Genomic DNA, 56488 nt, shown 5'->3' with positions numbered 1-56488 from the left:
CCGTTCTTTTTCCATTCAAACAAAATGCGGTCTATGTAGCGGAAATTCAGTTTGCCGGAGATAACGGCTTCACGCAGGGCGGCTTTAATCAAATCAGAGGATTGCCCGTCCTGGTCAATCCACATCGCCAATGTTTCGCATTCGAGCGGCGACAGCGGCCTGCCAAACTCCTGTTCAAACGTGGTGTATAAATCGGTTTCTTCATTTACGCTTTTTTCAAGCTCGTCCTGTTTTTTCTCATAGATAAATTCATCGGCGAGTTTCGCCCACAGCGGCATGATCGAATATTTTTCATACAGGATGCCGCCTTCCCCTTCCCCTTCTTCAATGGACAAAAACTGATGCTGGATTAGACGCCGCAAAATCGAAACGCACATACTTTCCGGAATGGTAAGCCTGTCTGCCAGATCTTCAGGCGTCGGAAACGCATTTCCCTCTTTTAAAAAAGAATAAACTTGCAGCAAAAGCACAAGTTCCGTTTCATTCAGGCCAAGCTGTTTGTATTTTTTCAATAAGAGCTGGGGGACGGTCAATACCCCTTCTTCCCACCAGGCAAGCAAAAGATCTTTATCCATGTCGGACACCTCAATGTAAGTATAGCAGTTTAAAAACGGCAAGGGAATTGAAAAAAACATCTGAAAAGAAAAACGGCTGCACACCGTCAATGCAGCCGTTTTTTCAATTACGGATAGATCCGGTTTAAAAGCCTCGGGAATGGAATCGTTTCGCGCACATGCTCAACGCCCGAAATCCAGGCAACCGTCCGCTCAAGGCCCAGCCCGAAGCCGGAATGCGGAACAGAACCGTATTTACGTAAATCAAGATACCATTTGTAAGCTTCTTCCGACAGATTGAAATCCTTGATCCGTTTCAGCAACAAATCATAGTCATTGATCCGCTCGCTGCCGCCGATGATTTCTCCGTACCCTTCTGGCGCAATCAAATCGGCGCACAGCACGACTTCCGGGCGCTTAGCATCCGGCTGCATGTAAAACGGTTTAATTGCAGCCGGATAATGCGTAATGAACACCGGCTTGTCGAAACTTTCGGCAATTGCGGTTTCATGCGGCGCGCCAAAATCTTCACCCCACTTGATATCCTCAAATCCTTTTTCATGGAGCAATTCAATGGCGTCATCATACGTAATCCGCGGAAACGGTGCCGACACTTGTTCAAGCCTTGAAGTATCGCGGCCAAGCCGGTGTAGGTCGAGTTTGCAGTTTTCCAAAACGGACCGGACGATATAGGAAACATACTGTTCCTGCACTTTCAGGCTGTCTTCATGTTCATAAAAAGCCATTTCCGGCTCGATCATCCAAAACTCGATCAAATGGCGGCGCGTTTTCGATTTTTCAGCGCGGAACGTTGGGCCGAAAGAGAATACTTTTCCGAATGCCATCGCTGCCGCTTCCATGTAAAGCTGCCCGCTTTGCGAAAGATAAGCTTCTTCATCAAAGTACTTCGTATGGAACAGCTCGGTCGTCCCTTCCGGCGCACTGCCGGTTAAAATCGGCGGGTCGATTTTCGTAAATCCGTTCATATTGAAAAATTCATACGTCGCCCGGATGATTTCGTTCCGGATTTTCATGACAGCGTGCTGGCGGCGGGAACGGAGCCATAAATGCCTGTGGTCCATTAAAAATTCGGTCCCGTGTGCTTTCGGTGTGATCGGGTAATCTACGGCTTCATGGATGATCTGAATGCCGGCCACCTGGAGCTCGTAGCCGAACGGGGAGCGGGCATCTTCCCGGACGGTGCCGGTAACGTAGAAAGAAGTTTCCTGGCTCATCGATTTTGCCGTTTGAAAGACCTCTTCCCCGGCTTCGTTCTTTACGACCACGCCTTGTATAAAGCCTGTCCCGTCACGCAGCTCGAGAAAGGCAATCTTGCCGCTTGAACGTTTATTGTTCAGCCAGACCCCGATCGTCACTTCCTCCCCGATATGCTGGTGTACTTCTGAAATGGTGATTTTCACGGTATTTCCCTCCAAAACAATTTCCGGCTTGTCTCCCATATGTACCGGAATCCATTATACTAAACAAAGGCGGAAAAAGGAAACAAGCCAAAGGTTCATGCTTTTTTCCGTGTTTCCACGAACTGTTTGATCCGCTTAAGCGCTTCTTCAAGATTTTCCAAAGAAGTGGCATAAGAAAGCCGGATATTGTTTTCCGCGCCGAAACCGGAACCCGGGACAACGGCAACGCGCGCTTCCTCGAGCAAAGCCTCCGCAAATGCGTCAACCGTTTGAAAACCGGTCAGCTTTGCGGCTTTCTTCACATTCGGGAATAAATAAAAAGCGCCTTGCGGTTTGATGCAGGTAATCCCGTCAATTTCAACCAGCTGGTTAAAAACTGCATTGAGCCGTGCCTCGAAAGCCTGGCGCATCTCTTCCACGGTGCGCTGGTCCCCGCTGTATGCGGCGAGTGCCGCGAACTGGGAAGGCGTTGCCGGATTGGAAGTCGAATGGCTGGCAAGATTTGTCATCGCTTTAATGATTTCCCCGTTTCCGGCCGCATAGCCGATCCGCCAGCCGGTCATGGAATGGGATTTTGAGACGCCGTTAATGATCACCGTCTGTGCTTTCAGTTCCGGTGAAATGGTGGCGATCGAGACATGCCGGTTGCCGCCGTACACCAATTTTTCGTAAATTTCGTCCGACACGATCAAAATATCGTGTTTCAGGCAGACTTCGCCGAGTTTTTCAAGTTCTTCCCTTGTATACATCATGCCGGTCGGATTGCCGGGAGAGTTGAGTACAAACGCTTTTGTCCGTGGTGATACGGCTTTTTCCAGCTGCTCCGGCGTTATTTTATACTGGTTTTCTTCTTTGCCTTCTACAAAGACCGGGACGCCTTCCGCAAGCTTTACCTGCTCGGGATAGCTTACCCAGTAAGGAGACGGGATGATCACTTCATCGCCCTGGTCGAGCAGCACCTGAAACAATGTATACAAGGCGTGTTTTGCCCCGTTGGTGATGATGATTTCATTTGCTTTAAAGCCAAGCCCCTGGTCTTTTTGGAATTTTTCAATGACGGCCTCTTTCAGCGATGCCATTCCGCCAGCCGGGGTATACTTCGTCTGGCCGTCCAGCATCGACTGATACGCGGCTTCGATAATCTCCCTCGGTGTATTAAAATCGGGTTCACCTGCGCCAAGGCCGATCACATCGATGCCTTGCGCCTTCATTGCTTTTGCCTTTGCCGTAATCGCCAACGTGGATGACGGCGTTAATGCACTTACCCTTGATGCCAGTTTCATACGATTCACCTCTCCAAACGGATCAATTGGATTTTTTTAAAAAAGGAACCTCATCATAGCCGAGGCTGTTTCCTTTTATATAAGCAACTTCCCAAATGGGAACCTGGCTTTCCATGCCGAGCCGCACAGATAAAATTTTATCCGGCTGCCTTTTTTGCACCACTTGTTTCACTGCATCCTGTTTTGAGATGCCGGTATTCAAGTCTAGGACGGTCACACGTTTCGGTTTCTTTTCAGGGATCCAAATCACTTTTTTCTTCCCGCCTTTTCCTTTCCCCACGACAACATAATAGGTGCTTGTGCCATTGTAAAGATAAAATGCATCGGCAGCCCGGATGCCGGCTTTGCTTTTGGCAACAGCGGCCGCTTTGTTGTATGCTTCATGATACGGTTTCCGTGCTTTCCAATAAGTCTCTGCCGCAAATCCGGCTATCACGATGACCAAAATGCAAATTGAGATCAGTGCTTTTTTCATTCCGAACCCTCATTTTCCATGGCGTAAATCCTTTTAAGCAGATATTGTCATTCATATCAGTTCCCATGCAGGCCATCCTAAGCTTAGAATCATTTCCTTCATCATTATACAGCAAAAATGAATGAAAAAATGATGCATTTGATCATTTTTCCGGTCCACCCTGTTTTGTGCTGCATTGTCGCAGCACTTTTTTTACAGCCAGCTTTCAATGGCCTCAAGCGTCCCGTTCAGATCCAGGTGCCTGATGCGGACCGGCGGCAGCGATTTTATGAACGCCGGCCCGTATGTGGCCGTTTCAATCCTCCGGTCCAGGACAAGAAAAATGCCGCGGTCATGGCGCGTCCGGATAAGCCTGCCAAACCCTTGTTTGAACCTGAGCACGGCTTCGGGCAACGCATAAGCGGAAAACGGATTTTTCCCTTTTGCCCTGAAATAATCGGACTTTGCTTCTATAACCGGCTCATCCGGGGGCAAAAACGGGAGGCGGGCCATCACGAGGCAGGAAAGGTCATCGCCAGGGATGTCAACCCCTTCCCAAAAACTGCTTAAACCGAGAAGGATCGCTTTGTCAAATTTTTGAAAGCTTTTCGTTAACCTCGACCGGCTGCCGCTTGATATGCCCTGGGCGATGAGCATATAATCTTCAAGCATTCCGCTTTCTTTCATCAGGTGGTACACCTTTTTCAACAAATCAAAGGATGTAAATAAAATCATCATCCTGCCCTTTGTGGCCTCCGCAACGGCAAGCAGATAACCTGCCATTTTTTCCGCAAAGTCTTCCATACTGGCGGATCCGATATCAGGAAGGTCGTTCGGGATAATAAACTGCACCTGCCTGTCAAAGCGGAAAGGCGACGGAATGCGGACTGTTTTTGTGGTGTGCGAAAGCCCCGTCTCGCCCAGAAAATAGCGGAAGCTTCCGCCAACGGTCAATGACGCGGAAGTAAGCACGACACTCTTTTTTTGCGAAAAAAAAGCTTTTTGCAACGTTTCTCCGGCATGCACCGGCTGGCAATAGATGACAAGGCTGTTCGGGAGGGCGCGCAAATCTCCTTCCACCCAGACGACATTTTCATCCCCGCCGTTTTGGCCGGCGAAAACGGCCAGGTTCTCGCGCAAAAGGCGCCAATCTTCCAAAAAGCTGTACATTTCTTCGATAAAAGCGAGTGTCTGTTCTTTCATCTGTTTTTCGGAAAGCAACTGCAAAAGCCTTTCTTCCAATGCCTGCGAAATCTCTTTCATGGACGCCCTGACCCGTTCCGTACAGAGCAGGACCGCCTGCCATGCTTTTTGTTTCCAGTTTTCTTTTTTAATTCTTAATTTGATTTTCTGGTAACCGTTTGTTTCCCGCTTCGCGCGCATCACTTTTTGGGCGAGCAAACCGAATAAATCATCGAGCTCGGCATCAAGCCCCTGAAGGATTGCATCGCATTCAAACGCATGCAGCCCGGATTTTAGCCCGTATTTTTCCATCATTTTTTCCAATTTGTAAAACAGCTGTTTTTGCTCATACAGGCCGAGCCTTGCCATCATATATTTCATTTGGTTGTAACTTGCGCGTTTCCCGATCGTTTCCCGGGCCGCTTGTTCAAGGCGGTGGGCTTCATCAATGATGACGTATTGAAATCCGTCAAACACCGACTGGTCCCTTTCAAGTTCCGCGCACAGCATCGCATGGTTCGTGATGGCGATGTCAGCAGAAGCTGCGCAGGCTTTGGCATGGAGATAAAAATCCCGCGATTTCCACGGATCTTTTTTATCCGTATGCCAGCCGTCCTGTTTAATCCGCTGCCAAAAATGTTTTCCGCCGCCGGATAAATGAAGCTCGTCAAGATCGCCGCTTTCTGTTCCGGTAAGCCAGACCAGGATTTGCATTTTGGCAAATACGGCGTCGTACTGCCGGTCCGGTTCTTTTAACGACTGTTCAAACTTAAACAAATGCAGGTAATGGCTTCTCCCCTTTAGCAACACGGTCCTGACCGGGGTTTTCAGCATCTGTTCAAGCCTTTTGATTTCCTTATTTAAAAGCTGGTGCTCAAGCGCAACCGTATACGTGCTGATTAACACCGGTTTTTGTTCCGAAATCGCTTGGAAAGCGGCCGGCACAAGATAGGCAAGGGATTTGCCGATTCCCGTGCCTGCTTCCAATGCGACATGCTCGCCGGCAGAAAAAGCTTCGCGGACATGGTCCATCATTTCAAATTGGGCAGGGCGCGCTTCCATCCTGGCGCCTGAAGCCGCAAACCAGGATTCTTTTTCAGCCGCATCCTGCGGATAACGGCCAATCTCGCGCGGGCCGTCATCCGCAGGCAGGCTTTTCCGCTTTAATGCGATGCCCCGGTATACTTCCATATCTGGCGGCAAATGCTCGATATGCCGCCGTTTCTCTTCCAGTATATCCTCAAAAATGCCGGCAAGGTCGCTTTTCAAGGAATAAGAAAGCGGCACGAGTTGTTCAAGTGTGACGACAGGAAGGGACGCACACTTTTCCATGCAGGCAAGAAGCAGCTTTGCCGTAACAAAAGCATCACTGTCCGCCCGGTGCGGCCGTTCATGATAAAGGGACAAAGAATCGGCCAGATCCCCCAGTTTATAACTGTTTAAAGTTGGAAATGCAATTCTCGAAAATTCAACGGTGTCAAGGCTCGGCCCGCGAAACGGCGGAAACCCCGCAGCCTTTAATTCCTGCTGCAAAAACGGCAGGTCAAACAGCACATTGTGGGCGACAAATATGCTGCCTTCCAAAATTTCCATGATGCGCGGGGCGATCTCCGAAAATACCGGTGCTTCTTCAAGCATGCCGTTATCGATCCCGGTCAATTCCGAAATAAACGGCGGTACCGGCTTTTCGGGATTGACGAAGCTTGTAAATTGCGTTTTGATCTCCCGGCCTTCAACCACAACAGCGGAAAACTGGATGATGCGATCGCCTTTTTTTGCTGAATTTCCTGTTGTTTCAAGATCTACGACTACATAGCGCTGCATAACATCACCTGACTAAAAATAATTGCCCCGTTTCTTCCATATTGTACTATTTTAACATAAAATCGATGATTCGCCACAACCAGGCTGCAGAAATTGAAAAACCGCCCTGCCCGAAAAAGCAGGTGCGGTTTTCCCCCTACAGAATCGTGGAAGCCGGTTCTTCCGATAACATTTTTTCAATCCGGTTTTTTGCATCAAGCAGGACAATTTTCGGATGGTGGTTTTTCATTTCTTCTTCCGTCAAAAGGGCGTACGAAATGATAATCACAATGTCACCGGGTTGTGCAAGCCGGGCGGCCGCGCCGTTCAGGCAGATGACACCGGATCCCCTTTCACCCGGGATAATGTACGTTTCAAATCGCGCCCCGTTGTAATTGTTCACAATTTGCACTTTCTCATTGGGCGCCATTCCCGCAGCATCCAGCAAATCCGCATCAATCGTGATGCTTCCGACATAGTTTAAATTCGCTTCCGTTACGGTTGCCCGGTGGATTTTTCCGTTCATCACAGTCCGTAGCAAAGCAATCCCTCCCTATTCTTGTTGTTTATCCTGCAAAAATGATATTGTCGATGAGCCGCGCTTTTTCAAATTGGACGGCGACTGCGAGGATACAGCGCCCGTTTATGGCATGGACCGGTTCGAGTTCAGGATAAGAATACAATTCCACGTAATCGATTTTCCCGGACAGATGCGCGGAAAGATGCGCTTTCACAAGGGAAATCACTTTTTCCGGGTTTCTCTCTCCCTGTTCAACCGCTTTGTTTGCCAATTGCAAACTTTTGTATATTTCGGGCGCTTCTTTCCGCTCCGCCTCCGATAAATAGACGTTTCTCGAACTTTTTGCAAGGCCGTCCGGTTCGCGCACAATCGGGCATGGGACAATGTCAACCGGAAAATCCAGATCGCGGACAAGATTTTCAACAACGGCCACCTGCTGGGCATCTTTCAGCCCGAAATAAGCGCGGTCCGGCTGGACGAGGTGAAACAGTTTTGAAAGGACTACCGCCACGCCGTCAAAATGGCCCGGCCGCTTTCTTCCGCAAAGGACATCCGTCCCCTTTGTCACTTTTATTTGAACCGATAAAGCGCGCGGATACATTTCTTTAACAGACGGGATAAACAATACATCAACGCCGGCTGCTTCCGCTTTATGCCGGTCCCCTTCCGCATCGCGCGGATACCGGTCGAAATCTTCATTTGGCCCGAACTGGAGCGGGTTTACAAAAATGCTCATGATGACAATATCGTTTTCTTTTCTTGCCTGCTTTGCCAAGGCGAGATGGCCTTCATGCAAATAGCCCATCGTCGGGACAAACCCGATCGACTTGCCTTCTTTTTTATACCGGGATACAAGCGTCCGGATTTCCCGCTTCGTTTCTGCAACGCTCATCGCCTGTGCGGTTTTCATTTTGCACGCCCCCCGTACAGTGTTGCCAGCTCTTCTTCTTTCATCGTGTACGTATGCTTTTCTTCAGGGAACGCCCGGTTTTTTACTTCCTGTACATATTGGCGGAGCCCGCTGTGCATCACGGCATCCGCATCGGCAAATTGCTTCACAAATTTTGCCACTTTTTCGCTTCCGTATTTCACCAGGTCATGGAATACAAGCACCTGCCCGTCTACGCCAAGCCCGGCCCCGATTCCGATGGTTGGAATGGAAAGGGCGGATGTCACTTCTTCCGAAAGCTGCCGCGGGACGCATTCCAGGACGACGGCGAAAGCGCCGGCCTCCTCGCACGCTTTCGCATCTTCCAGCAGCTTTTTGGCGGCTTCCGCTGTTTTTCCCTGGACTTTATAGCCGCCGAAAATCCCGACCTTTTGCGGCGTCAGCCCGATATGAGCCATCACCGGGATGCCCGATTCCGTAAGCGCTTCAATGTGAGCCGCAACTTCTTTCCCGCCTTCCAGTTTTACGGCATGGGCCCCGCCGTCCTGAATAATGCGGGCGCCGTTTTTTAATGTTTCTTCACGGCTCAAATGGTAAGACATAAACGGCAAGTCGGTGACGACAAAGGTGTTTTTCGCCCCGCGCTTGACCGCTTTCGTATGGTGGACCATATCCGCCACGGTCACCGGAATGGTCGAATCATAGCCGAGCACGACCATGCCGAGCGAATCGCCGACAAGAATCATGTCGACGCCCGCTTCTTCTGCAAGCTTTGCAGAAGGGTAATCGTAGGCGGTCACCATTGCAATTTTTTCTTCTTGCGCCTTCATCTTCACAAAATCCGTCGTTTGTTTCATTTTCCAACACTCCTCACCTGTCATGGATTGACCGGTGCAGAGGAAACAAACAATTGGAAAAAGGAGCCCATCACTGGACAGACGGGCTCCCTGTTTTTTCAATTGTTCATTTTGGCCCTCTGTCCCCGTCCGTTTAAGGATCAAGGCAGAATCTATTTTGTATAAAAAGCTGAAATGGTATAGTTCCGAAATAGATACTACCCAAGTTGATTATAACAGGAATGGCCGGATTGCGCTATATCCGGCCAAAAATTTTGTCAATTTTTTAACGTTCGATTTCAATATCTGCGGAATAAATGGCATGCATCTGCCCGTCTTCCCCTTCAAGCTGGAGCACGCCGTCATCCGTGATGCCGACCGCACGCCCTGAAATATCCCCTTTTAACGTATGCGCCGTGATTTTTTTCCCTGCCACATTGGCATAACTTTCCCATAAAATTTTAAGCGGCGCAAAGCCGTCCCTGAGATAAATTTCCTCGTATTTTTCCAATTTTTCAAGGATGCGCTGGACGAGCAGCGCGCGTTTTACCTTTTTGCCCGAGGCAAGGGAAAGGGATGTTGCGATCGGTTTTAAGGCTTCCGGGAAATCGGTTTCGTTTACATTGATCCCGATCCCTGTAATCACAGCCTGGATCCGGTCTGTGTCCGCTTCAAGCTCTGTCAGGATCCCTGCGCATTTTTTTTCGCCGATTAACAGGTCATTCGGCCACTTGATCTCCGGCACAATCCCTGCCGTTTCTTCGATTGCCTGCGCAACAGCAACGGCGGCAATGAGCGTAAACGGGGGCGCCATTTGCGGCGGAAGATCCGGCCGCAGGACAATGCTCATCCAGATACCGGTATATTTAGGGGAGTACCAGGACCGCCTGAGCCTGCCCCTTCCCCCCGTTTGCTGCTCAGCGATAACAAGCGTGCCGTCGGGACAGCCTTCCTGTACGAGCTGGTGCGCGAGCCGCTGGGTCGAATCGATCGTTTCCCGGTAATGGATGTTTCTTGCAAGCCGTTTTGTCCCGAGCCCGTACCGGATTTCATTTTCCGTCACTTTATCGCCCGTTGCTTTAACACGGTACCCTTTTTTCCGGACCGCTTCCAATTCAAAACCTTCTTTGCGCAGCTCTTCCATATGCTTCCAAACTGCCGCCCGCGAGCAGTTCAGTTTTTTCGCCAGCGTTTCTCCCGATACAAAGCCGTCCCCTGCTTCCGTCAGCAGTTCTATTATTTTTTCTCTTGTGGATATTTGCACAAAACCCACCTCCGGATTGCCTCATATTGGTTTTCGATTTCGCCGTTTATCAGCGCTTTTTCAATCTCACGAAGCATTTCTTTCAGCCACGGGCCGCCTTTTTTCGAAAAAAGCGCCATCAGCTTTTTCCCGTCGATTGCCAGCTCGTTGCGGTTTTTCACCGGCAATTTCCGGAAAGCCTGCCGGAGGGCGGCAATGCGGGGCGAAGGGTTTTCACGGCGAAAAGCGCAGAAAACCGCTTCAGCATCCAATGCCATTTGTTCGCCGGCATCGTAGAGCATAAGTGGATCCCACTTTCGCCCGGCGCGCATCCTGAAAAAACCGAGCGTACGCACGATGGCTTTCCGTTTTTCATTCGGCAGTTTCCATTTTCGCAAAAAAGTGTTGGCATCTTCCGGGTCTGCGGTTGCAACTAGGTACACCCAAAGCTGTTGTTCTGACAATTCGTTTAACACCGGGTGCAGGGCAGAAAAAAGCTGCGCTTCCCTGCCGCAAAGACCGGGCAGAAACCCGAGCAGCCCGGTTTCTTGAAGCAGTTGCAGCGCTTCATACGGATGCTCTCCTTCCAGCAATTTGATAAATTCCTGGGTAATCCGCTCAACGGCAATATGCCGGATAAGCGGTGCATGGCGCTTGATGGCCTGTTTCGTCCCGTCTTCAATCCAAAAACCGAGCTGGCTCGTAAACCGGGCGGCCCGCATCATCCGAAGCGCGTCTTCCCGGAATCTTTCTTCAGGGGATCCGACCGTTTCAATCCGCTTCATCCGGATGGCTTCACTGCCTGCAAACGGATCAATCAGTTTCCCGTTTTTATCCATCGCCATCGCATTCATCGTGAAGTCGCGCCGTTTTAAATCTTCAAGCAATGAGTCCACATATTCAACCGATTCCGGGCGCCGGTAATCTTTATATACCGACTCGGTCCGGAACGTCGTGATCTCATACTGGTTTCCTTTATACAATACAAGCACTGTTCCATGTTCAATGCCGATGTCGACAGTATGTGTAAAAAGTGCCTTTACCTCTTCCGGTTTCGCCGAGGTGGCAATATCGACATCGTGCACCGGCCGCCCAAGCAGGCTGTCGCGGATCGATCCCCCGACAAAAAAAGCTTTGAACCCTGCATCTTCAAGCGTCCGGATAATGGGAAGCGCCGTCTGAAATGGCGGGAGCATGTCCATCAACCTCATTTACCGTTTGTTCATATATTTGTTCATATTGTTTCAAAATGTTGCGGGAATAAAATTTATCTTTTACCGTCTTTTCGCACGCTTTCGAAAACGCAGCATAAAGGCCCGGATCCTCAAGCAGCCGGATGGCTTTTCCGGCAACGGCTTCAACATCGCCCAGCCCGCACAAATAGCCGTTCATCCCGTCTGTTATCACTTCCGGAATCCCGCCAACCCGGGTGCCAATGCACGGGACGCCGCACGCCATCGCTTCAAGCGCAACAAGGCCGAAACTTTCCTTTTCCGATAAAAGCAGCATCAAATCGCTGATTGCGTACAGCTCCTCGATCCGGTCCTGCTTTCCTAAAAACAAGACATCTTTTTCTATACCGCATTGGGCAACGAGCCGGGAGACGACGGTCATTTCCGGCCCGTCGCCGACAAGGAGCAGTTTTGCCGGCATTTGTGCCCGCACTTTCGCAAAAGCCTTGACGACATCGGGCACGCGCTTTACCGCCCGGAAATTGGAAACGTGAATCAGCACTTTTTCCTTTTCCGAAATGCCGTAATCCTGTTTTAAATGGCCTGCCTCCATTTTCCGGTATACGCGTTCATCGACAAAATTATAAACCGTCGAAATGTTTTTCTGCGGCCGGATCAAATCATACGTTTGCCGGACAAGTGCATCGGAAACCGCCGTCACTGCATCCGACCGTTCAATCCCGAACCGGATGGCGGAGACAAGCGACGGGTCATACCCGAGCACGGTGATGTCCGTGCCGTGCAGGGTGGTCACGATTTTCATCCGGGTACCGGTCATCATTTTGCCGAGAATGGCGCAGATGGCGTGTGGAATCGCATAATGGACATGGAGCACATCCAGCTGTTCCCTTTCCGCCACTTCCGCGATTTTAGAGGCAAGCGCAATATCATAAGGCGGATATTGAAAGACGGCGTACTGGTTCACTTCCACCTGATGGGTATAAATATTCGGGTACATTTTATTGAGCCGGAACGGGACACTCGAGGTAATAAAATGGATCTCATGGCCGTTTTCGGCAAGCAGCTGGCCAAGTTCCGTTGCAATGACGCCGGATCCGCCTACGGTCGGATAGCACGTAATCCCGATTTTTAACTTTTTCATAAATCGAGCACATCCAAATTCACAAGAACCGGTGTTTTGCTTAAAAACCCTTCTGCATATTTCACCCCGAGCTCTTTCCCGAACATCCTCTCGCGCGCAGTGACCGCTTCAATATAGCCATCCGTAAGCGGGGTATGGACACTTCTTTCCCGAATCGAAAACTGGCTTTCATAGGCATGGAGACTCTCAAGTTTTTTGTCCATAAAGTTGGTGACATCGACGACAAAATCGGGCGGATGAAAACCGTTTACCATATAAAAATAAAGATGTTTCGGTTTATGGGAAGGAAGATCCGGTTCAGAACGGTATTTCCTGATGCCGGCTGAAAAAAAGGCTTCCTCTGTAAGCCTGCCGCAGTTACCGTGATCGGGATGGCGGTCTTCATGAAAAGGCGCAAACACGACATCCGGCTGAAACTTCCGAATGACGCCGGTAATCGCGCGGATAGCGTCCGCTTGCATAAAAAGGCCGCGGTCCGGCAATTTCAGCGTTACTCTTTCTCTAACCCCGAGGCAAGCTGCCGAGTTTTGTGCCTCTTTTTTGCGGTTTTCAACCGTCCCGTTCGAAGACAGCTCCGCTTCTGTCAAATCGCATATCGCAATTTTTTTCCCCATCGATGCCCATTTGGCAATGGATGCCGCCATGCCGATTTCGACATCGTCGGCATGGGCCCCGAAAGCGAGAATATCCACCTTGCCAGCCATTTCCTTTCCTCCTTCCGGTTAATCCAAAATATTTTCGAGCCCGTAAACAAATGTATTGAGGTTCATCACCGTTTCAACGGCTACTTTCACCCCTGACATGAAAGATGCGCGATCCATCGAGTCATGACGGATCGTAAGCAGCTGGCCGTCCCCGCCGAACAGCACTTCCTGGTGGGCGACAAGGCCGGGCAGGCGGACGCTGTGGATATGCATGCCTTCAAAATCCGCGCCTCTTGCACCTTGTAATGTTTCTTTTTCATCCGGATGCCCCTGTGTTTTTTTTCTTCTTGCTTCCGAGATCATTTGCGCCGTTTTTACGCTCGTGCCGGACGGGGCATCTTTTTTCCGGTCATGGTGCAGCTCGATGATTTCCACATCCGGGAAATATTTCGCCGCCATTTGCGCAAATTTCATCATCAGCACTGCCCCGACAGCAAAATTCGGTGCAATGATACAGCCGATTCCTTTTTGTGCGGAAACAGCCTTTAGTTCTTCCAGTTCCGCATCGGTAAACCCGGTCGTCCCGACAACCGGACGGACACAATGTGCGAGAGCCGTTTTCGCATGGAGGAACCCTGCTTTCGGCACCGTCAAATCAATCCATACATCCGCCGGGCAGTTTTCAAGGCATGCTTCCGGGTCGGTATACACCCGGACCGGTTCGCCGTTATAATCGGATACATCATTGAACAGTTTGCCGTCAAAAGTCCTGTCCACTACGCCAACGAGTTTAAAATGTTCCGTCCGCTCGATCAGCCGCACCGCCTCGCTCCCCATTTTCCCGCGGGCCCCGGCAACAATAATCCGAATATCATCCATGTTTCATTACTCCTCCTGCTCTTTACGCGTCCATCTGTCTTTATCACGCGTATTAAATTTCTGCAAAACCATTGTATGGGCTTCCTGTAAATCAATATGTAAAGCATTTGCCATGCAAATGACGACAAACAGCAAATCGCCGAGCTCTTCTGCTACGGTTTTCGGCTTCTCATCCGGTTTTTTCGGTTTTTCCCCGTAATAATGATTGATTTCGCGCGCCAGCTCTCCAAGTTCTTCCGTCAGCCTTGCTGTAAGCGCAAGCGGACTGAAGTACCCTTCTTTAAACTGGCTGATATAATCATCGACTTCTTTTTGCATTTGCCGGATCGTTTTGTTTTCTGCCATTTTCATCCCCCAATCCTGTAATCCTCTTCCATGTTAGCCAAAAACGGCAGATTTTACAAATCATATATTTGCTTTTCTCTCTGCCTGATTGCCCTTTTGTACCGCTTTCGCTATAATGGGAACGCCGGATATATACCGGGGAAGGAGGATACGGATTATGCTGAAAATGAAAAACATCTTTTTTATCCTGCTCGGCTCTTGCATCTTTGCCTTTGGCATTGTCCATTTTAATATCCAGAATCATCTGGCGGAAGGCGGTTTTACCGGAATTACGCTGCTGCTTTACTATTTATTTCACATCAACCCCTCTTACTCCAATCTGATTTTGAATATCCCCGTATTTTTTGTCGGATGGAAGCTGCTTGGAAAAAAATCGTTTTACTATACACTGGTCGGGACGGTCGGCTCCTCTCTTTTTTTATGGATATTTGAAAAGAAACATTTCCATATTCCGCTTCGCGATGATATGTTTCTTGCGGCGCTGTTTGCCGGGGTATTTATCGGCATCGGGCTCGGGATTATTTTCCGCTACGGGGGGACATCGGGAGGTGTCGATATCATTGCCAGGCTCGTATTTAAATATAAAGGCGTGGCAATGGGCAGGACCATGTTCATGTTCGACGCATGCGTGATTACGCTGTCGCTTATCACCTACCTGCATTACCGGGAAGCGATGTACACGCTCGTTGCCGTTTTTGTCGGCTCGCGAGTTGTCGATTTTCTGCAGGAAGGGGCCTATACGGCTAGAGGCGCTTTTATCATTTCGGACAAGCATGATGAAATTGCCGAGAAAGTCATGAAGCAGATGGACCGCGGCGTTACCGTTTTTCGCGGGCACGGCATGTTCACGAAACAGGACCGGGATGTGCTGTACTGTGTCGTCGGAAAACATGAGGTGTCCCGTTTAAAAGGCATTATCCATTCCGTTGACCCCCATGCTTTCGTGTCGATGATGGTGGTCCATGATGTGCTCGGGGAAGGCTTTACGCTTGATGAGAATAAACAGCCGATTGAAGATTAAAAAAGAGCTGCCGCGGCAGCTCTTTTTTAAACCTGTTTTTCAAAATGCAGGCGTTTGTTGATCAGGTAGATAACCGGCATTCCAATCAGCATCACGGCTAGCTCGCCGGCACCTGCCGTCAGCCAGCCGAAAAAGAAAGGCACGCCGTTAAACCATTGCATTTCCCATGCGATAATAAACATGGAGGCCGTAAAAGCAATGGAATTAAGGATCATCTGTCCCCAGACGCCCTTTATAAACCGTGCGGATAAAATGGTAATCGCAAGCGCAAGGACGGACTGGGCTGTACCGATGAACATATCATACTTGATCGGCGAGAAAAACAAGTTTGAGAGAAAAACGCCTGCCACTATACCGATCATATACTTCTTGTTAAACACAACGAGATGGTTAAAAATTTCAGAAACACGGAACTGGACGTTCATAAACGCAAGCGGCTGGATAAAAAATGTCACCGCAATATACAGTGCCGCGACAACCCCGTTGACGACGAGTGTTTTCAGTTTCATATGCATCTCTCCTTAGTTTTTTTACGTGGGATGGTTTCGAACCACGGGTTGGAAACAACCAAACTTCTTCATTATAATGCAAACCGGCACATGCAGCAAGACGAAAAAAAGCTTTCCGGGTTGCCGATACACCCCGGAAAGCTTTTCGTACTGTCAATTATTGTTGTTATTGCCGTTTAAGTTGGTAAAGATGAGGATTAAACGCAGCAATTCAATGACCGCAACCGCCGCGGCAGCTACATATGTCAGCGCGGCAGCCGATAACACTTTGCGCGCTTCCCTTTCTTCCCCGCCGCGGACGATGCCGAGCGACGTCATTTGGGCAAGCGCACGTGACGACGCATTGAATTCAACCGGCAATGTCACAAGCTGGAACAACACGGCAAGCCCCATCAGAATAATACCAAGCAGGAACATGCCTGTCGCATGCGTGAACATCCCGATCAAAATAAAAATCCAAGAGGCGTTGCTGCCGATATTCGCCACAGGCACAAGGCGGTGGCGGAAACGGAGCGGCCCGTAGTTGACTTTATCCTGAATAGCGTGTCCGCATTCGTGCGCCGCAACAGCCGCACCCGCAATCGAACGCCCGTGGTAGTTGGCAGTCGACAAATTGACGGTTTTGTTAATCGGATTGTAATGGTCGCTCAGAAAGCCGCTGTGTTCTAGCACTTTCACATGGTATAAGCCATTTTCGTCCAAGATCATCCTTGCCACCTCGGCGCCTGTCATGCCGGATGCATTTGCGACCTTTTCATACTTACTGTATGTGTTTCTTACCTTCAGCTGGGCCCAGATCGGAATGATCGTCAAAATGAGATAGTAAATCAAAAACGACATTTGCCACCCTCCATAACCTCCATGGTTATCTTACTTTTATTGTATCCGAATAAGGTCAAAAGGTCAATCCATATGATCGGTCTCGTGACGCTCTTCTTTTTGCCCTTTGTATTTTCTCCATCCGACATACGATAAAGTAAGAATGATGATGCTGCCGGTGGAAATCATAATCCACCAGAGGGAGGGGTCGGCTTCATCTTCCTTCATGGCTTCAAACAGCTGCTTTAAATCTGTCCGGAGCGCCTCCAGCTCCTTTTTTCCGGACCCGCTGCCTGCCACCTTGTCCCGATAACGGTCAATATAAGCGATTTTCGAATCGAGCCGCTGTATTTTTTCAACCGGCAGATCCACTCTTAAACTCGGCTCGATCACTGCATATTGTTTGAGGAACAGGTTTAATTTTTCGTTGTACGTTTCACGCTTCCCTGTTGCGGCTGCTTTTTGCACCTCTGTAAATGAAGACATCACCGGCCCTTCCATCTGCGTCCAGAGCGGCTGATACTTCGATTGGATCGCATCCACCACGAGCCGGAATGACGTGCAGGCATCCACTTTCTCCTCAGGCTCTGCGCTTACTTTCGTCAACGCCTTTACCGCTTCATCATGAGTGACGGTCAAAACTCTCAATTCATCCATCGTTAAACGTTTATTTTTAAACGATTGCCTGGAAAATGTTTTCGAAAATTCATTCAGCACATTTTTTGCTTCTGCATATTGCCCGTTTTTCGCCAGCTGCAATGCCTCGTCGCTTAGGTCATTTAAATGTGCCAAAGCATCATCCGAACCTTTTGCAAAACTTTTTCCGGCAAAACTTAACATGAACACACAAAGAAGGATCACTACTTTTCTCCTCATCCTTGTCCCCCCTCATATTGTTACTAACTTATGAAGGGAAGGACAAGAGTAGACCATAAAAACAGCCTGGCGTCCATTTCGGGAATTCCTGTTTTCTGCCGGCGGAAAAAGCGATTTAAAGTTCGAGGCGGAGCCGCCTTTTGTGCATGGCAAACCGGTATGCAAGCAAAACAGACAGGATGCTCAGCCAAAAGGTAAAATAGCCGATTTCACGGATGTACCGGTATACATCTTCGTACCGGGGAAACTGCATAAAAACGTAGTCAATGATATCATTGTGCAAAGCCCATACCGCCGCAACCAAAAGATGCTTCCATTTGAATTGGTAAAACGGCGCATACAATATTCCCTCTATCGCCATTGCCAAATGGGAAGCCATCAGCATATATCCCTGCCATGGCAATGAGCCGTTTACGATCAGCACGAGAAAGTTCATCGCAACCGCCCAAATCCCGTATTTAAAAAGTGTCACCATTGCAAGCGCCTCCACATACGGCCAGTGTTTCCGCCATAAAAAGGCAAGCAGCACAAACAGAAAGAACAGGCTTGCGGTCGGGCTGTCCGGGACAAACAGCCAAAACGCGGGCGGCGTATCGCGAAGCTGCCACCCGTACCAAATGTAACCATAAATGGTCCCTGCAGCATTGGCTAAAAAAAGCAGCCAAAGGACACGCCTGTCTGCCAGCGCCGCATACAATGCCGGTACATTCATCGTTTTCCCCCATTTCAAAAATGATAGGCTCATTTTAACAAAACAGAAAGCATGAAAAAAGCCGGCAGAAACCGGCTTTTTTTGCTTTTATTTCGATTTTAGCCCGGCGATATAATCCGCCAGTTTTTTCAAATCCTGATCCGAGCCTTTAAATTGGTTAGGCGGCATTTTCCCTTTGCCTTTTTTGGCAATCTTTGCAATTTCATCCGCACTTAAGCCTGTGCCGACCAAAGAAGGAGCTGCCGCACTGCCCTGGAGATTTTCCCCGTGGCACGTTACACACGTCTGCTTGGCAAATACTTTATAGCCTTCAGCATTTTTGTCAATGGAAACCTGTTTCACGATTTTCCCCTGCTCTTTCGCTTTTTTCCAATCGTGGTGGGCTGCCGCTTCCCATGTCAGGTAGAATATCGCACAAACCGCGAGCAGCATAAACACGGTTGCAAGGGGCCTGTCAAGCGGCCGCCGCTTAGGGCCGCGGTCAATAAACGGCGCCAACAGCAGTGCAAGAAAAGCAACGCCCGGGATCGCGAGCCCAATTACCTGGTACGGGCCGGAAGAATAAGTATACTTTAATAATTCATACAGGAATAGAAAATACCAGTCCGGCATCGGAATATAACTTGTGTCCGTCGGGTCTGCAATCCGCTCAAGCGGCGACGGGTGCGCGGCTGTGAGGCATAAAAAGCCGACAAGAAAAACAGCGCCGACGAGCCACTCTTTCAACAAAAAGTTCGGCCAAAAAGCTTCCGTTTTACCGGGATACTCCGAGTAATCCTTTGGAATATTCGGTTTGCGGTCCGCATTAATTCTGGAATCGCCAACAAATCTCATTCCTTTTCCGCGATGCATCCTTCCCCCTCCTTTTGCCCGTTATGGATACTTATACATTACAGCGGTCCGGAAATTCCCTGCTTGCGGATCATCAAAAAATGGGCTGCCAAAAGCAGCATCAGCACCGCCGGCAGGAAAAAGACATGGATGGCAAAAAAACGCGTCAGCGTCTGGGCGCCGACAATATCCGGATGGCCGGCCAAAAGCGTTTTAATATACGGCCCGATAAACGGCACCGAATCCGCAATCTGCAGGCTGACTTTTGTCGCAAAAAGCGCTTTCATATCCCACGGAAGCAAATAACCTGTGAGGCCGAGCCCGAGCATGACGAAAAAGATGAGCACGCCGACAATCCAGTTCAGCTCGCGCGGCTTCTTGTATGCGCCCTGGAAAAACACCCGCAGCGTATGTAAAAACATCATGACGATGACGAGGCTTGCCCCCCAGTGGTGCATTCCTCTCACAATCTGGCCGTATGCCACATCATGCTGCAAATAATAGACAGAGTGCCAGGCATTTTTAATATCCGGGACATAGTACATCGTTAAAAACATACCCGACAGAATCTGGATGGCTGTTATAAAGAAAGTGAGCCCCCCAAAACAATAGACAAAAGCGGAAAAATGGTGCGCCGGGTTGACATGCTCCGGCACTTCATGGTCGGCAATATCCCGCCAAAGCGGCGTAATATCAAGGCGCTCGTCGACCCAGTCATACAATTTGCTAAGCATCTCTTCCCCCTCACTTCACATATGGATTTTTCTGCGGTTTGCCCAGATACAGATAGCCGCCCTTTGTTTTGACAGGGTATGCATCCAAAGGCGCGGAAGGTGGTGTTCCCGGTACGTTTTTCCCGTTTTTCTCATACCGTCCGCCGTGGCAAGGGCAAAAAAACTGATTCGGATGCGCTTTGTTCGTATTCCAGTTCACGGTACAGCCGAGATGTTTGCAAACCGGTGAAAGTGCCACAATATCGCCTTTGCTGTCTTTATACACCCAGGCCGTCTGGGTGACATCCGATTTATACCAGCCGTCTGTCTGTTCGTATTTAAAATCGACACGCACCGGTTCGCTCTTAATATCGGAAACTTTCAATTTGGTTGGATGAAAGTCGCCGGCTGCTTCCGCCTCGAGCACCGGGTCGACGGCAAAACGGAGCATTGGCATCAGCGCACCCGCAGCCATAAATCCGCCTACGCCCATCAGCGTGTAATTTAAAAACTGCCTCCTTGACACCGGATCTTTTTTGCTCAACCTGTTCCCCCCCTTACAGAACTCTCGGTTTCATACTATTTTCAAGATGCAGCAAATACACTCTTATGATAAAGCAAAGATATTTGCCGGTCAATGAATATTGTCTATTTTATGCCAAATATCTTTCTATTCGAAATAAACTGATATTTTAATATAACTTTTTCAGTTTTCCCCCCATGACCGGACAATGGTGGAGATAAGCTGTTTCACCTGTTCATCCACAATGGCATCTCGCTGTTTCTGTTCCATATGTTCAAGCGGGACAGCCGGCATCCAGAGCACATTTCCGTTCAGTTCGGCCTGGAGCCTTTGCCACCCGGGATCGCTGGTCAAATAAAAAATATGCCGGAACCCGCTTTCAGCCAATTCGGCTTCCCATGACTTGATGGCAGGCCCCGCGCTATCCGGGATCGCCTGCTGCAAATATGGGAAAGCGGGCAGCAAAACAATCCGGCCTTTAAATTGCGACTCAAGGCAGCCTGCGATCATCTGGATCCATTCATATCCGGAAGCGAGCTGCCGGATACGGTCCCCGAATGAAACCGGGACAAGCGGCAGGACTGCCGTGTCAATAAAGTAACGTTCCTGTTGGTACAATTCCATGTCATTTGCACGCCAGAGCACGAATGATACCCCTTTCATTTTCCCCACGGGCAGAAACCGGAATGATTAATCGTCCAGTTCTTTCATCTCCCCGCTTAATTCGACAAAACGGCTGTAATCTTTCTCATCGAGCGCTTTGTCGATTTCTTCTCGCAGTTTATTCCGTTTAAAATCTTTCATGCTTTTCTCCAATAATTTTTCCGCCATTTGCCGGTCTGTCTCGTTTATATGGAGATCTTTCGGCATATACGGGTTTTCTTCAAGCACAGCCGCATACTGGTACGATAATTGGGATTTTTTGAAATTGAGCTGGATATAAATGTCTTCTTCACGGTTCAGCCGGATATCATGGAAAGACTTTTCCGCATCCGTTGTCATAATATTATCTTTATAAAAGCGGAACGGCACATTGTCCACGCAATGCGTCGACATGATAATGCCGCGCGGGCAAAGATGCGCTTCCTCGACGAAATGGACTTTTTCCATCAGCTGGTCGTGGCCCATTAAATAATTCAAGATCCAGACTGACTCCCGTCTTTTTAATTGGTAATGATTTAAAAACCAACGGATAAACTCCTTTTTCTCGTTGATTGAAACAGGGGTGAGAGCCATCGTAATCCCTCCTCTGCAAATTGAATGGCCGTGTTTACAGCGGGCAGCTTTTTTGATAAAACATTGGTTTACACCTTCATTATACCTTTTCCCGTCTAAACCGCCTACGAAAAAGTCCGGCAACGATGGCCGCAATTAATTTCCGTCTTCAAGCCTTTCAAGAAGTGCAATCCATTCATCATTTGCCGGATCTTCGCGCAAAAGCTTTTGGAAAATGCCGTAAGCCTCTTTCCTTCTCCCTTCTTCAATCAGAAAATAACCGTAATCCTCCAGAAACACCGTGTCGTTTTGTAAATCATTATATGCATATCCATAATACTTTAATGCCTGAGAATATTCTTCCAAATGCTTAAGCGATATGGCCAGATCCCAGTAAAGCCGAGGGTCGGTATCCCCTTCTTTTTCCATGCTGAGGGCCCGGTCACGGACTTCTTCGTACCGCTCCTTTTGAAGCAGCAGCTCGTTGTAGGAAAGGGCCGCATCCAAATAGCCGGGATCCAGTTCCAGCGCTTTTTTAAAATAATTTTCCGCTTTTTCCTCATCGCCTGCTTTTGTAGCCATTTTTCCAGCAAAATGATAAAGTTCTTTATCATACTCGTCTTCTTTTATGCCCTTTTCAGCAGCAGCAAGCGCTTCTTCCGGCATTTGTTCGTGCTCATATGCACGGCCAAGATACAGGTAAAGCGGATGGTAGCCGGGATCCGTTTCCCGCAATTCTTCAAACAGCTCTATCGCTTTTTCATAAAATCCTGCCTGGTACGCGGTTAAGGCATATCCAAATAATGTGTTCGCCTCAAAGCGGCCCTCCATGGCATGCTCATATTGGTGCAAGGCCTCTTCAAACGCGCCCGCTGCGCTCAGCACTTCTGCAAGGCGCCCGTGGATGTTTGTATCCGCAAATGTATCGATCCCTTTGCCCAAAAGCCACTCATATTCACGGGAAGCTTCCGCATATCGGGCACAGGAAGTGTAGAACTCGGCAAGCGCAAAATGGATGACAGGTTCTTCCGGCAAAAGCGATGCAGCTTCCATCAGTTTGTTTTCGCTGACCTCATACAGGCCCTGCATTTGATACAAATCCGCAAGCAAAAGCAGTGCACGCGGGTAATCGGGGTCCGTCTCCGGAATGCGGTCGAGGTATAATATGGCTTCTTCTTCCTTGTCCATATCAATAAGCGTTTCCGCCATTAAGATCACAAGCTCGCCGTCATCCGGATAAGACGCAAGCAAATCTTTATATAATTGCTGTGCTTCATTCAGAAAACCGAGGCCCTCAAGCTGCCCGGCAAGCGCATATTTCTCTTCGTCCGTGCCGAGCGCGAGAAAATCTTCAAATGTTTTTTTCGCCTCCTCGAGCCGGCCTTCTTCCAAATGATCCAACAATTGTTCCATTAAGCTCATGAAAATCTTCCTTTAATCTTTGATGTGTTTCCTTTTGCTGAACCTCTTGCAACGGGAGCCGTGGATTTTTGCAAAGCCAAAATCCCGGTTGCCGCTAAAAGCGCTCCCCCGGTCCCCTGGTGAAATGGCAATCGGCCCTTTTCCCGGAAGCCCGCTTGCCTGCAGGAAAAGCCGTGGGTGTCCTTGGCTAAATCATAAAGAATTTTGAAGGCCAGGGCAAATCATTTGCCTTTCCGGGTTTCCTGTTTAAGTATTTCTCCGCCGTGCATGAAAATCCCTTTTTTTCACAGCAAAAATAAAGCGGGGCACGGGATTTTGAATTTCCGCACCCCGCTTTTCCACGGACATCATGATCAGGCGCCTGTTCTCTGTTATCCTGAAAACAGACACCGGCTGATTGCTGGTGTCTGTTTTCAATAGGCGTCTAAAGCCGTTACAGAACGGATTTCAGATCATCAAAAAACTGCGGGTATGATACGGCGATTGCTTCCGCCCCATCCAGGCAGACAGCATCCTTTGCCACAAGTGATGCAACGGCAAGCATCATCCCGATTCTGTGATCCCCGTGGCTTTCCACCGTCCCGCCTGAAAGCCGGCAAGGGCCTTCAATGATCATGCCATCCGCTGTCGCCTCAATTTGGGCGCCCAGTTTCTTCAATTCCCGGACAACCGTGTCAATCCGGTTTGTCTCTTTCACTTTCAGTTCTGCGGCATCTTTGATGACCGTCCTGCCTTCTGCCTGTGTGGCAAGTAGGGCAATGATTGGAATTTCATCAATCAGGCGCGGAATCAGCCCGCCGCCGATTTCCACCCCCTGTAAAACAGCCGGGCGGATCACCAATGTGCCTTTTGGCTCTCCGCCGGACGGGGCATGCGGGGCCTGCATTTCGGCCACTTCCATATCCGCGCCCATTTGCTTTAAAACATCAAGGATCCCGGCGCGGGTCGGATTGAGCCCGACATCCGGCAAGACGATTTCACTTCCGGGCACAAGCGAAGCAGCAGCCATAAAAAAGGCGGCGGATGAGATATCGCCGGGCACATCGATCTCCGTGCCATGGAAAACCGCGCCACCCCGGACGGAAATCGTTCTCCCTTCCGTCTTGACAGCGCCGCCAAACGCCCGGATCATCCGTTCAGTATGGTCGCGGGTGGGCTGCGGCTCATGCACAATGGTAGAGCCGTCTGCCTGAAGGCCGGCTAAGAGGAGCGCGGATTTTACCTGCGCGCTTGCTACAGGCAGCTGGTATTCGATTCCCCGAAGCGCCCCGCCCCTTATAGAAAGAGGGGTGAAATTGCCGCCCCTTCTTCCGTCAATGTGCGCGCCCATTTCGCAAAGCGGTTTTGTGACGCGTTGCATCGGGCGCTTTGCAATCGATTCGTCGCCGGCAATGACCGAATGGAAGGGCCGGCCGGCAAGAAGACCGAGCATCAGGCGGGTCGTCGTGCCGGAGTTTCCGGTATCGAGCACCGTTTCCGGCTCCGACAAACCGTCCCATCCTTTTCCATCAATCACCACCCGGGTGCCATCCCGTTCGATCGGCACGCCCATTTGCTGAAAACAATGAATGGTGCTCAAACAGTCGGCGCCGGGGAGAAAATTTTTTACAACCGTTTTTCCGCTGGCGACAGCGGCAAACATAACCGACCGGTGGGAAATCGATTTATCCCCCGGAACTTTAATCGTACCTTTTAACCCTGTTTGCGCGGGTGCCAATTTTTCCATTGCAGCCACCACCTTCTATTGGATATAGACTTCATGCGGGGTTTCTTTTTTTAAAAGATTCATGGCTAGATCACGGTCGTTTTCCGAGCGAAAACTGATCCGGAGCACGCCGTATATATCTTCCCGCGCCTCAAGAATGCGTATATTCGTAATAGAAATTCCTTTTTCCGCCAGTTTATTGGTAATTTCAGATACAACCCCCGGGACATCCGGAATATCGACAAATAAATCGTAAAAAGACGGGATTGCGCCCGATCCACTGATTGGAAGGCAGTCGCGGTATTGTTTTGCTTCCGCATAAAAGCGGTGCAGAAGCTCATACTTGTTGTCTGCAAGCGCCTTTTTCACTTCCTGAAGATTTTCCGCCCATCTGTCCAAAAGCCTGATCAGGTTTTCCCTGTTGCCGCTAGAGATGTCCGCCCACATTTGCGGGTTTGAGGAGGCAATCCGTGTAATATCACGGAACCCCCCGGCAGCAAGCCTTTTTAAAAGGGGATACTCCGCATCAGCGTCTTTCACAAGATGGACAAGTGACGCTGCGATAACATGCGGAAAATGGCTGATGACTGCAACCATTTCATCATGCATTTCCGGAGAAACGGTGATGAAATTTGCCTTTGTTCCTTTCAGCCACTGTTTCAATTCTTCCGTCCGCTGATCTTGTTCATGGAAAGGCGTAAGCAAATAAAAGGCATTTTCAAACAGGGACAGGCTGGCGGCCGTAACGCCGCTTTTATGGGAACCGGCCATCGGATGCCCGCCGATAAAAACGGTGTTGTTGCCGGCGAGCCGCTGCGCCTTTGCCATGATGCTTGCTTTCGTGCTGCCCGTATCGGTGATGATCACATTTTCCTTCAATTCCATTTGCCCGAGCTGCCCGATCAATTTTTCCGTTACAAGCACCGGCGTGGCCAATATAATTAAATCCGCGCCACGCACGCCGTCTTGGATCGTTTCCACGTAATCATCCACGACCATCAGGGCTTTTGCCATTTTCATCTCTTCCAATTTGGCATCATACCCTGTGACCCTTGCTTCCGGATGTTCCTTTTTAATGGTCAGGGCAATGGACCCCCCGATTAATCCGAGCCCGATCACAAACACATTTCCTTTCAAAGGTGCCACCTCTTTTTTGTAAAAAGGCGGCCTTTTGCTGTCAAAAGGCCCGCCGTTGTCAAGTTCATTTGCGGCTTTCCAGAAAAGCCCCGATCGCCTCGAGTACGCCCCGGTTTTGTTCTTCCGACCCGATGGTAACCCGGACCGTCCCCGGCATCCCGAGTGCTTCCCCGGAGCGGACGATATATCCCCTGCCAAGCAAAAACCGGCAAACTTCCTCACTATCGCATTGAAAATCGATTAAAATAAAATTTGCCTGTGACGGGTAAAATGCAAGGCTGTTGCGGCGGCAAAACGCATAAAAGCGTTCGAGCCCCTGCCGGTTTTTGTCGCGGCAGCTCTGGATAAACGTCTGGTCCTCCAACGCCGCCTGTGCAGCCAGCTGGCCAAGGACATTGGTATTAAATGGCGGGCGCACCGGCTCGAGCTTTTGGATGATCGTTCGATCGGCAATCCCGTAGCCAACGCGTAAACCGGCCAGTCCGTAAATTTTCGAAAAGGTCCGGCTGACAATCAAATGATGATACCGGCGGAATAAGACAAGTGCCTGTTCGTAATCTTTTGCGACCACGTATTCGCTGTACGCTTCATCGATAAAAACGAGCACGTCTTCTGGCACGCGGTCAAGAAAAGCGGTCAACTCCTGTTCGGTCGTATACGTCCCCGTCGGATTGTTCGGGCTGCAAATCCAGACAACCGCCGTGTTTTCATCAATTTGCCCGAGCATCGCCTCCAGGTCATGCCGCCCGTCTTTTAAGGGTACTTCACGGACTTCGGCGCCCTCGATGATGGCATTATGTTTGTATTGGGAAAATGTCGGTGCGGCCATCACCGTATTTTTGCCCGGTTCGAGGAGTGACCTGGAAACGATTTGGATCAGTTCGTCCGTGCCGTTTGTAAAAATCAGTTCGGTTGGATCAACGCCGAGATGTGCGGCCATTTTCTGTCTCAGTTGTGCGGCGTGCCCGTCCGGATAACGGGTAAAAGCAGGCTGAAAGTTTTTCAAAGCCTTATCCACTTTCGGGGAATAGCCGAACGGATTTTCATTGGATGCCAGTTTTACGATTGAATCGAGCCTGTATTGTTTTTTCACTTCATCAATGGTCTTTCCGGGCACATATGCTTCTAAATCCGTAATTTGTGTTCTCCATTTCATCATCTTTTGCGAGGGTCCCCGGCTTCCACAGCGCAAGCCGGGGGGGTGATCGCATTCTCTCCTTTCGGTTCGTGGCGCGTTAAAATTCTTTTATTCTGTTAAATCCGGCCGGAGCGCAGCTGCACGGCGCAAATACACGTGCTTTACGTCCTCCTGCCCAAGGTCCGTGTCAACATGGATCAGGATGCGGATGCAGCGGGCAAGGCTCCCTTCAACCGGAATTTCTTGCATATTCATAATCGGGACATACTTCCAGCCGCTGAATTGGCGCATGACTTTCGAAGGAAAAGCCGAACGGATATCGGCTGTTGCCGAGAACAAAAGGGAAGCGACCCGGTCCGGCTTGATCCCGTTTTTTTCGATCAAGGCATTCATCAGCTCAGAAGTAGCAGCAAGGACTTCGCTTTCGTGATCGCGCTCGACCGTAGTCGCTCCGCGTATTCCGCGTATCATGTATGCAAATCCCCCTTTTGCTGCAGCAGAAACAGACGGCTCAGCCGTTCTTTGTCCACTTCAGCCAGCACTGGTTTGCCGACAGACGCAAGCAGGACGAAGTGAATATTGCCGGCAATTGTTTTTTTATCGCGTTTCATATAAGCATAGATTTCGTCAAATGCTGCGCCAGCCGGAATTTTCCAATCATAGCCGAGCGTTTCGATCCAGCTGAGAAATTGTGGCAAGTCAAATTGAAGGCCGGTCTGTTCCCTGCTGATCAAAAGAGCGTAAACGATGCCGGTCATGACCGCTTCGCCATGGGTGATTTTCCCGAACCCGCCGTGCGCCTCAAGGGCATGCCCGAGCGTATGCCCGAAATTCAAAAAGGCACGCACACCCGTTTCTTTTTCATCTTTGCCGACGATATCCGCCTTTACTTTGATCCCTTTTTTCAACAAGTCCGGAAGATGCGGGGATAAAAGATGCCCGCCGTCCGGAATCTTTGTTTGTAATTCTTTAAGGAACTCCCCATCCGAAAGAAGCGCATGCTTTACAAGTTCGGCAAATCCGCTTAACAGCTGCTTTTTGGGGAGCGTGCGCAGGAAATCCGTGTCATACAATACAAATTCCGGCTGGTAAAAAGCGCCGACGAGGTTTTTTCCAAGCGGGTGATTGATCGCCACTTTGCCGCCGACCGCGCTGTCATGAGCCAAAATGGTTGTCGGGATTTGAATAAACGCAATGCCGCGCATATAGGTTGCCGCCACAAAACCGGCAAGATCGCCGACCGCGCCCCCGCCAAAGGCAAGAATGCATGATTTCCGGTCTAAATGATGTTCCACGGCAAACGTCAAAGCTTCCTGGTAGACTTCAAACGTTTTGGCATCTTCCCCGCCTGGCACGGTCAGTACACACTGTTCCGCGCTTTCCGGAAGCTGCGAAAGCAGTTTGTCCAAGTGAAGCGGCCGGACGTTTTGATCCGTTATGACCATGCAGCGCGTATATTTGCGGACGAGCGGGCCCAACTCCTGCAGCGCGCCGCTTGCTATGTATACCGGGTACTGTTTTGTTTCTGTATCAATGATGATCGTTTCCATTTAAAACAACCTTCCGTATTCTCTTTGCTCCGCAACCGTTTTTTTCAGCACATCCATCCTGTCGCTGTAAAACTGGTCGGTGATCGCTTCCGCCAACTCCCAGGCGACAACGGCCTCACAGACGACGCTTGCTGCCGGCACCGCACAGCTGTCGGAACGTTCGATGCTCGCTGCAAAAGGTTCCTTCGTTTCGATATCAACGCTTTGAAGCGGCTTATACAATGTCGGGATCGGCTTCATTACGCCTCTTACGACAATCGGCATGCCGGTTGTCATACCGCCTTCAAAGCCGCCGAGCCGGTTTGTTTTGCGCGTATAGCCCGTTTCTTCCGACCAGGCGATTTCATCATGGACTTCGCTCCCGGGCCGGTGTGCCATTTCAAAGCCAAGCCCGAATTCCACCCCTTTAAACGCATTGATGCTGATGATGGCGCGCGCGAGCCTGGCATCCAGCTTCCGGTCGTAATGAACATAACTGCCAACACCGGCCGGCATCCCGGTTGCGATCACTTCGACAATGCCGCCGATCGAGTCGCCGTTTTTCTTTGCCGTGTCGATGGCTTCCATCATTTTTTGCGCCGCCCCGTCATCCAAACAGCGTACCGGTGAACCGTCCGCTTTTTCCTGCAAGGAAGCAAGGGAATCATATGGCACCTTTTCCGCGCGGACACCCCCGATTTCAAGCACGTGCGAGGCCACTTCGATGCCGAGCTCTTTCAGCAATTTTTTCGCGACAGCCCCGGCAGCCACACGAACGGTGGTCTCGCGTGCGGAAGAGCGTTCGAGCACATTGCGCAAATCCCTGTGCCCGTATTTGATCCCGCCGACAAGATCGGCATGCCCCGGGCGCGGGCGGGTCACACGCCGTTTCACGTCGTCCGCATCTTCAGGAAGGGGCTCAATGCCCATGATCTTATTCCAGTGCACCCAGTCCCTGTTTTCAACCGTGAGCGCAACCGGCGAACCGAGCGTCAATCCGTGGCGGACGCCGGCAGAAATCATTGCCCTATCTTTTTCTATCTGCATTCTCCGCCCCCGCCCGTAACCTTTCTGCCTTCTGGCAAGGTCAGTGTTAATTTCTTCAGCTGTCAGCGGCATGCCCGCCGGAAGGCCTTCAATAATGGTGGTCAGCGCCGGTCCGTGTGACTCGCCTGCCGTCAAATATCTCATTCTGCATCCCCCTTCATCACTTTAAAGCATTACATATCTATTACTATACCACAAATCCCGGTAAATCGAATAGATGGATGGAGCGCTTTATATTTTTTTATAGAAAAAGGTATCTTCAATTTCAAATCCATACGCGGCCGGATTGAAAATCTGTTCCGTGCTACCGACAAATAATATGCCGTTTGCCGACAGCGTTTTGCTGAAATTCCGGTAAACAGACACTTTGGCTTCTTCTGTAAAGTAAATCAGCACGTTCCGGCAAATAATCAGATCCGCTGCTGGATAAGGGTCGTGCAGCAGATTATGTTGTTTGAATATCACCGACCGCCTGATTTCGTCCGCAATTTGATAGAACGGGCCCCCGCCGCTTTTTTGAAAATATTTTTGTTTCATTTCGCGCGGCACCTCAAGGATCGAACGTTCGGAATAAACGCCGGCTTCTGCTTTCTGCAGGGCTTTTTGATCAATATCGGTCGCCAGGATCTGAATCTTATTAAGCGGCAAATACTTTGACAGGATCATGGCCATCGTATACGGTTCTTCGCCCGTAGAGGAAGCGGCACTCCAGATTTTCAGTTTTTCTCCTTTTTCTTTCAGCAGCCCGGGCAAAATGTTCCGTTCGAGCACATCCCACCTCGACTTATTTCTGTAAAATTCTGAAACATTAATCGTCATTCTGTCCAAAAATTCTTCCAGCAAACGTTCGTTTTTGTCCAGTCCTTGAAAAAATTCACTGAAAGATGAAAAACCTCTTTTTTCATATAATGTCGTCAGCCTTCTTTTCATTTGCGCTTCTTTATACAAAGATAAATCGATCCCCGTTTTCTTTTTGACTTGCGCAATGAACCGGCCGTATTCATCCAGTTCTGTTTTCATTATGCAATCTCCGTATTTTTATTCAGATTTGGTAGTTCATACCGTTTATTTTAACATAAAAAAAGATTGGCGCGGAGAGGATCGCCAATCTTTTTTTGCATGATTTAATAAATCAAAGTATCCGCCGGCCGGCTGTATGAGATCAGCTCGTCTTCCCGGAAAAACAGGGAAATTTCACGTTTCGCGCTTTCTGGTGAGTCGGAACCGTGAATAATGTTTTTGCTGACAATCACGCCGTAATCGCCGCGGATCGTCCCCGGGGCGGCTTCGGCCGGATTCGTTTTGCCCATCATTTGCCGTGCGGTGGCGATGACGTTTTCGCCTTCCCAAACCATGGCAAAGACCGGACCGGAAGTAATAAATGCCACGAGATCATTGAAAAAAGGGCGCTCTTTATGCTCAGCGTAATGCTTTTTTGCAAGTTCATCTGAAATTTGCATCAATTTTGCCCCCGCAAGCCGAAACCCTTTCTTTTCAAAGCGGGAAACGATTTCGCCGATCAGCTGGCGGCTGACCCCATCCGGTTTTACCATTAAAAAAGTCCTTTCCATCTTCATCCACTCCATTCGCATTTCTACTATGTAAGGCATCTTAGCCATAGAAAATCGTACCATGATGGCGGGAAAATCTCAATATGTTTGAAGTAAGCGCTTCAAAACCGGGCCGCCAATGCAGGGCACTGCCCGGCAGCCCTGCTTTCTTTTAAAACTTTCTTTTTCCCATATAACGCGCCAAATCTGCCAGCATTTTTTTAAAGCGGGTATCCGGGAGCTGCTCAAGCGTACCGAGCGCTTTCCCGAGGTAGCAGTTGCTAATTGCATAGGATTGTTCGATCGCGCCGGATTGTTTGACCAGTCTGACAACGCCCTCAAGCTCCGCTTTTGGCATGTGCTCATGGACGGTTTCAAGCATCTTTCTGATTTTTGGGTCTTCCCTTGCAAAAAGCACCGGGAGCGTTACATTGCCCTGGCGCAAATCTTCGCCTGCCGGTTTCCCGAGCTGCTTCTCCGTGCCGGTAAAATCCAGGATATCATCAATAATTTGATAGCTCATCCCGACATTGTAGCCAAACCGGTATAATTGGCGGTGAGTTTTTTCGTCAGCGCCCGCTGCAATCGCCCCGAGCTGGCAGCTGGCAGCAATCAGCAAAGCCGTTTTCCGCTTAATCCGCCTTAAGTAACAGCGCAAATTCTGATTAAACCGGTATTTATCCTTGATTTGTTCGATTTCGCCGACGCACACTTCAACAAGTGTATCTGCCAGAATCTGGTGGGCGGAGAGATCCTCCACTTTTGTAATGTATTCAAGCGCGGTTGCGAGAATATAATCGCCCGTATACATGGCAATCCGGTTGTCCCATTTGGCTTTTACGGTCGGCTTTCCCCTGCGCAGTTCGGCATCATCAATGACATCATCATGCACGAGCGACGCCATATGGATCAATTCCAGTGCAACAGCGACATTTTTGACACGTTCGATTTCGTAATCCCCGAATTTCGCGCCGAGCAGCACAAATACGGGGCGGATCCTTTTTCCTCCCGCTTTCAGCAAACTTTCAGATGCCTGCTGTATCAAAGCAGCATTTGATGCGACAGCGTTGGCCAGCTCTTGTTCAATAAGCTCAATATCCGTTTTTAAAAACGAGTACAGCATTTGTACCTTCATTCCGTCTCCATCCGATCATCATTTCTCTTTCAAGGCAATATGTGCAGCTGAAGCCCCGCCGGCAAACGGCTTGTACAAAATCCGGCCAAAACCCGCGTCGGAAAATGCAGCCGCCAGTTCTTCCATTCCAGGAAACTGCAGTGCAGATTCCTGAAGCCAAGAATATTCCCGGTAGCTTTTTGCCAACCATTGTCCGAGAAGCGGCATGATCCGGCGGAAATAAAAGTAATAAAGCTGCCTGTACCCGGGAATTACCGGCTGGGAGGTTTCCAGGCAGGCCGCCATGCCGCCGGGCTTCAGCACCCTGTACATTTCCTGCAAAACCTGTTTGTAGTCCGGGACATTCCTAAGCCCGAACCCGACCGTCACATAATCAAACGTTTCATCTTCAAACGGCAGTTCCATTGCGTTTCCGTAACGGAGCGCGACATTTTTCAAGCCGAGCGCTTCCACTTTCCGCCTCCCGACTTCAAGCATGCTTTCACTGAAATCGAGCCCTGTCACGCTACCGGATTCGCCCACTGCCTGTGCGAGGGCAATCGTCCAGTCCGCCGTCCCGCAGCACAGATCGAGTGCGCTGCTCCCTTCTCTTACCGCCATTTTCCGCATCAGGTCTTTCCGCCACCGCTTATGCTGGCTGAAGCTGATCACCGAGTTCATCTTGTCGTAGTTTTGCGAAATTTTTTCGAAAACGGCGTGTACCCGCTCTTCTTTTGGCATCATGGTTACCCTTCCTCCGCATATAATCTCGTTGCATCGCCATACCGCCCCATCAGCAGGCGGATCCGCTCTGAAAGCATTTCGTTTCCGCAAGACATGGCCGCAGCCTGCAACGCACGAATGCTTTCTTTCAAATACTTCTCACAAATATAAAACAGTTTTCGCTTTTTCTCATGCGGCAGCTGCTCAAAAGGGCGCCCGTCACCCGGGTAGGCCATTTTGTTCAGGGCTTCAAACAGGATGGAGCGCTTCCCGTTTTCGGCCTGCTCCTTTTCCCTTAGCAGCCGGTTAAACAAAAGCAGTTCCTCGCTTAAGCGGATGAGCGGCTGTGAACCGAAAAACTGCATAAATTTTGTAATAATCGCGGATTCGGTTTTTTTCAAATGCCCGACGAACGTCTCCGCGTCGGAATTGTCAAATTGGTAAAGCATCACTTTATATTCATTTACGGATTTGATTCCTTCCGCCAGTATGCCGACAAGCCGGACGTTGTGCACGCCCGCAAGCAGTTTGTAGTAAAGGCTGCTGAAATAATCCCCCGCCAGAACGGTAAGCTGGCGGCTTTTTTGATTTTCATTTGCATTGGTTACTTTTTCATGGGTGTCAAGGGCAATCTGGATCAGCATGGCAGTCGCAACAAACTGCTTCACTTCATGTTCCGTATAAGGCTGCCCCGCAAGGCTGCTTATCAAAAGCAGAATCCGGTCTTCATCTATGTATGGGGCATCAATAAACTGATTTAGATAGTCGTGTGCCACTTCTTCTTCAATCGCCTGTTTGATTGCGGCAATTTGCTGCTCCCTCTGGTATGACATAACCCTTTCCCCGTTTCTTCGTTGATCTGGCCTAAAAATAAGCTGTAGTTTATTATATCACATATGTAAAATGGCCGTTAACAAATTGATTCCGGTTTATTTTTTCGCTTCGCTGCGCAAATTCCCGATGCCGGTCAGGATTTGCGCTTCGCCGCGAATCTTGATCATGGAAGTATGTTCGGTAAACTGTGCGACCAGCACTTCGCCATCATCCAGCATTTCCGTATGGTTCAGCTTCGTATCGGTACCCCTTGACAGCCCAATGACGCTTACCCCATCCTGCAACGCTTTCACTACGATATAATCTGCCTGCGCCTCTGCCTTCATTTTCGGTCCTCCTTTTATTCGTTTAAAAAGCTTTTCATATATTCATCTTACCACAGCGCCGTTTGCAGTCAAAGCGCCGAAAACGCCGCGCTCAGGCTCTCCCCCCGGCTGTGCCGGGATTTCACAGGCTTTTGCACCGGGAAAACGGGCGCCAAACGTATGCACGTTTCCCTTTTTCCGTTTTTTGGACCCTGCTGTATTAAAAAAAGGCTGCCCAGGCAGCCTTTTTTCCGCTCAAAGCAACCATATGTAATTACTTCACTGCGTCTTTAAGCGCTTTCCCCGGCTTGAATGCAGGCACTTTGCTTGCCGCAATATCGATTTCCTCGCCGGTTTGCGGGTTTCTTCCTTTACGGGCAGCGCGTTCGCGCACTTCGAAATTACCAAACCCGATCAGTTGGACTTTATCTCCGTTTGCCAATGCATTTTGAATTGTATCAAAAATAGCGTCAACTGCTTTTGTCGTATCCTTTTTGGAAAGTTCGGTAGCTTCTGCCACTGCATTGATTAAATCCGTTTTATTCATTCCATTCACCTCCTCCAAAAGAAACATAGAAGTCATTTCCAGCTTCTTCTCTTCAGTGTATACGGTTTTCCCTCATCATAAACGTTTAAAACCGGATAGAATCAGGCTTTTCAGCACCAATTCTGTTAAAAGATTATCATAATCGCAAGAGAGGTGCAAGAACTATTCGCTAACAAAGGAAAACTTTTCAACTTTTTTTCGGATTTAAAGTACTTTTCTCGAAAAATTCAAACTTGCAGAAAACATATTTTGCGGGTGCACGGATACAAAAAAGGGATACCGCGGTATCCCTCTTACAAAATAATGGCGATCAGGCCGCCTGACCCTTCGTTAATGATCCGTTCGAGCGTTTCTTTTAACTTATAGCGGGCATTTTCCGGCATGAGCGATAATTTTGCCTGGATGCCTTCCCTGACAATGGAACTTAAGTTGCGCCCGAAAATATCCGAATTCCAGATGGACAGCGGGTCATCTTCAAAATCCTGCATCAGGTACCGCACAAGCTCCTCGCTCTGCTTTTCCGTCCCGATGATCGGGGCAAATTCCGATTCGACATCGACTTTGATCATATGGATGGACGGCGCCACCGCTTTCAGCCGGACGCCGAAACGGGATCCCTGGCGGATGATTTCCGGCTCATCCAGGCTCATATCCTGCAGGGAAGGTGAGGCAATCCCATAGCCGGTTTGTTTCACCATTTTTAAAGCATCGGAAATTTGATCGTATTCCGATTTCGCATGGGCAAAATCCTGCATCAGCTCGAGCAGATGATCCTTGCCGCGGATTTCAACGCCGACGATTTCCTTTAAAACCTGATCGTACAGTTCATCCGGCGCCTCGAGATCGATTTCCGCCACCCCTTGCCCCATTTCAATGCCGGCAAGGCTTGCAGATTCAATAAACTCATATTCGTTAAAAGCCTGGACAACGCGGTCCACATCGCGCAGCCGCTTAATGTCTTTTACCGATTCTTTCACGGCGTCCTGATAATTTTCACGCAGCCAGTGGTTTTCTTTTAACACCATCACCCAGCTCGGCAGGTTCACATTGACTTCCAGTACCGGAAATTCGTACAGCGCTTCACGCAGCACATTCAGCACATCGGCTTCACGCATGCTTTCCACTGACATGGCGAGCACCGGAAGATCATATTTTTCCTGCAATTCCGTCCTCAGTATTTCCGTCTCCGGATGGTGCGGCTTTGCCGAATTGACAACAATGATAAACGGTTTTCCGACTTCTTTTAACTCGGCAACAACCCTTTCCTCCGCTTCCACGTAATCCTCACGCGGAATTTCGCCGATCGTGCCGTCTGTTGTGATCACAACCCCGATGCTTGAATGTTCCTGAATGACCTTTCTCGTGCCGATTTCCGCCGCTTCGTGGAAGGAAATCGGTTCTTCATACCACGGCGTATGGATCATGCGCGGGCCGTTTTCATCTTCATATCCTTTCGCGCCCGGAACCGTGTAGCCGACACAGTCGACAAGCCGGATATTCACATCAAGCCCTTCATCGACATGGACAGCAACCGCCTGGTTCGGCACAAATTTCGGTTCTGTCGTCATAATCGTTTTCCCGGCCGCGCTTTGCGGGAGTTCGTCCTGCGCCCGGTTTCTGTCCGCTTCGTTTGTAATGTTCGGAAGCACAACGAGTTCCATGAATTTTTTAATAAAAGTGGATTTCCCCGTTCTGACGGCGCCCACGACCCCCAAATAAATATCGCCGCCCGTACGTTCTGCAATATCTTTAAAAATATCAACTTTTTCCAATTTGTTTCCCTCCCCACATTCGTTCCCGGGACACCATCATTCGCGCTGATGATAAGACATTATATGTGTATGATGTTGTCCGACCGCCTTATGTCTATAAAATGATTTTTTTATAGATTTTCAAAAAGTTGCTGTACAGGATTTGCCTCCTGTTTATTTTTTCAAAATTTTTCCTTGCGAAGAGACGCGAGACCTAAAAAATAAACCCTTTCTCTAACAATATATTGGGATGAGAAAGGGTTATGACTATTTTGCCATAAATACCGGTTCATTTTTTTGATTTACGGTACAGGGGAGGGAATAAGCCGGTACAAACGGAGAGCCTTCGGTTAACAGCACGCGGATATCTTCCCCGGGTTTAAACGCCCGCTTGCCCGTTTTGAGCGCTTTTGCCAGATCAACCCGGTAATCGACATAAATGCCGCCTCTGCCGGTAATGACAAGCGGCAGTTTCCGGCCGGTATACGGTGACACCACGTACGGATCTGTTTTGTAACCAAGCTTTTTAAAATCTAAAGCGTATACATTTCTTGCAATCTCTTTTTTAAACGGCGGATAGCCCTGGGACGCAATCCGGATTTGCAAGTCTCTTATTTTATCGGGTATTCTCGTATCAAACACTTTTACCACCGGATGATGTTCCGGATCAAGCAGCACATACTGCAGGGTGCCGCCGTTGTCATACGCATTTGCCGGCGGATCGGGCAGGTAGTTTTTCGGGCTTTTCAGTTTATTGAAATCAATCGGGTATTTTACGTAAACCGGCGTATTTTGCGGCTTTGTCTTGATCGGGAGCAGGCCGCCGTTGTCTTTCCGGTATGCATCTACCGCTTTTTGCACCATTTGAAGCTGCATGTCATCCGGCAGCCTGCTTTCTTTTTCCTGTGCCCCCGGATAAAGGCAGCCGCCTAAACTGATGCAGGAGAAAACGGTCAGAAGCAGCAGCATATTTTTGAAGCGCAAAATGATCTCCCCCTCCGGTTAATTTGCCGGCCCGCTCAGCACGATATAAGCCATAATCAGGCCGCCCAGCGCCAGGCAGGCATACGCAATCACAGCAGCCGCCCATTTGAACAGTTTTTGTTTCAGCCTATATCTGCTGGCAAGAATCAATACCATCGCCAAACAGAGCAGGCCCATGCCGAAAAGCGAAATCCACATATTCGCCATCCCCCGGGACAAAACAATCTCCCCTTTCTCCCTTGTAAAATTCGTAAACCTTTCGGACTTCGGACATTATATCATAAGCTTTTGAAATGTTTCAATTTACGGCATAAAAAAAGGCCGGGGCAAACGTCTGCCCCGGAGAAAAGGTTAACTATACCCAGCCTGCGCAGTTTAAAGCGAATTCTTTTTCCTTGCAGTTTATGCAGCATGCCTCCGTCCGGTATCATCCGAAAGCCTACCGGGACTTTTTTGCCAAGGAAAGCTAGTACTGTTCCCCCAGCACATCCATCAAACCTTCCATTTCATGTTTTTTCAGCCGGCCCATTAAATTGTCGACTGCTTCTTTCGGGTCAAGTCCTTCAAATAAGACATGGTAAAGGGCATCGGTAATCGGCATTTTGACTTCGTACCGGCTGGAGAGCTGGTACGCCGCCTTTGTTGTCCGGACGCCTTCCACGACCATTCCCATCTGTTCCAGCACATCATCGAGCTTTTTGCCTTTGCCGAGCATATTGCCGGCCCGCCAGTTCCGCGAGTGAACGCTCGTGCAAGTCACGATCAGGTCGCCAATCCCGGCAAGCCCTAAAAATGTCAGCGGATTTGCGCCCATTTTCGTGCCGAGCCGGGCGATTTCCGCAAGCCCTCTCGTCATTAAAGCGGCTTTCGCATTGTCCCCATAGCCGAGGCCGTCCGAAATGCCGGCTGCAAGTGCAATAATATTTTTCAGGGAACCGCCCAATTCGACGCCAATGATGTCGGGATTCGTATAGACGCGGAAATTCGAGTTCATAAAAATGTCCTGTGCTTTTTTGGCAGCTGCCATTTTTTTCGATGAAACGGTTACGGTTGTCGGGTGGCGCAGGCTGACTTCTTCAGCATGGCTCGGCCCCGATAAAACCGTCAGATCCCGCAGCAACGATTCCGGAATTTCTTCTTCAATCATTTCCGAAATGCGCATCAGGGAACCCGGTTCAATCCCTTTGGTGACATGGATGATGGAAAGCGGGCTTTTCCGCACCGCTTTCACTTGCCTGCATACATCGCGCACCGCTTTTGTAGGGACCGCCAGTACAGCGGTATCAATGCCGTTTAACGCTTCTTCAAGTGAAAAGGTGCCGGTAATTGCGGGTTGCAGCTTGATGCCCGGCAAATAAAACGCGTTTGTATGGGATGTATTGATTTCATCGATCTGGCCTTTTTTGTTTCCCCACAACCTGACCTTAAAGCCGTTATCAGCCAAAACAATCGACAAGGCAGTGCCCCAGCTCCCCGCGCCGAGCACTGCGATCGTTTTTTTGGACAAATAAAACACCCTCTTTATATTTATTTACGCGCACGGGCGATGATATGGATCGGCGTTCCGGTAAAACCAAACGCATCACGGATCCGGTTTTCCAAAAACCGTTCGTACGAAAAATGCATCAATTCGGGATCATTGACAAACACAACGATCGTCGGCGGTTTGACGGAGACTTGCGTCGCATAAAAGATTTTCAGCCGCCGCCCTTTGTCTGTCGGCGTCGGATTCATCGCAACCGCATCTGTTATGACTTCATTCAGCACGCTGGACTTCACGCGCATCGCATGGTTCTCGCTGACCGTCTTAAGCAGCGGGAACAGCTGGTCCAGCCTCTTTTTTGTTTTTGCCGACACGTAAATGACCGGCGCATAATCAAGAAACTGGAAATGGTCCCGGATTTTCTGCGTAAACTGATCCATTGTTTTTTCATCTTTTTGAACGGCATCCCATTTGTTTACCACAATGATCACGCCGCGGCCCGCTTCATGGGCGTAGCCGGCAATCCGCTTATCCTGTTCCCGGATCCCTTCCTCGCCGTTTAAAACAACACAGACGACATCGGAACGCTCAATGGCCCTCAATGCGCGCAGCACACTGTATTTTTCCGTGTTTTCATACACTTTTCCTTTTTTGCGCATCCCTGCTGTATCAATCATAACATAAGTTTGGCCTTCATAAGTATAGACGGTATCCACCGCGTCTCTCGTCGTTCCCTCTATTTCACTGACAATGACGCGCTCTTCACCGAGAATCGCATTGAACAGGGAAGATTTTCCGACGTTCGGCCTCCCGATAAAACAAAATTTAATGACATCTTCCCCGTACTCCTCGTCCGCTTTCTCAGGAAAATGTTTGACAACTGCATCGAGCAGGTCGCCAAGGCCGAGGCCATGCGCGCCGGATATCGGGAAAGGATCGCCAAAACCGAGGGCGTAAAAATCATAAATCTGGGTGCGCATCTCGGGATTGTCAACCTTGTTCACTGCCAGAACGACCGGCTTTTTTGACCGGTACAATATTTTGGCGACCATTTCATCCGCAGAAGTCACGCCTTCTCTACCGCTTGTAATAAAAATGATCACATCCGCTTCCTGGATGGCGATTTCAGCCTGCTGCCGGATCTGCTCGAGAAACGGTTCATCCCCGATATCAATGCCGCCTGTATCAATCACGTTAAATTCGTGTGTCAGCCATTCTGCCGGACTGTATATACGGTCTCTTGTCACTCCCGGAACATCTTCCACAATAGAAACCCGCTCTCCTACAATTCGGTTAAAAATGGTAGATTTGCCTACATTCGGGCGTCCGACAATTGCCACAACCGGTTTTGCCATACGATTCACCCTTTCTGTTCCGTTTTCGCAAAACAAATCAACTTTAGTAGTTTATCAATATTTTCTTGTTCAGGCAATATCCCACAAATCATCCCGGCCTTTCCTTTTTTGCTGCTTTTTCTGATATGAGATTCAAGGCGGCATCCATGATATGCCAGCCGTACGCATAGAGGAGAAAAAGCCCGGCGATATCGAGATATGCCGCAGAGCCTGCCGTAACATGGTAATCCCATTTTGCAAGCACCAGTGCATACAGAATTTCCCCTTGTGCCGTACCGGTCAGTGCGGCGGCAACGGCATCCATTTTTGAACGAAAAAGCAAATGGACAAGGATAAACAAAAACAGGCTGTAGCAAATGGTACGCCAGGCAAACATCCAGACCGGATCGTACAGTTCAAATAACAACAGGCCTGCATAGCCTGTCATCACGATAAAGACGCCGGCGAGCCGGGCCAAAAGCGCCCATTTCGAAAATTTGCCGAAGTACCCATAACCGGCAGCCATGATGACGATGAGCGCCCAGCTGATATCGAGACGGCCCACCGCCGCTTGATGCGGAAAGCTGATCACGAGCAGCAAAGCAACCAGTGCTGCCGGAAACCGTAAACGGTGATGCCTGTCCAGCAAAAATGTCGCCCAAATCCATACCGCCCACATCACCCCCAAAAAAAATGCTCCTTCCACGGTGCACCCTCCTTTATCTCCATTATGGGAAAGATTACACCGGGTTAACCGCAAGTTTTTCGCTTTTTTCAGGCATACTACAAACGGGGGTGAATGGGCAATGGGAAAAGACCGCCAGGAGAAAAAACTACGCCAAAGCGGGCGTGTGGAAAGCGACCGTGACCAGGCGCTCCACTACGGAGGGGCAACCCGCCTTGAAAGCGCTGATGAAGCACGCAAACGGCAGTAAAATGAGCGGTTAATAGGCAAGACAAAGCGCAAAAAAGCTGAGCGGCACCGGCTACACGGGCGCCTCTCAGCTTTTTCATTCCAACCGGACGGGCTTTTTTACTGCTTAAATTTCTTCAACTGGTCCCCGATCATATCCCCAAGCTGGAACCCGGTATTTTCTTCTGGAAGGTCATAATCAGAAGCTGCTGTATCAGCCTGTTCCAGTTCTTTCATGCTTAAGGACAAGCGGTGCGCCTGTTCATTGACATCGAGCACTTTCACCTGCACTTCCTGCCCTTCCCTTAACACTTCATGAGGGGTGGACACATGCTTATGGGAAATTTGTGAAATATGGACAAGCCCTTCAACGCCCGGGAATACTTCCACAAATGCCCCGAACGAAACCAAGCGTTTTACCGTCCCGGTAAGGACAGTCCCCTTCTGTGCTTTCTGTTCAATGCCTTCCCAGGGGCCCGGAAGTGTATCCTTGATGGACAAGGAAATCCGCCCGTTGTCCCGGTCCACCGACAACACTTTCACTTTGACCTTTTCCCCTTCTTTGACGACATCGGACGGCGTTTCCACCCGTTCATGCGCAAGCTGGGAAATATGGACAAGGCCGTCAATTCCGCCGATATCGACAAAAGCGCCGAAATTCGTCAGCCTTTGCACGGTCCCTTCCAGCACCTGGCCTGCTTCGAGATGGTCAAGAATATCCTGGCGTTTTTCTTCTTTTTCTTTTTCCACCACAGCCCGGTGTGATAAAATCAACCGGTTTTTGTCCTCGTCCAGTTCAACGATCAAAAAGGGCAATGTTTTCCCTTTATAGTCGGAGAAGTCTTCAACAAAGTGGTCCTCGACAAGCGATGCAGGGACAAAGCCGCGGACACCCAAATCGACAACAAGGCCGCCTTTTACCACTTCATTAACTTCCGCTTCGATGATTTCCTGGTTTTCAAATTTTTCCTTCAGCTCATCCCATGCTTTTTCAGCATCATATTTCCGTTTGGAAAGAATGACGGCGTCTTCTTCCACTTTCGTAACGACGAGATTCAGCTCGTCCCCTTCTTTCACGGCATCTGATGCGGTTTCAATATGGAGATTGGAAAGCTCGCTGATCGGAATAATCCCGTCCACTTTGCTGCCTTCAATGGAAACGAGCACTTGCTTTTCCTCCACTTTGACAACCGATGCTTTCACTTTATCCCCTACAGAAAGGGACCGTACTTCTATTTCATTCATTTCGTCTGGCATATGTACTTCCTCCTTATCCGGCGCTTCAAATACCATTGAATATACCCGTTCTTTTCAAATTAATTCGTATAATTCAAAAAGAAACGCTTTCCTATCAAATTTCTAACATCTTTTACTTTTTGTCAAGTAAAGAAGCCGATTGCTGCTGTGTGATTTTTTCTTTTGCCATCGCAAGAATCTTTCCGGCAACTTCATCAATGTCCATGCTTGTCGTGTCCAGTTCTACGGCGTCCGCCGCTTTAGAGAGCGGTGAAACTTCCCGTTCGGAATCCAGCCTGTCCCTTTCCTCAATCTCCTGTTTTAAACGGCTGAGGTCTGAAGGGATCCCTTTTGCAACATTTTCGGCATGGCGCCGCTTTGCGCGCTCATCGGCGCTGGCCAGCAAAAAAATCTTCAATTCGGCATCCGGCAATACTTTTGTCCCGATATCCCGGCCGTCCATGACAACGCCGCCGCCACGGGCGAGCATCCGCTGCCGCTTGACCATTTCTTCACGGACAACGGCATGCTTTGAAACAGCTGAAACTGCTCTCGTCACTTCCCTTTCCCTGATCTTGCCGGTTACGTCTTCACCGTCGACAAAAACAATCTGGCCGTTTTCCCCCGGCTCCAGGCGGATATTTGTCTTGTACAAAAGTTTGGCAAGCGCATTGCCGTCTTCAAGGTCCGTTCCGTACTGCAGCGCTTTATAAGTAAGCGACCGGTACATTGCGCCTGTATCAATGTAAATATATTGCAACTGCTCGGCAACTTTTTTCGCCGCCGTGCTTTTCCCTGCAGCAGCAGGACCGTCGATGGCAATATTGATTTTTTTCATACAACGATTTCACCCTATTCTCTCTTGTTGCATATACCCGTTTTTTGAGCAGATAAAAGGATACACCCTCTTTATAGTGTACCATAAAATGGTGAATCCTCCTATCCATGAAATGCAAGTTTTATCCGGAAAGGCCCTTTTTACGGAGCAAAAGCTGCTGCTCGAAGCAAAAACGCAGGATATACTGCCTCTCTTTTGCGCTTGTATCTTTAAACTGGAGCGAGGCCCCCGTTTTTCCACCGGTTTCAAACAGCCTGACGACGGAAAAAAGCAGCTGCAAGTACTGGTAGCCTTCTTTTAGCGGCAGGACAAGAAGCGCTTTTCCTGTTTCATGCTCCCCCGGGCGGATATTGCGAGGCAAGTAGACGGCGCAGCCGCCCGAACTGATGTCTTTTGTAACTGCCGTTGTTTTCAAATTGGATTCCGGAAAGGTGAGGGCAATATCGAGCGCGACATCTACCCTGACATATTGCCGCCGCTGGATCTTGCGCACATCTTCCGGCTCCGGTACGGATAAAATAAGCATCGGGATATTGCCGAGTTCCCTGCCGGTGACTTTTGATGAAAACCGGTAAGGAATCTGGCCGTCCGAAACGAAATCAACGAGCAGCCCCTGGCCAATCAGCAAAAATACGGTCCGGTTTGTTTCCAGGTCGATCGGGTAATCAATATAAATTTTATCCTCTTTTATATCCGCAATTTTACATCTGTATCTTTTACCTGTGTCTTTGTCTTCCAGTGTGAGTTCCAGCCCGACTTTTAACATCTTTCCAATCCCCTTTTATAGATTCCAATCTTATTATGACACAGGCGGGGCGGTTTTGTATTCTTTTTTCGCGCTTCATATCTTTTTTTTGCCAAAAGGCCCGGCTGTATGCCGGGCAATGCTCATATGGACTTGCCGTATGCTCTTTCCGTATTTTTCAGCTTTTCCACTTTTTCTTCGTTGCCGTTTTCCGCGTTGATGTAAATCCGGTATGTTTCATCATGCAACACGCCGAGAAATTCATAACAGAGCACTTCTCGGTTCATGTCGCCGGTCATAATCGCAAGGCGGCTTTCCATAATGTCAAGCTTCGGGTTCACACGGGCTCTTGCTTCTTTTTCACTGATGGCGGGCTTTGGAATATCCCTTTTTTGATGGCTTTTCAGAAAATCATCCGCCACAAACCCGATCACCTGGCCGTTGTCAAGCGCCACTTTTAATTTGACCGTTTCCGGATAAATGCGGACATTCCCCTGTTTCGCAGCGAAAGAAAAAACACCGACGTTGTCATATTGCATGCTTTCAAACATATCCATTTTCTCAAAATGGTGCCGGTTTAAAAAATCCGCCGCTTTCTTTTGGGCCCCGTTTAAACTGATTTTTTGCTTCCCCACCGGGCGCTTGTTGAAAAACCAGACCGGGTATCCCCCTTTCCGCGTAACATCCGCGGTTGTTTCATAGCCGTTTTTGTCTTTTAAACGGACGGTGTAAAAAGAAAAACGGGCGCCTTTTTGATTCGGTTTGGCTTCCGCCTTTCGGGCCGTTTTGACTCCGGCGTATTGTTTTACAGTGGCGACCGCCTGTTTTTTGCTGATCATTTTTCCTTCCAGGTGCTCATAATGGTCATCTCGGTTTTGGAAACTCGTAAAAGACGGGCTGTTCAAATCAGCATTGTCATAGCCTTTGACCGTCCTTTCGACCGTCTTAAAGCCGTCGATGATCGTGTTATCCTTCGTTTCTTTTCCTTGGGCAAGGGCGCGTTCCACGTCCATCCAGCGGAGATTGTGCTGTAAAACGTTATTTTGCACGCCCCGGATCTGGTCCTGGATATCCGCGCTCTGGCCGTACAGTTTTTTCAGTGAAGCATACTCTTTATCGGATAGAGGTTCTTTGTCCAAATCGCGCACCGCCGTCCGGTAGCTGAAATTCCCGATATCAGTCAGAAATTCTTCCGTTTTATGAAAAGGCAGAAGCGATAACGGAAGCTGGCCAACATCCGCATGCGCTTCCGATGTCAGGCGCCACACTTCAGCCAGTGCCGGTGAAAGGGACTTGCGCGAATTCATGGCGAGGGTGTTTCCAATTTCATCATGCAAAAGGTCCACTTTGTATGCAAGGTCATGAAAAGCCCTTTGATACGTGCTTTCTGCATTTAACAAGACCGCCTCTTTTTCACGGTGCTCTTTATATGCCCAGGCAGCAGTCCCGCAAAGCCCGAGGGCAAGCACAACAATCATTGCCCGTTTCAGCATATTCATTTCCCCCTCTTATTTGCAAAAAATATGTTTACCGATTCGTTTGATTTGCGGCCTTGACCAGATCCACTTGCTTGTTGCGGTCGCCGGATTAAAATAATACAGCGCATTTCCGGACGGATCCCAGCCGTTGATCGCATCGAGGACGGCTTTTTTTGCCGTATCATTCGGCGCAAGCCAGATCTGCCCGTCGGAAACACAGGTAAACGCACCCGGTTCGAAAATCACCCCGGGAATGGTGTTTGGAAAAGACGGGCTCTCAATACGGTTTAAGATAACAGCCGCCACGGCCACCTGCCCTTCATACGGTTCGCCGCGCGCCTCCCCGTAAACCGCTCGTTGCAAAAGGCGGATGTCGTTTTGTGAAAAGCCGTTCGGCACATTGGTTGCGGTTTGGGCCGGTTTTTTGGCTGCCGTTTTCGGTGCCTGCTTTTTTGTGCCGCCGTAATACGTAAATTTTTTCCCGCTTGCAACCATGGACTTTACGTATGCCGCATCGTATTTTGACGCTTTGACAAGTTTCTTTTTGACGCCCGGTCCGGCGAGGCCGTCAACAGGCATTCCGTATGCCTTCTGGAAATTTCTTAAAGCCCAGTAAGTGCTGTAACCAAACACCCCGTCAATCGTTCCTTTATAGTAACCGATGTACTGCAGCCTCGCCTGCAGTTCAATCACATCATCCCCGACCGCCCCTTTTTGAATCACCTGATTCGAAAACGCCCGGGCCGTCTCGCTTGTGCCAAAAGAAAACAAGGCCAATACAGCACAAAGCAGCAACATGTATTTTAAGCGATTTTTTTCAATCATACCGCACCCCCCAAAAACTTTAAGCATTATCCGTAGTTTCTGGAGAAGGCGGCAATTTTATACAAGACATAAAAAAACAACCGGCGATTTATCCGGTTGTTTTGCCCATTATCATAATTGTTGTGTTCCTGCCGCATCCTGCGCAAAATGTTCGGCAGAAAGGCTGTGCGCCTGCTTTGCTTTTTTCAGGCCGAGCCACCAAAGCCCGAGCATAAACGGCACCATAAAATACAGCCATTTTTGCTGGGTGAGCATAATCCAGTCGTAAAACCCATGCAAGATCACCGGCACAATGAAAGAAAAAAGGAACCAGCTTTTTTTGCGCGGGGAGAATCTGGATTTTCCCATATAAAAGCCCATCATGACACCGAAAACGGCATGGCTTGATACAGGAAGAAGCGCACGCCCGAAAGCCAGGTCAACGCCGCCCGAAAAAAGCGATAAAATATTTTCAAACGTGGCAAATCCAAGCGAGACGCTGACGCCGTACACAATGCCGTCAAAAGGTTCATCAAATTCCCGGTTAAAAAACACAATAGCGGCCAAACACAGCCACTTGCAAAGTTCCTCCGGCAAAGCGGAATGGAGGAAAGCATGCCAGATGCTGCCCGAAAACAGATGCTCCCGTTCGAGGATAAACTGCAAAAACATGACCGGCAGCGTGATAAGCGCACCGTATAAAAACGCTTTTGCAACAACAAGTATCGGCTCAGGCTCAAACTGGTCCCGCAAATAAAAATAGCATAGCAGGGCAAGTCCGGGGGCGATGCCGGCTGACAAAAGAACAAGCATATCGAAACCTCGCTTTTTGTAAAAATCAAATGATCCGTGCAGAGTTTTGTTTTCATCGTAACATGAAAAAGCCGGAAAAGAAATACTGCCCCCTGAAAAAACCTTTAATTTCCTTTTTGCAAGTGAGCCTCCCGTTTTTTGATCTCAGCGGCAATCACACCGCCATGGAAACGCCCGTTTTCAATAAAAATCTCATTGGCATTGTTTCCGGCAGCAAGCACGCCCGCAATAAAAATTCCTTCAACATTCGTTTCCATTGTCTCTTCTTTGTAATGTGGGCGACCTGTTTCCGGATCGACGCCCACTCCCATTTTCCGCAAAAACGAATGATCCGGATGATAACCGACCATCGCAAATACAAAATCATTCCGGATCTCTTTCACTTCTCCGCCCGCTTCGTATACAACGCTCTGTTCTTTAATTTCTTTCACGTGCGCCTGAAATTCCATTTTCACTTTCCCGTGGCGGATAAGCGAATCAAATTCCGGCAATATCCACGGTTTAATGCTTTCGGAATAATGATCGCCGCGGTACAGCACGGTCACGCGGGCGCCTGCCTTGTGAAGTTCAATGGCGGCGTCCACAGCAGAGTTTTTTCCGCCGATCACGCAAACATCGGTGTCAAAAAACGGATGGGCTTCTTTAAAATAATGGTACACTTTGTTTAAATCTTCCCCCGGGACATCCAGCCTGTTCGGATTGTCGTAATAGCCGGTTGCGATGACCACATAAGGCGTCTCATATTGGCCTTTTGTCGTCGTAACGATAAAGGTTCCGCGTTTCTTTTCGACACGGAGCGCTTCTTCAAACCGGCGGATGCGAAGGGCTTTCAGTTTCGCCACTTCGCGGTAGTATGTAAGCGCCTGATTGCGCTTCGGCTTTAAATTTTCGGTAATAAACGGCACATCGCCGATTGCAAGCCGGTCGCTTGAACTGAAAAAAGTCTGGTGCGTCGGATAACGGTAAATCGCATTGACGACATTTCCTTTTTCCAGTATAAGCGGATGTTTCCCGATTTCCTGCAGGCTGATTGCAGCAGCCAATCCGCAAGGGCCGCCGCCAATAATGATACAATCTTCTTTTCGCATGTTTGTCCACTCATCCTTTTTTCGTATCTGCCTTTTCGTTTTCATCCATTTATTTAAAAATCTCCCACCGTAACACGACAGGAGATTTCAGCCTTCTTCTTCTAAAACCTGTAAAGCCCCGTTTGCCGCCCGGCTGGAGCCGGCTTTCGGAAACTCTAAATCCAGCCTCTGAACCGCGAAGCTTCCGCCACTCTTCTTACACCGATCATATAAGCGGCAAGCCGCATGTTCACCCGGCGTGAGCGGGAAGTATTGTAGACCGTATTAAACGACTGGACAAGCACTTTTTCAAGTTTTTCTTCCACTTCTTCCTCCGTCCAGTAATACCCCTGGTTATTCTGTACCCATTCAAAATACGAAACCGTGACGCCCCCGGCAGATGCAAGTACATCCGGAACGAGCAGAATGCCGCGGTTGGTTAAAATTTCGGTTGCTTCAAGCGTTGTCGGGCCGTTTGCTGCTTCCACCACAATTTTCGCCTGGATATTATGGGCGTTTTCTTCTGTAATTTGGTTTTCAATGGCGGCCGGAACGAGAATATCGCAATCCAGTTCAAGCAATTCCTTGTTCGTAATCGTATTTTTAAACAGGGTTGTAACCGTCCCGAAACTGTCGCGGCGGTCGAGCAAATAGTCAATATCAAGGCCTTCCGGATCATGCAGCGCGCCGTATGCGTCGGATATGCCAATCACTTTTGCGCCCGCATCATGCATAAATTTTGCAAGGAAACTTCCGGCATTGCCGAACCCCTGAATGACAACCCTGGCGCCTTTTAAATCAATCCCTTTTTTTCTGGCCGCCTCGCGAATGCAGATGGTTACCCCTTTGGCCGTAGCGGATTCGCGGCCGTGCGAACCGCCAAGCACAAGCGGTTTTCCTGTGATAAAGCCCGGCGAATTAAATTCGTCGATCCGGCTGTATTCATCCATCATCCAGGCCATTATTTGCGAATTTGTAAACACGTCCGGTGCCGGAATGTCTTTCGTCGGACCGACAATCTGGCTGATCGCCCGGACATAGCCGCGGCTCAAATTCTCGAGCTCGCGGAAAGACATTTTCCGCGGATCGCAGATGATGCCGCCTTTTCCTCCCCCATACGGCAGATTCACAATGCCGCATTTTAGCGTCATCCATATAGACAAGGCTTTCACTTCATTTTCCGTCACATCCGGATGAAACCGGACGCCTCCTTTTGTCGGGCCGACAGCATCATTGTGCTGCGCGCGGTACCCCGTAAAAATCTTAACCGTACCATCATCCATTCTGACGGGAATTTTAACCGTTAACATACGGACCGGCTCTTTTAAAAGTTCGTATACTTCTTCAGGGTATCCAAGCTTTTCAAGAGCTTCGTGAATAATTGTCTGTGTCGATTTCAGCACATCTCGACTTGCTTCCATTGTTTGATGATCTGCGCCCTTTTCGGCTGCCATTATCGCAAACCTCCTAGATACGAAAGAAATATCTGCTATCAAATTTAGTATACAACTTTCCCCAGCAGATGAAAACCTGAAAAAACATGCCGGACGGTTACGGGAAATGCTTCAGAAGTTCCGCAAGTGCATTTTGCTCAAACACCGCGATCCCGTATTCCCGGACCATAAACGGGGAGATTTGCGCGCGCTCGCCGTATTCAAGAATAAGCGGCGCATTTTGGGTCCAAGGTTTTTGCAGCAAATAATACTGGTCTTCGAATATATAAAGGCTGCACGCGGAAATCCGGCCGATCTGGTTTAAAAAGCCCGCAAGCGCAATCATTTCCTCAATCGATGGAAACCAATAGGCTTCTTCCTGTTCCAAGTTTTCCGGGTCCGCCCATTCGCCCGGATCCGCGTCGTCCGCTTCCCCTACTGTCAGAATAAACACCAATTCCTGGACATTAAAGGAATAGATTTCAATGGTCAGCATGTCGCTTTCGCCGACATGGTAAGCCTGATCCGCCAACTCCAGCATTTCTTCAAATAAATGATTCCAAATGGGCGAGTCGAGATCGTTTTCCATAATACCGCGTTCCGATAACTCTTCAAACGTAATGGAGTATTTAATTTTATTGGATGAAATCCGTTCCAGCTTCATTGATTTCCGCCCCCTGCATACGGATCTTACCTTATCGTATGCGGGAGGGGAAAGATGGTTCATGATGGCCGCCTGTTGCTTTCGATCGTAATCAAATGGGCTTCCGGTTTTGCGCAAAGCCTGAGCGGAACAAGCGTCGTGCCGTAACCGTTGCTTATGAGATGGATAACATTGCGCGCTTTTCTCACCCCGCCGCGCCTGTAGCGGCTGAGACCGAGAATGCGGATCTGCCCGCCGTGCGTATGGCCGCTCAGCATCACATCGATATCGTCCCATTCATGAAGCTGGTGGATCATTTTCGGGTTATGGCTGATTAAAATCCGGAGATCGTCCGGTTGCACCGATTGAAGCGCTTCATCAAGATTTTCATTTTCCGTCGTCAAATCATCCACGCCGATCAGCGCAATCCGTTTTTTTCCGTTTACGCATACAAAATCCGCCGCGTTGCGCAGCGTGCGGACGCCGGTTCTGGCAAAAACGGCCGCGAGCGCTTTGCCGTCCGCTTCATAATCATTATTTCCCCACACAAAAAATACCGGGCCAATTCTTTTCAGCAACCGCAAATTTTCTTCTGTTCTGGAAAGCGGAACCCCCTTTTCCAGCAAATCTCCCCCGATTACTGCAAACCGTGCTTTCCCTGTTGCCTCTTCCACCAGTCCGGGATCGATTTTGCGCCGGTGGATATCGGAAATAAAGAAAAAAGTGCACGGCTCCTCTCCGGCCGGATATTCATCAAGCAAAAACCGGTGCCGGACGAGCCGGTTTAACGATGCTTCATAGCGCATATACATCAATAAGACTATGCCAAGCAAAGAGGCAATCCATAAAAATGCAAACATACACGAGAGCTCCTGTTCCGCCGGGTCCTTGCCGGCACAAACGAAATTTTCTGCAATCCCTATTCGTATTATATCTTAATCACGCCAGATAGAAAGCATTCCGGCATTGTTTTTGACATAGCGGGAGAGAACCGCGCATAAAATGAAAAAGACTTTTAAATGTCAGGAGGACTGAGATGAAAAGCCATTATAAAACGTATCATCCCTTTATCGGGCCATTTGACCCCTGTCCGCCGATAACCGAAAAAGTTTATTCCACCCCGCCAAATTTGTATTTAGGGTTCCAGCCCCCGAACCTTCCTCAATTTGCACCGCAGGAAGCGTTGAGGCGCGGGACGCTTTGGAGGCCGCTTTATGACCCTTATTACAGCCCTTATGAACGGGCAAAGGAGGAAACCGATTGAAGCAGCTGCCAAAAGAGTATTACACAAGGCTTGAAGAACTGCAGGCCCTTGATTTTGCAATTGTGGAGCTGAACCTTTATTTGGATACCCATCCCGATGATCAGGCAGCGATCGAACAGTATAACACTTTTGTCCATGCCAGGAAAAAAGTCAAAAGAGCATTTGAAAAACAGTTCGGACCGCTGACAAACTTCGGGCACAGCTATTCGCCAACGCCTTTCCAGTGGAAAGAGCCGCCGTGGCCATGGCAGGTATAAGCAAATAAAGGGGGAAAACGTTCATGTGGATCTATGAGAAAAAATTGCAATATCCCGTCCGGGTCTCAAGCTGTAACCCGAGACTTGCGAAACTTTTAATCGAACAATACGGCGGAGCGGACGGAGAGCTTGCGGCAGCGCTCCGGTATTTGAACCAGCGCTACACCATCCCGGATAAAGTGATGGGGCTTTTAAATGATATCGGTACGGAAGAACTGGCCCATCTTGAGATGATTGCGACGATGGTCTTAAAATTAACAAAAGATGCCACGCCGGACCAATTGATTGCTGCCGGCCTTGACGCGCATTATGTGGACCATGATAAGGCACTGCATTACCATAATGCCGCAGGGGCCCCATGGACAGCCACCTATATCCAGGCAAAAGGGGACCCGATTGCCGACATCTATGAAGACATTGCCGCCGAAGAAAAAGCGCGGGCTACGTATCAATGGATCATCAATTTAAGTGACGACCCCGACCTAAATGACGGGCTCCGCTTTTTAAGGGAGCGGGAGATTATCCACTCGCAGCGGTTCCGCGAAGCCGCGCAAATTTTAATGGAAGAAAGAGGCAGGAAAAAAATTTTTTAGAAGATGCCAGGGCATCTTCTTTTTTTCGGCGGCTTTGAGTCCCCGTGCCTGTTTCCGGTGAATGGCTACTTATTCTCGTGGTATAAATTAATATCAAACTCTTTTTGCATCATTTCGAATACAAGGTGGCGGTCCTTCCAGCTTTCCCCTTTCCATAAATCCTTGCTTTTATCAATAATTTCACAGCGGAGCGCATGGAATTCTTTTTCAGCCTTTTCCCGCTTGTCAAACAAGATTTTACTCATGCCCCAAAACGCGGCGGCCAAGAGCAGGAAAAACAGCTGAAACGGGCTTTCTGAAATGCCGGAGAAAACGGAGAACATGGAATCGGCATTTTCAAAAGAACGGTAAACATAGTAAGCCCATGCGCATGTGTAGAGCATGCTTGTCCAAAGAAAAACAAGATGCCGCATCCGAAGCCGGTCAAATTTTTTTTTGCGTTTGACGACACCCTGTAACATCTGCTTTGTCGCCGCATCTGTCCCTTTTAGCCCGGTGATGGACGGCTCCATATTGATCCCTCCCTCACTCCACTATATGCTGCAGGAGGCTGATCCATGACAAGCAAGCAGTTTGCCCTGTCCTGAAAATTTGCGCCTGCAGATTTTTCCCTTCTTGCGGCGCCATTTATCGCGGCATGGGCGTCTATCTGAAAAACAAAAAAGTATAACAGATGTAAACGGCAATCGGCACTAAAATAAAAATGACAGCCAACAGGTTCACAAGCGGCAACCTGGAACGGGATTCCTTTTTGGTACTTTTCCGCTTTTCCGCCCGCGAAACGGCCGCCGCCGTTTGTTTCTCCGTTTTTTCCTTTGCTTTGCCGGCCGGTTCAAGCTTTTGCCGCCGTTTTTCCATTTCAATGATATATTTTTCGTCTGACATGGCTTCCCCTTCCCCACATCCGGACTAAATCCTCTGTTTTTTGATGCGGATACCCAGTAAACAATCGATTGTAAAATGCATGATGATGACTGCCGGAAGATTTTCATGAGAAAGCGCATAAACGGCACCAATCCAAAAACTTAAAAGCAGCACATTCGCAATCAAATACCAGTGGCCAAAATACCGGATATGCATGAGTGCAAAAATAAGGCTTGCTGCCGGCAATCCAAAATGCGTCTGGATGACGCCCCGGAACAAGAGCTCTTCCGCCACCGCGATCAGCGCCGTTAAAGCAATAATGTCCGAAATTGAACGGGATTTAAAAATCCGCTCATTTACGCCCCCGTCATCATAATACGCTTTCGGGAGCCATTTCATGAGCAAAGTATCCGCCGCAACGACAGCGGCTCCGTTTAATAAACCATATGTACATTTCGCAAATGACAAGTGAAAGTGCTGAAAAAATGCTTCGCCATCCGGAAATAACAGAAATCCGAGCAAAGCGGCAGCAAACAGGAGAATCAGCTGCGTCAAAATTAAGTGAAAAGTAAGTTCCCGGTCTGTGAGTTCCTTGATCAAATCCGCCTGTTTTCTTCGCGCCATTTCTGTTCCCCTTTTCTGAATAGATCCTGCAAAAGCAATTCCCAGGCAGGAACGGTTTCCAGGGTGCCCCCGCTTTTTTGATTGCTTTCATATAAGGCTGTTTCAAGGCCGCAAATGTCACAGCACGCTTCATTGCCTGCAGCGGGCGGTTCACCGAAATACCGTAAAATTTCCGAGCGGCGGCATGACGAAGACCGGACCATCTGCACCATTTCCTTTAACTTCCTTCGCTTGTACGCCATCCGCTCGTCCCGGATGGCTGCAACCTCCCGGATCCATGCTTCTTCCGGCAGGTTAAGCGCTCTGTGGTGCGCTAGGAACCGGAGTTGCGGTTCCGTGCATCCGAGCAGCGCCCCGGCTTCCTTCAGATCCCCTTTCCATCTGCTAAAAGCGGCCAATTGTGCATCAGTCGGAAGCTCAGCCTCGATCAGCTGAAGCGGGAGCCGTTCATCCCCTTCCGTATACAAAAGGACGGCAATGCTCGGGAGCCCGTCCCGCCCGGCTCTGCCGATTTCCTGCAGATAGGCTTCCATCTGCAACGGCAGGTGAAAATGGATGACAAAGCGGATATCTGCTTTGTCCACCCCCATGCCAAACGCGCTTGTCGCACAAATGATCCCGATCTGTCCGTAAATAAACTGCTGCTGGATCAAAATTCTTTGCTCCTGGTCAATGCCGCTGTGATAGGCGGCTGCTTCGGCGATTCCCTCCTGCCTTAACCGCGCCGCCATTTCCTCAGCCGCCTTTTTGCTTGAAAAATAGATGATACCGGGCTTCTGCAAGTTTTTCGCATAGGCAACTAGTTTTTCCTCTTTTTCGCGGTATGAAGGAATCCGGTCTATTTTAATGGCGATATTGGGCCTGTTGACAGAATAAATAAACCGGTTTGGGTCTTTTAAGCCGAGATACTTGCAAATATCGTCCCTCACCTGTTCTGTTGCTGTGGCGGTCAGGGCAAGGGTAAGCGGTGTACCCAATTGTTTCCGGATTTCGCCAAGGTTTAAGTATTCCGGCCTGAAATCATGGCCCCATTGGGAAATACAATGCGCTTCATCGACCGCAAACAGCGCAGTCCGGATTTGTTTTAATTTTCCGAGGACATGGCGGTTGTGCAGCATCTCCGGCGAAACAAAGATAAATTTGAAAGCACCCAGATGTGCAAGGGCGGCTTCCCGCTCCGGACCGGTTAAAAACGAATTTAACGCCACCACACTTTTTTCGCCGCGCATTTTCATCTGCTCTGTCTGATCCTGCATGAGCGATAAAAGCGGGGAAACGATGATGCAGGATCCGTCCAGCAAATAGGCAGGCAACTGATAGCATAAAGATTTTCCGGTACCGGTCGCAAGCATCGCCAGTGTATCTTTGCCGTCCAGCAGCGAACGGATGACTTTTTCCTGCCCCGCCCGGAATGCGCTGAACCCGAACTTACTTTTCAAAAAGCTTAAAAGATCCACTGCAGCCCATCCTTTCCGCCAATACAAGTCGAATATGGAAATACGGGACATCCCCTACTTTTTCTTTAATCGGTTTTAATTTCTTCGTATTTAAATCAGCGGCTGCCCGGATGATCTTTTGTTCTTCATCCTTTGGCACATACCGGTTCAGCGGAAAATCCGGGACCGTTAACGCGATTTCAATCAGATGGTCTTCAATTGTGCTTTGCTTTAACCCTCTCAGCGTGCTGATTTCCGCAATCGTTTTCCCTTGCTTCAAGAAGCCGAATGTCACCGAGGCAGACCGGGTCAGCGGCAGGGCCTTTTGCACATCATGAAGCATTTGGTATAAATACCAGAATGTTTCAGGATCTCCCAGGATGCGCCGGACCATAAAATGAAGCAAATGCAAATATCGATACCAGTACTCCACAGGATCAAGGTGCAGGGCGGAGGCAGCCTGCGTGATTGTATATCCGATCCGGCCCGCACCCGTCAACCGGAGGACAAAAATTTCAGGCTTTTCCGGCGGGCTGCCGGAAAACAGGCTGTAAAATTCACGATACAGATGCTCTGCTAAAGCAGTCCGGCTTTTTGCATGCTGTTTCAGCCAGTTTTTTGCCCAAGCCTGCAGAGCCGGGTCCCTTTGAACCGGATAATATACTTTATTTCCATACACTAAGTTGGATACGGCCTGGGTGATGAGGTTCAGCCTTTTCCAAAACAGATTTGCCGAATCCTGGTATTTCAAGCCGTCCAGGTAAGGAAACCTTTCTTCCATCCTGCCGGTTGCCAAAAGCCGGGCAGCGCCTTTTTTTGTGACCACGCAGGCATCCGGGCCGCTTTTTTGCAGTAATCCGGCTATTAAAAGGGCTTCTACTTCGCGTGTGAAATCTTCGCGGGAAATAAATGGAAACGTCTGAAAGAGCCTGCCGATCTTGAAAAAATGGGAATCCTGGATGGTCTGTGCTGATTTTTTCCCGTTTAAAAGATGAAAAACAGCATAAGGGGTGCGTTCTCCATTCAGGTTGCTGAAGCAATCCAGCAATACAGCCTGTAAAAAAGGCATCTGAATCCTCTCCTGTTCTTTTGCTGAAAAAAGGGGAAAGTGCAAGGAAAAATCGGGGGTTGGTTCTATTTTAACATGGAAACCGGAGATTTGTTTACCATTTTTTTCATTGATCAGTTCTGAAGAGTAAATTCATCAATTTTTAGATGTTTTATGATAAAATGACTTATCCACATTTAGAAAATTTTTCCATCTATTTTTT

At 49.1% G+C, this 56488-nt stretch carries 63 protein-coding genes and 1 riboswitch (1 of these 64 cut by a window edge); of the genes, 5 read left to right on the top strand and 58 right to left on the bottom strand.

Going from position 1 to position 56488, the window contains the following annotated elements; translation table 11 throughout:
• The 14 genes from IC21_RS03555 to IC21_RS03490 form a co-directional block, all read right to left on the bottom strand.
• A protein-coding gene (locus IC21_RS03555; protein WP_029141501.1) for a DnaD domain-containing protein crosses the window boundary here: on the bottom strand, window positions 1–575 show its 5' portion. The gene continues 121 nt to the left of window position 1, outside the view; only the first 575 of its 696 coding nucleotides appear in the window; the start codon lies at window positions 573–575; its stop codon lies off the left edge, out of view.
• Between the two features lie 107 nt (window positions 576–682).
• Window positions 683–1975: an asparagine--tRNA ligase gene (gene asnS / locus IC21_RS03550; RefSeq protein ID WP_029141502.1), complete on the bottom strand. Its 1293-nt coding sequence runs from the start codon at window positions 1973–1975 to the stop codon at window positions 683–685.
• Window positions 1976–2070: 95 nt separating this feature from the next.
• Window positions 2071–3258 carry a pyridoxal phosphate-dependent aminotransferase gene (locus IC21_RS03545; RefSeq protein WP_029141503.1) on the bottom strand — a complete coding sequence of 396 codons (1188 nt, stop codon included), beginning with the start codon at window positions 3256–3258 and terminating at the stop codon, window positions 2071–2073.
• Between the two features lie 22 nt (window positions 3259–3280).
• Entirely contained in the window at window positions 3281–3733 is a 453-nt protein-coding gene (locus tag IC21_RS03540; protein WP_029141504.1) for a cell wall elongation regulator TseB-like domain-containing protein, read from the bottom strand.
• A gap of 192 nt (window positions 3734–3925) precedes the next feature.
• On the bottom strand, window positions 3926–6718 hold the full coding sequence (gene dinG, locus IC21_RS03535) for an ATP-dependent DNA helicase DinG (RefSeq protein ID WP_029141505.1): 2793 nt from the start codon (window positions 6716–6718) through the stop codon (window positions 3926–3928).
• A gap of 136 nt (window positions 6719–6854) precedes the next feature.
• The gene (gene panD, locus IC21_RS03530; protein WP_014098184.1) at window positions 6855–7238 is read right to left on the bottom strand and encodes an aspartate 1-decarboxylase; all 384 of its coding nucleotides are present in this window, start codon (window positions 7236–7238) and stop codon (window positions 6855–6857) included.
• A gap of 25 nt (window positions 7239–7263) precedes the next feature.
• Window positions 7264–8109, bottom strand: a complete 846-nt coding sequence (gene panC / locus IC21_RS03525; protein ID WP_029141506.1) for a pantoate--beta-alanine ligase — start codon at window positions 8107–8109, stop codon at window positions 7264–7266.
• 14 nt (window positions 8110–8123) lie between these two features.
• Window positions 8124–8963 carry a 3-methyl-2-oxobutanoate hydroxymethyltransferase gene (gene panB / locus IC21_RS03520; RefSeq protein ID WP_017553045.1) on the bottom strand — a complete coding sequence of 280 codons (840 nt, stop codon included), beginning with the start codon at window positions 8961–8963 and terminating at the stop codon, window positions 8124–8126.
• 265 nt (window positions 8964–9228) lie between these two features.
• On the bottom strand, window positions 9229–10206 hold the full coding sequence (locus IC21_RS03515; RefSeq protein ID WP_029141507.1) for a biotin--[acetyl-CoA-carboxylase] ligase: 978 nt from the start codon (window positions 10204–10206) through the stop codon (window positions 9229–9231).
• The gene (locus tag IC21_RS03510) at window positions 10179–11381 is read right to left on the bottom strand and encodes a CCA tRNA nucleotidyltransferase (RefSeq protein WP_029141508.1); all 1203 of its coding nucleotides are present in this window, start codon (window positions 11379–11381) and stop codon (window positions 10179–10181) included. Before IC21_RS03510 ends, IC21_RS03515 begins: the two co-directional genes overlap by 28 nt.
• Window positions 11335–12519, bottom strand: a complete 1185-nt coding sequence (bshA, locus tag IC21_RS03505) for an N-acetyl-alpha-D-glucosaminyl L-malate synthase BshA (protein ID WP_029141509.1) — start codon at window positions 12517–12519, stop codon at window positions 11335–11337. The genes IC21_RS03510 and bshA overlap by 47 nt, the downstream gene beginning before the upstream one ends.
• Window positions 12516–13223 carry a bacillithiol biosynthesis deacetylase BshB1 gene (gene bshB1, locus IC21_RS03500; protein ID WP_029141510.1) on the bottom strand — a complete coding sequence of 236 codons (708 nt, stop codon included), beginning with the start codon at window positions 13221–13223 and terminating at the stop codon, window positions 12516–12518. Before bshB1 ends, bshA begins: the two co-directional genes overlap by 4 nt.
• An 18-nt stretch (window positions 13224–13241) precedes the next feature.
• A complete protein-coding gene (gene dapB / locus IC21_RS03495) occupies window positions 13242–14042 on the bottom strand; it encodes a 4-hydroxy-tetrahydrodipicolinate reductase (RefSeq protein WP_029141511.1) in 801 nt (266 codons plus the stop codon).
• Window positions 14043–14048: 6 nt separating this feature from the next.
• Window positions 14049–14393: a nucleotide pyrophosphohydrolase gene (locus IC21_RS03490; RefSeq protein WP_029141512.1), complete on the bottom strand. Its 345-nt coding sequence runs from the start codon at window positions 14391–14393 to the stop codon at window positions 14049–14051.
• Between the two features lie 151 nt (window positions 14394–14544).
• Here IC21_RS03490 and IC21_RS03485 point away from each other — a divergent pair, with 151 nt between their 5' ends.
• Window positions 14545–15408, top strand: coding sequence for a YitT family protein (locus tag IC21_RS03485; RefSeq protein ID WP_013859489.1), 864 nt, complete (start codon window positions 14545–14547; stop codon window positions 15406–15408).
• A 26-nt stretch (window positions 15409–15434) separates the two neighbouring features.
• On the opposite strand, the gene IC21_RS03480 is transcribed toward IC21_RS03485, so the two are convergent.
• The 29 genes from IC21_RS03480 to IC21_RS03340 all read right to left on the bottom strand — a co-directional run bounded on the left by IC21_RS03480 (window position 15435) and on the right by IC21_RS03340 (window position 40915).
• Entirely contained in the window at window positions 15435–15917 is a 483-nt protein-coding gene (locus IC21_RS03480; RefSeq protein ID WP_013859490.1) for a QueT transporter family protein, read from the bottom strand.
• A 6-nt stretch (window positions 15918–15923) separates the two neighbouring features.
• Window positions 15924–15968: riboswitch (PreQ1 riboswitch) on the bottom strand.
• Window positions 15969–16070: 102 nt separating this feature from the next.
• Window positions 16071–16757, bottom strand: a complete 687-nt coding sequence (locus tag IC21_RS03475) for a zinc metallopeptidase (RefSeq protein ID WP_029141513.1) — start codon at window positions 16755–16757, stop codon at window positions 16071–16073.
• 63 nt (window positions 16758–16820) lie between these two features.
• Window positions 16821–17612 (bottom strand): sporulation protein YpjB, encoded by a 792-nt coding sequence (ypjB, locus tag IC21_RS03470; RefSeq protein WP_014098173.1) that lies wholly within the window; start codon window positions 17610–17612, stop codon window positions 16821–16823.
• Window positions 17613–17727: 115 nt separating this feature from the next.
• Entirely contained in the window at window positions 17728–18324 is a 597-nt protein-coding gene (lhaT, locus tag IC21_RS03465) for a lipoprotein heptaprenylglyceryl N-acetyltransferase LhaT (RefSeq protein WP_029141514.1), read from the bottom strand.
• An 87-nt stretch (window positions 18325–18411) separates the two neighbouring features.
• The gene (locus IC21_RS03460) at window positions 18412–19176 is read right to left on the bottom strand and encodes a menaquinol-cytochrome c reductase cytochrome b/c subunit (protein WP_029141515.1); all 765 of its coding nucleotides are present in this window, start codon (window positions 19174–19176) and stop codon (window positions 18412–18414) included.
• Window positions 19177–19214: 38 nt separating this feature from the next.
• Window positions 19215–19889: a menaquinol-cytochrome c reductase cytochrome b subunit gene (gene qcrB, locus IC21_RS03455; protein WP_013859495.1), complete on the bottom strand. Its 675-nt coding sequence runs from the start codon at window positions 19887–19889 to the stop codon at window positions 19215–19217.
• Window positions 19890–19899: 10 nt separating this feature from the next.
• Window positions 19900–20412 carry a QcrA and Rieske domain-containing protein gene (locus IC21_RS03450; protein ID WP_019720940.1) on the bottom strand — a complete coding sequence of 171 codons (513 nt, stop codon included), beginning with the start codon at window positions 20410–20412 and terminating at the stop codon, window positions 19900–19902.
• A 162-nt stretch (window positions 20413–20574) separates the two neighbouring features.
• A complete protein-coding gene (locus IC21_RS03445) occupies window positions 20575–21036 on the bottom strand; it encodes a YpiF family protein (protein WP_017552407.1) in 462 nt (153 codons plus the stop codon).
• A gap of 45 nt (window positions 21037–21081) precedes the next feature.
• On the bottom strand, window positions 21082–21627 hold the full coding sequence (locus tag IC21_RS03440) for a ReoY family proteolytic degradation factor (protein ID WP_026104695.1): 546 nt from the start codon (window positions 21625–21627) through the stop codon (window positions 21082–21084).
• 135 nt (window positions 21628–21762) lie between these two features.
• Window positions 21763–23028 carry a tetratricopeptide repeat protein gene (locus tag IC21_RS03435; protein ID WP_017552409.1) on the bottom strand — a complete coding sequence of 422 codons (1266 nt, stop codon included), beginning with the start codon at window positions 23026–23028 and terminating at the stop codon, window positions 21763–21765.
• 433 nt (window positions 23029–23461) lie between these two features.
• The gene (gene aroA / locus IC21_RS03430; protein WP_029141516.1) at window positions 23462–24754 is read right to left on the bottom strand and encodes a 3-phosphoshikimate 1-carboxyvinyltransferase; all 1293 of its coding nucleotides are present in this window, start codon (window positions 24752–24754) and stop codon (window positions 23462–23464) included.
• Between the two features lie 15 nt (window positions 24755–24769).
• Window positions 24770–25870: a prephenate dehydrogenase gene (locus IC21_RS03425; protein ID WP_029141517.1), complete on the bottom strand. Its 1101-nt coding sequence runs from the start codon at window positions 25868–25870 to the stop codon at window positions 24770–24772.
• A gap of 64 nt (window positions 25871–25934) precedes the next feature.
• The gene (hisC, locus tag IC21_RS03420; RefSeq protein WP_026104696.1) at window positions 25935–27026 is read right to left on the bottom strand and encodes a histidinol-phosphate transaminase; all 1092 of its coding nucleotides are present in this window, start codon (window positions 27024–27026) and stop codon (window positions 25935–25937) included.
• A gap of 90 nt (window positions 27027–27116) precedes the next feature.
• Window positions 27117–27479: a chorismate mutase gene (gene aroH, locus IC21_RS03415; RefSeq protein WP_017552414.1), complete on the bottom strand. Its 363-nt coding sequence runs from the start codon at window positions 27477–27479 to the stop codon at window positions 27117–27119.
• Complete coding sequence (aroB, locus tag IC21_RS03410; protein WP_019720946.1) at window positions 27476–28558, bottom strand: 3-dehydroquinate synthase; 1083 nt, start codon at window positions 28556–28558, stop codon at window positions 27476–27478. The genes aroH and aroB overlap by 4 nt, the downstream gene beginning before the upstream one ends.
• Window positions 28559–29728, bottom strand: a complete 1170-nt coding sequence (gene aroC, locus IC21_RS03405; RefSeq protein ID WP_013859506.1) for a chorismate synthase — start codon at window positions 29726–29728, stop codon at window positions 28559–28561.
• Between the two features lie 87 nt (window positions 29729–29815).
• Window positions 29816–30604: a CheR family methyltransferase gene (locus IC21_RS03400; protein ID WP_029141518.1), complete on the bottom strand. Its 789-nt coding sequence runs from the start codon at window positions 30602–30604 to the stop codon at window positions 29816–29818.
• Window positions 30605–30708: 104 nt separating this feature from the next.
• Window positions 30709–31155, bottom strand: coding sequence for a nucleoside-diphosphate kinase (gene ndk, locus IC21_RS03395; RefSeq protein WP_019720948.1), 447 nt, complete (start codon window positions 31153–31155; stop codon window positions 30709–30711).
• A gap of 151 nt (window positions 31156–31306) precedes the next feature.
• Window positions 31307–32269 carry a heptaprenyl diphosphate synthase component II gene (hepT, locus tag IC21_RS03390; protein ID WP_029141519.1) on the bottom strand — a complete coding sequence of 321 codons (963 nt, stop codon included), beginning with the start codon at window positions 32267–32269 and terminating at the stop codon, window positions 31307–31309.
• 18 nt (window positions 32270–32287) lie between these two features.
• A complete protein-coding gene (locus IC21_RS03385; protein ID WP_029141520.1) occupies window positions 32288–32992 on the bottom strand; it encodes a demethylmenaquinone methyltransferase in 705 nt (234 codons plus the stop codon).
• A 2-nt stretch (window positions 32993–32994) separates the two neighbouring features.
• Entirely contained in the window at window positions 32995–33804 is an 810-nt protein-coding gene (locus IC21_RS03380) for a heptaprenyl diphosphate synthase component 1 (RefSeq protein WP_019720950.1), read from the bottom strand.
• A 96-nt stretch (window positions 33805–33900) separates the two neighbouring features.
• Entirely contained in the window at window positions 33901–34131 is a 231-nt protein-coding gene (gene mtrB, locus IC21_RS03375) for a trp RNA-binding attenuation protein MtrB (protein WP_013859512.1), read from the bottom strand.
• Window positions 34132–34384: 253 nt separating this feature from the next.
• Window positions 34385–34657 carry a non-specific DNA-binding protein Hbs gene (hbs, locus tag IC21_RS03370; RefSeq protein ID WP_013859513.1) on the bottom strand — a complete coding sequence of 91 codons (273 nt, stop codon included), beginning with the start codon at window positions 34655–34657 and terminating at the stop codon, window positions 34385–34387.
• A gap of 293 nt (window positions 34658–34950) precedes the next feature.
• Window positions 34951–36429 carry a stage IV sporulation protein A gene (spoIVA, locus tag IC21_RS03365; protein WP_013859514.1) on the bottom strand — a complete coding sequence of 493 codons (1479 nt, stop codon included), beginning with the start codon at window positions 36427–36429 and terminating at the stop codon, window positions 34951–34953.
• A gap of 246 nt (window positions 36430–36675) precedes the next feature.
• A complete protein-coding gene (locus IC21_RS03360; RefSeq protein WP_019720952.1) occupies window positions 36676–37392 on the bottom strand; it encodes a YphF family lipoprotein in 717 nt (238 codons plus the stop codon).
• Window positions 37393–37410: 18 nt separating this feature from the next.
• Window positions 37411–37590, bottom strand: coding sequence for a DUF2768 domain-containing protein (locus tag IC21_RS03355; protein ID WP_234969435.1), 180 nt, complete (start codon window positions 37588–37590; stop codon window positions 37411–37413).
• A gap of 268 nt (window positions 37591–37858) precedes the next feature.
• Window positions 37859–38899: an NAD(P)H-dependent glycerol-3-phosphate dehydrogenase gene (locus IC21_RS03350; RefSeq protein WP_013859517.1), complete on the bottom strand. Its 1041-nt coding sequence runs from the start codon at window positions 38897–38899 to the stop codon at window positions 37859–37861.
• Between the two features lie 20 nt (window positions 38900–38919).
• Complete coding sequence (der, locus tag IC21_RS03345; protein ID WP_013859518.1) at window positions 38920–40230, bottom strand: ribosome biogenesis GTPase Der; 1311 nt, start codon at window positions 40228–40230, stop codon at window positions 38920–38922.
• An 88-nt stretch (window positions 40231–40318) separates the two neighbouring features.
• Entirely contained in the window at window positions 40319–40915 is a 597-nt protein-coding gene (locus tag IC21_RS03340) for a YphA family membrane protein (RefSeq protein WP_029141521.1), read from the bottom strand.
• A gap of 100 nt (window positions 40916–41015) precedes the next feature.
• On the opposite strand from IC21_RS03340, the gene IC21_RS16095 reads away from it, so the two are divergent.
• Window positions 41016–41144: a YpzI family protein gene (locus IC21_RS16095; protein WP_013859520.1), complete on the top strand. Its 129-nt coding sequence runs from the start codon at window positions 41016–41018 to the stop codon at window positions 41142–41144.
• 98 nt (window positions 41145–41242) lie between these two features.
• Here IC21_RS16095 and rpsA read toward each other — a convergent pair whose 3' ends face one another.
• From rpsA to IC21_RS03290, 10 genes are all read right to left on the bottom strand, one after another.
• Window positions 41243–42379 (bottom strand): 30S ribosomal protein S1, encoded by a 1137-nt coding sequence (gene rpsA / locus IC21_RS03335; RefSeq protein ID WP_013859521.1) that lies wholly within the window; start codon window positions 42377–42379, stop codon window positions 41243–41245.
• Window positions 42380–42491: 112 nt separating this feature from the next.
• Complete coding sequence (gene cmk, locus IC21_RS03330; RefSeq protein ID WP_017552425.1) at window positions 42492–43196, bottom strand: (d)CMP kinase; 705 nt, start codon at window positions 43194–43196, stop codon at window positions 42492–42494.
• A 121-nt stretch (window positions 43197–43317) separates the two neighbouring features.
• Window positions 43318–43962, bottom strand: a complete 645-nt coding sequence (locus IC21_RS03325; protein ID WP_029141522.1) for a flagellar brake protein — start codon at window positions 43960–43962, stop codon at window positions 43318–43320.
• Between the two features lie 122 nt (window positions 43963–44084).
• Window positions 44085–45434: a germination protein YpeB gene (ypeB, locus tag IC21_RS03320; RefSeq protein WP_029141523.1), complete on the bottom strand. Its 1350-nt coding sequence runs from the start codon at window positions 45432–45434 to the stop codon at window positions 44085–44087.
• A 15-nt stretch (window positions 45435–45449) separates the two neighbouring features.
• Window positions 45450–46244 (bottom strand): spore cortex-lytic enzyme, encoded by a 795-nt coding sequence (gene sleB / locus IC21_RS03315; protein ID WP_029141524.1) that lies wholly within the window; start codon window positions 46242–46244, stop codon window positions 45450–45452.
• 111 nt (window positions 46245–46355) lie between these two features.
• On the bottom strand, window positions 46356–47036 hold the full coding sequence (gene prsW, locus IC21_RS03310; RefSeq protein WP_029141525.1) for a glutamic-type intramembrane protease PrsW: 681 nt from the start codon (window positions 47034–47036) through the stop codon (window positions 46356–46358).
• 104 nt (window positions 47037–47140) lie between these two features.
• Window positions 47141–48124 (bottom strand): YpdA family putative bacillithiol disulfide reductase, encoded by a 984-nt coding sequence (locus IC21_RS03305; protein ID WP_029141306.1) that lies wholly within the window; start codon window positions 48122–48124, stop codon window positions 47141–47143.
• A 155-nt stretch (window positions 48125–48279) separates the two neighbouring features.
• Window positions 48280–49557: a Glu/Leu/Phe/Val family dehydrogenase gene (locus IC21_RS03300; RefSeq protein ID WP_029141526.1), complete on the bottom strand. Its 1278-nt coding sequence runs from the start codon at window positions 49555–49557 to the stop codon at window positions 48280–48282.
• Window positions 49558–49654: 97 nt separating this feature from the next.
• Window positions 49655–50200, bottom strand: coding sequence for an adaptor protein MecA (locus tag IC21_RS03295; protein WP_019720960.1), 546 nt, complete (start codon window positions 50198–50200; stop codon window positions 49655–49657).
• A gap of 59 nt (window positions 50201–50259) precedes the next feature.
• Window positions 50260–51039 carry a metallophosphoesterase gene (locus IC21_RS03290; RefSeq protein ID WP_029141527.1) on the bottom strand — a complete coding sequence of 260 codons (780 nt, stop codon included), beginning with the start codon at window positions 51037–51039 and terminating at the stop codon, window positions 50260–50262.
• Window positions 51040–51215: 176 nt separating this feature from the next.
• Between IC21_RS03290 and IC21_RS03285 the strand changes: the two genes are divergently transcribed.
• The 3 genes from IC21_RS03285 to IC21_RS03275 are packed head-to-tail and all read left to right on the top strand — an operon-like array spanning window position 51216 to window position 52293.
• On the top strand, window positions 51216–51443 hold the full coding sequence (locus IC21_RS03285; RefSeq protein WP_019720962.1) for a spore coat associated protein CotJA: 228 nt from the start codon (window positions 51216–51218) through the stop codon (window positions 51441–51443).
• Window positions 51440–51700: a spore coat protein CotJB gene (locus tag IC21_RS03280; RefSeq protein WP_017553600.1), complete on the top strand. Its 261-nt coding sequence runs from the start codon at window positions 51440–51442 to the stop codon at window positions 51698–51700. Before IC21_RS03285 ends, IC21_RS03280 begins: the two co-directional genes overlap by 4 nt.
• Before the next feature lie 23 nt (window positions 51701–51723).
• Window positions 51724–52293, top strand: coding sequence for a manganese catalase family protein (locus IC21_RS03275; protein ID WP_017553601.1), 570 nt, complete (start codon window positions 51724–51726; stop codon window positions 52291–52293).
• 65 nt (window positions 52294–52358) lie between these two features.
• On the opposite strand, the gene IC21_RS03270 is transcribed toward IC21_RS03275, so the two are convergent.
• The 5 genes from IC21_RS03270 to IC21_RS03250 all read right to left on the bottom strand — a co-directional run bounded on the left by IC21_RS03270 (window position 52359) and on the right by IC21_RS03250 (window position 56286).
• Window positions 52359–52805: a YpbF family protein gene (locus IC21_RS03270; protein ID WP_013859532.1), complete on the bottom strand. Its 447-nt coding sequence runs from the start codon at window positions 52803–52805 to the stop codon at window positions 52359–52361.
• Between the two features lie 133 nt (window positions 52806–52938).
• On the bottom strand, window positions 52939–53178 hold the full coding sequence (locus tag IC21_RS03265; protein ID WP_019720963.1) for a hypothetical protein: 240 nt from the start codon (window positions 53176–53178) through the stop codon (window positions 52939–52941).
• A 24-nt stretch (window positions 53179–53202) separates the two neighbouring features.
• Entirely contained in the window at window positions 53203–53781 is a 579-nt protein-coding gene (locus IC21_RS03260; RefSeq protein WP_017553602.1) for a CPBP family intramembrane glutamic endopeptidase, read from the bottom strand.
• Window positions 53754–55238: a RecQ family ATP-dependent DNA helicase gene (locus tag IC21_RS03255; RefSeq protein WP_029141528.1), complete on the bottom strand. Its 1485-nt coding sequence runs from the start codon at window positions 55236–55238 to the stop codon at window positions 53754–53756. Before IC21_RS03255 ends, IC21_RS03260 begins: the two co-directional genes overlap by 28 nt.
• On the bottom strand, window positions 55210–56286 hold the full coding sequence (locus tag IC21_RS03250) for a YpbB family protein (protein ID WP_019720965.1): 1077 nt from the start codon (window positions 56284–56286) through the stop codon (window positions 55210–55212). Before IC21_RS03250 ends, IC21_RS03255 begins: the two co-directional genes overlap by 29 nt.
• Between the last annotated feature and the right edge of the window lie 202 nt (window positions 56287–56488).

The organism is Heyndrickxia coagulans DSM 1 = ATCC 7050 (genome assembly GCF_000290615.1).
GTDB classification, from domain to species: domain Bacteria; phylum Bacillota; class Bacilli; order Bacillales; family Bacillaceae_C; genus Weizmannia; species Weizmannia coagulans.
The sequence above is the reverse complement of the archived record's forward strand: the minus strand, read 5'-3'. Positions and strand labels throughout refer to the sequence as shown.

What these genes read in the sequence shown, in the direction of transcription:
- IC21_RS03545 (WP_029141503.1), bottom strand. Translation starts at nt 3,258, where the DNA reads ATGAAACTGGCATCAAGGGTAAGTGCATTAACGCCGTCATCCACGTTG.
- IC21_RS03540 (WP_029141504.1), bottom strand. Translation starts at nt 3,733, where the DNA reads ATGAAAAAAGCACTGATCTCAATTTGCATTTTGGTCATCGTGATAGCC.
- dinG (WP_029141505.1), bottom strand. Translation starts at nt 6,718, where the DNA reads ATGCAGCGCTATGTAGTCGTAGATCTTGAAACAACAGGAAATTCAGCA.
- panC (WP_029141506.1), bottom strand. Translation starts at nt 8,109, where the DNA reads ATGAGCGTTGCAGAAACGAAGCGGGAAATCCGGACGCTTGTATCCCGG.
- panB (WP_017553045.1), bottom strand. Translation starts at nt 8,963, where the DNA reads ATGAAACAAACGACGGATTTTGTGAAGATGAAGGCGCAAGAAGAAAAA.
- IC21_RS03510 (WP_029141508.1), bottom strand. Translation starts at nt 11,381, where the DNA reads ATGCTCCCGCCATTTCAGACGGCGCTTCCCATTATCCGGACGCTTGAA.
- bshA (WP_029141509.1), bottom strand. Translation starts at nt 12,519, where the DNA reads ATGAAAAAGTTAAAAATCGGGATTACGTGCTATCCGACCGTAGGCGGA.
- bshB1 (WP_029141510.1), bottom strand. Translation starts at nt 13,223, where the DNA reads ATGGCTGGCAAGGTGGATATTCTCGCTTTCGGGGCCCATGCCGACGAT.
- dapB (WP_029141511.1), bottom strand. Translation starts at nt 14,042, where the DNA reads ATGGATGATATTCGGATTATTGTTGCCGGGGCCCGCGGGAAAATGGGG.
- IC21_RS03490 (WP_029141512.1), bottom strand. Translation starts at nt 14,393, where the DNA reads ATGAAAATGGCAGAAAACAAAACGATCCGGCAAATGCAAAAAGAAGTC.
- IC21_RS03485 (WP_013859489.1), top strand. Translation starts at nt 14,545, where the DNA reads ATGCTGAAAATGAAAAACATCTTTTTTATCCTGCTCGGCTCTTGCATC.
- IC21_RS03480 (WP_013859490.1), bottom strand. Translation starts at nt 15,917, where the DNA reads ATGAAACTGAAAACACTCGTCGTCAACGGGGTTGTCGCGGCACTGTAT.
- IC21_RS03475 (WP_029141513.1), bottom strand. Translation starts at nt 16,757, where the DNA reads ATGTCGTTTTTGATTTACTATCTCATTTTGACGATCATTCCGATCTGG.
- ypjB (WP_014098173.1), bottom strand. Translation starts at nt 17,612, where the DNA reads ATGAGGAGAAAAGTAGTGATCCTTCTTTGTGTGTTCATGTTAAGTTTT.
- lhaT (WP_029141514.1), bottom strand. Translation starts at nt 18,324, where the DNA reads ATGAATGTACCGGCATTGTATGCGGCGCTGGCAGACAGGCGTGTCCTT.
- IC21_RS03460 (WP_029141515.1), bottom strand. Translation starts at nt 19,176, where the DNA reads ATGCATCGCGGAAAAGGAATGAGATTTGTTGGCGATTCCAGAATTAAT.
- qcrB (WP_013859495.1), bottom strand. Translation starts at nt 19,889, where the DNA reads ATGCTTAGCAAATTGTATGACTGGGTCGACGAGCGCCTTGATATTACG.
- IC21_RS03440 (WP_026104695.1), bottom strand. Translation starts at nt 21,627, where the DNA reads ATGGCTCTCACCCCTGTTTCAATCAACGAGAAAAAGGAGTTTATCCGT.
- IC21_RS03435 (WP_017552409.1), bottom strand. Translation starts at nt 23,028, where the DNA reads ATGAGCTTAATGGAACAATTGTTGGATCATTTGGAAGAAGGCCGGCTC.
- aroA (WP_029141516.1), bottom strand. Translation starts at nt 24,754, where the DNA reads ATGGAAAAATTGGCACCCGCGCAAACAGGGTTAAAAGGTACGATTAAA.
- hisC (WP_026104696.1), bottom strand. Translation starts at nt 27,026, where the DNA reads ATGAAATGGAGAACACAAATTACGGATTTAGAAGCATATGTGCCCGGA.
- aroH (WP_017552414.1), bottom strand. Translation starts at nt 27,479, where the DNA reads ATGATACGCGGAATACGCGGAGCGACTACGGTCGAGCGCGATCACGAA.
- aroB (WP_019720946.1), bottom strand. Translation starts at nt 28,558, where the DNA reads ATGGAAACGATCATCATTGATACAGAAACAAAACAGTACCCGGTATAC.
- aroC (WP_013859506.1), bottom strand. Translation starts at nt 29,728, where the DNA reads ATGAGATATTTGACGGCAGGCGAGTCACACGGACCGGCGCTGACCACC.
- IC21_RS03400 (WP_029141518.1), bottom strand. Translation starts at nt 30,604, where the DNA reads ATGAAAACAGAACTGGATGAATACGGCCGGTTCATTGCGCAAGTCAAA.
- ndk (WP_019720948.1), bottom strand. Translation starts at nt 31,155, where the DNA reads ATGGAAAGGACTTTTTTAATGGTAAAACCGGATGGGGTCAGCCGCCAG.
- hepT (WP_029141519.1), bottom strand. Translation starts at nt 32,269, where the DNA reads ATGAAGGTACAAATGCTGTACTCGTTTTTAAAAACGGATATTGAGCTT.
- IC21_RS03385 (WP_029141520.1), bottom strand. Translation starts at nt 32,992, where the DNA reads ATGATGCCAAAAGAAGAGCGGGTACACGCCGTTTTCGAAAAAATTTCG.
- IC21_RS03380 (WP_019720950.1), bottom strand. Translation starts at nt 33,804, where the DNA reads ATGTCATACCAGAGGGAGCAGCAAATTGCCGCAATCAAACAGGCGATT.
- mtrB (WP_013859512.1), bottom strand. Translation starts at nt 34,131, where the DNA reads ATGAAGGCAGAGGCGCAGGCAGATTATATCGTAGTGAAAGCGTTGCAG.
- hbs (WP_013859513.1), bottom strand. Translation starts at nt 34,657, where the DNA reads ATGAATAAAACGGATTTAATCAATGCAGTGGCAGAAGCTACCGAACTT.
- IC21_RS03355 (WP_234969435.1), bottom strand. Translation starts at nt 37,590, where the DNA reads ATGTGGATTTCGCTTTTCGGCATGGGCCTGCTCTGTTTGGCGATGGTA.
- der (WP_013859518.1), bottom strand. Translation starts at nt 40,230, where the DNA reads ATGGCAAAACCGGTTGTGGCAATTGTCGGACGCCCGAATGTAGGCAAA.
- IC21_RS16095 (WP_013859520.1), top strand. Translation starts at nt 41,016, where the DNA reads ATGGGAAAAGACCGCCAGGAGAAAAAACTACGCCAAAGCGGGCGTGTG.
- rpsA (WP_013859521.1), bottom strand. Translation starts at nt 42,379, where the DNA reads ATGCCAGACGAAATGAATGAAATAGAAGTACGGTCCCTTTCTGTAGGG.
- cmk (WP_017552425.1), bottom strand. Translation starts at nt 43,196, where the DNA reads ATGAAAAAAATCAATATTGCCATCGACGGTCCTGCTGCTGCAGGGAAA.
- IC21_RS03325 (WP_029141522.1), bottom strand. Translation starts at nt 43,962, where the DNA reads ATGTTAAAAGTCGGGCTGGAACTCACACTGGAAGACAAAGACACAGGT.
- ypeB (WP_029141523.1), bottom strand. Translation starts at nt 45,434, where the DNA reads ATGCTGAAACGGGCAATGATTGTTGTGCTTGCCCTCGGGCTTTGCGGG.
- sleB (WP_029141524.1), bottom strand. Translation starts at nt 46,244, where the DNA reads ATGATTGAAAAAAATCGCTTAAAATACATGTTGCTGCTTTGTGCTGTA.
- prsW (WP_029141525.1), bottom strand. Translation starts at nt 47,036, where the DNA reads ATGCTTGTTCTTTTGTCAGCCGGCATCGCCCCCGGACTTGCCCTGCTA.
- IC21_RS03305 (WP_029141306.1), bottom strand. Translation starts at nt 48,124, where the DNA reads ATGCGAAAAGAAGATTGTATCATTATTGGCGGCGGCCCTTGCGGATTG.
- IC21_RS03300 (WP_029141526.1), bottom strand. Translation starts at nt 49,557, where the DNA reads ATGGCAGCCGAAAAGGGCGCAGATCATCAAACAATGGAAGCAAGTCGA.
- IC21_RS03295 (WP_019720960.1), bottom strand. Translation starts at nt 50,200, where the DNA reads ATGAAGCTGGAACGGATTTCATCCAATAAAATTAAATACTCCATTACG.
- IC21_RS03290 (WP_029141527.1), bottom strand. Translation starts at nt 51,039, where the DNA reads ATGTTTGCATTTTTATGGATTGCCTCTTTGCTTGGCATAGTCTTATTG.
- IC21_RS03285 (WP_019720962.1), top strand. Translation starts at nt 51,216, where the DNA reads ATGAAAAGCCATTATAAAACGTATCATCCCTTTATCGGGCCATTTGAC.
- IC21_RS03275 (WP_017553601.1), top strand. Translation starts at nt 51,724, where the DNA reads ATGTGGATCTATGAGAAAAAATTGCAATATCCCGTCCGGGTCTCAAGC.
- IC21_RS03270 (WP_013859532.1), bottom strand. Translation starts at nt 52,805, where the DNA reads ATGGAGCCGTCCATCACCGGGCTAAAAGGGACAGATGCGGCGACAAAG.
- IC21_RS03265 (WP_019720963.1), bottom strand. Translation starts at nt 53,178, where the DNA reads ATGTCAGACGAAAAATATATCATTGAAATGGAAAAACGGCGGCAAAAG.
- IC21_RS03260 (WP_017553602.1), bottom strand. Translation starts at nt 53,781, where the DNA reads ATGGCGCGAAGAAAACAGGCGGATTTGATCAAGGAACTCACAGACCGG.
- IC21_RS03250 (WP_019720965.1), bottom strand. Translation starts at nt 56,286, where the DNA reads ATGCCTTTTTTACAGGCTGTATTGCTGGATTGCTTCAGCAACCTGAAT.